This window comes from Kovacikia sp. CALU 1929 (assembly GCF_056784235.1).
The window spans coordinates 1-57,671 of the sequence record NZ_JBXBCF010000085.1 but is presented as its reverse complement, the minus strand read 5'-3'; the positions used below and the strand labels follow the sequence as shown (position 1 = coordinate 57,671).

Annotated in this window: 44 protein-coding genes and 1 tRNA gene; 24 read left to right on the top strand and 21 right to left on the bottom strand. The window is 50.4% G+C overall.

Annotated elements, in window-relative coordinates; all coding sequences use genetic code 11:
- Window positions 1–22: 22 nt before the first annotated feature.
- The 3 genes from petD to lepA form a co-directional block, all read right to left on the bottom strand.
- Window positions 23–505, bottom strand: coding sequence for a cytochrome b6-f complex subunit IV (petD, locus tag AC1S52_RS23585; RefSeq protein WP_482031485.1), 483 nt, complete (start codon window positions 503–505; stop codon window positions 23–25).
- Window positions 506–619: 114 nt separating this feature from the next.
- Window positions 620–1,288, bottom strand: coding sequence for a cytochrome b6 (gene petB / locus AC1S52_RS23580; RefSeq protein ID WP_482031484.1), 669 nt, complete (start codon window positions 1,286–1,288; stop codon window positions 620–622).
- A gap of 249 nt (window positions 1,289–1,537) precedes the next feature.
- Window positions 1,538–3,346 carry a translation elongation factor 4 gene (lepA, locus tag AC1S52_RS23575; RefSeq protein ID WP_482031483.1) on the bottom strand — a complete coding sequence of 603 codons (1,809 nt, stop codon included), beginning with the start codon at window positions 3,344–3,346 and terminating at the stop codon, window positions 1,538–1,540.
- 347 nt (window positions 3,347–3,693) lie between these two features.
- Here lepA and AC1S52_RS23570 point away from each other — a divergent pair, with 347 nt between their 5' ends.
- Together AC1S52_RS23570 and AC1S52_RS23565 are read left to right on the top strand one after the other, a co-directional pair.
- The gene (locus AC1S52_RS23570) at window positions 3,694–3,924 is read left to right on the top strand and encodes a hypothetical protein (RefSeq protein ID WP_482031482.1); all 231 of its coding nucleotides are present in this window, start codon (window positions 3,694–3,696) and stop codon (window positions 3,922–3,924) included.
- A gap of 221 nt (window positions 3,925–4,145) precedes the next feature.
- Window positions 4,146–5,945 (top strand): ATP-binding protein, encoded by a 1,800-nt coding sequence (locus tag AC1S52_RS23565; RefSeq protein WP_482031481.1) that lies wholly within the window; start codon window positions 4,146–4,148, stop codon window positions 5,943–5,945.
- A 67-nt stretch (window positions 5,946–6,012) separates the two neighbouring features.
- Here the strand turns inward: AC1S52_RS23565 and ctpC are convergent, their stop codons facing one another.
- A complete protein-coding gene (gene ctpC / locus AC1S52_RS23560) occupies window positions 6,013–7,326 on the bottom strand; it encodes a carboxyl-terminal processing protease CtpC (RefSeq protein WP_482031480.1) in 1,314 nt (437 codons plus the stop codon).
- A gap of 311 nt (window positions 7,327–7,637) precedes the next feature.
- Here ctpC and AC1S52_RS23555 point away from each other — a divergent pair, with 311 nt between their 5' ends.
- A complete protein-coding gene (locus tag AC1S52_RS23555; protein ID WP_482031479.1) occupies window positions 7,638–10,274 on the top strand; it encodes a U32 family peptidase in 2,637 nt (878 codons plus the stop codon).
- Window positions 10,275–10,286: 12 nt separating this feature from the next.
- Here the strand turns inward: AC1S52_RS23555 and AC1S52_RS23550 are convergent, their stop codons facing one another.
- From AC1S52_RS23550 to AC1S52_RS23520, 7 genes are all read right to left on the bottom strand, one after another.
- The gene (locus tag AC1S52_RS23550; protein ID WP_482031478.1) at window positions 10,287–10,697 is read right to left on the bottom strand and encodes a surface-adhesin E family protein; all 411 of its coding nucleotides are present in this window, start codon (window positions 10,695–10,697) and stop codon (window positions 10,287–10,289) included.
- A gap of 3 nt (window positions 10,698–10,700) precedes the next feature.
- Window positions 10,701–11,885 (bottom strand): ARC6/PARC6 family protein, encoded by a 1,185-nt coding sequence (locus tag AC1S52_RS23545; protein WP_482031477.1) that lies wholly within the window; start codon window positions 11,883–11,885, stop codon window positions 10,701–10,703.
- A 302-nt stretch (window positions 11,886–12,187) separates the two neighbouring features.
- A complete protein-coding gene (gene cysK / locus AC1S52_RS23540; protein ID WP_482031476.1) occupies window positions 12,188–13,150 on the bottom strand; it encodes a cysteine synthase A in 963 nt (320 codons plus the stop codon).
- Window positions 13,151–13,305: 155 nt separating this feature from the next.
- Window positions 13,306–13,743 (bottom strand): RrF2 family transcriptional regulator, encoded by a 438-nt coding sequence (locus AC1S52_RS23535; RefSeq protein ID WP_482031475.1) that lies wholly within the window; start codon window positions 13,741–13,743, stop codon window positions 13,306–13,308.
- Window positions 13,744–13,888: 145 nt separating this feature from the next.
- Window positions 13,889–15,556, bottom strand: coding sequence for an iron uptake porin (locus AC1S52_RS23530; protein ID WP_482031474.1), 1,668 nt, complete (start codon window positions 15,554–15,556; stop codon window positions 13,889–13,891).
- 524 nt (window positions 15,557–16,080) lie between these two features.
- A complete protein-coding gene (gene tkt / locus AC1S52_RS23525; RefSeq protein WP_482031473.1) occupies window positions 16,081–18,096 on the bottom strand; it encodes a transketolase in 2,016 nt (671 codons plus the stop codon).
- 561 nt (window positions 18,097–18,657) lie between these two features.
- Window positions 18,658–20,568, bottom strand: coding sequence for an ATP-binding protein (locus tag AC1S52_RS23520; RefSeq protein ID WP_482031472.1), 1,911 nt, complete (start codon window positions 20,566–20,568; stop codon window positions 18,658–18,660).
- A gap of 509 nt (window positions 20,569–21,077) precedes the next feature.
- Here AC1S52_RS23520 and AC1S52_RS23515 point away from each other — a divergent pair.
- From AC1S52_RS23515 to AC1S52_RS23500, 4 genes are all read left to right on the top strand, one after another.
- On the top strand, window positions 21,078–21,281 hold the full coding sequence (locus AC1S52_RS23515) for a hypothetical protein (RefSeq protein WP_482031471.1): 204 nt from the start codon (window positions 21,078–21,080) through the stop codon (window positions 21,279–21,281).
- A 244-nt stretch (window positions 21,282–21,525) separates the two neighbouring features.
- Window positions 21,526–22,398 (top strand): cyanophycinase, encoded by an 873-nt coding sequence (locus AC1S52_RS23510; RefSeq protein ID WP_482031470.1) that lies wholly within the window; start codon window positions 21,526–21,528, stop codon window positions 22,396–22,398.
- Window positions 22,399–22,650: 252 nt separating this feature from the next.
- Window positions 22,651–23,289: a general stress protein gene (locus AC1S52_RS23505; RefSeq protein WP_482031469.1), complete on the top strand. Its 639-nt coding sequence runs from the start codon at window positions 22,651–22,653 to the stop codon at window positions 23,287–23,289.
- Between the two features lie 181 nt (window positions 23,290–23,470).
- Window positions 23,471–24,091 (top strand): DNA-3-methyladenine glycosylase, encoded by a 621-nt coding sequence (locus tag AC1S52_RS23500; protein WP_482031468.1) that lies wholly within the window; start codon window positions 23,471–23,473, stop codon window positions 24,089–24,091.
- Between the two features lie 186 nt (window positions 24,092–24,277).
- Here the strand turns inward: AC1S52_RS23500 and AC1S52_RS23495 are convergent, their stop codons facing one another.
- From AC1S52_RS23495 to AC1S52_RS23480, 4 genes are all read right to left on the bottom strand, one after another.
- Entirely contained in the window at window positions 24,278–25,786 is a 1,509-nt protein-coding gene (locus AC1S52_RS23495) for a UbiD family decarboxylase (RefSeq protein ID WP_482031467.1), read from the bottom strand.
- Between the two features lie 590 nt (window positions 25,787–26,376).
- Window positions 26,377–28,161, bottom strand: coding sequence for a pyruvate kinase (gene pyk / locus AC1S52_RS23490; RefSeq protein WP_482031466.1), 1,785 nt, complete (start codon window positions 28,159–28,161; stop codon window positions 26,377–26,379).
- Window positions 28,162–28,713: 552 nt separating this feature from the next.
- Window positions 28,714–30,423 carry an iron uptake porin gene (locus tag AC1S52_RS23485; protein ID WP_482031465.1) on the bottom strand — a complete coding sequence of 570 codons (1,710 nt, stop codon included), beginning with the start codon at window positions 30,421–30,423 and terminating at the stop codon, window positions 28,714–28,716.
- A gap of 201 nt (window positions 30,424–30,624) precedes the next feature.
- Complete coding sequence (locus AC1S52_RS23480) at window positions 30,625–31,941, bottom strand: HEAT repeat domain-containing protein (protein ID WP_482031464.1); 1,317 nt, start codon at window positions 31,939–31,941, stop codon at window positions 30,625–30,627.
- Window positions 31,942–32,194: 253 nt separating this feature from the next.
- Between AC1S52_RS23480 and AC1S52_RS23475 the strand changes: the two genes are divergently transcribed.
- The 16 genes from AC1S52_RS23475 to AC1S52_RS23400 all read left to right on the top strand — a co-directional run bounded on the left by AC1S52_RS23475 (window position 32,195) and on the right by AC1S52_RS23400 (window position 49,039).
- Window positions 32,195–32,629: a globin family protein gene (locus AC1S52_RS23475; protein ID WP_482031463.1), complete on the top strand. Its 435-nt coding sequence runs from the start codon at window positions 32,195–32,197 to the stop codon at window positions 32,627–32,629.
- Between the two features lie 384 nt (window positions 32,630–33,013).
- The gene (locus tag AC1S52_RS23470) at window positions 33,014–34,606 is read left to right on the top strand and encodes a ferredoxin--nitrite reductase (protein WP_482031462.1); all 1,593 of its coding nucleotides are present in this window, start codon (window positions 33,014–33,016) and stop codon (window positions 34,604–34,606) included.
- Between the two features lie 94 nt (window positions 34,607–34,700).
- Window positions 34,701–36,017, top strand: a complete 1,317-nt coding sequence (locus tag AC1S52_RS23465; RefSeq protein ID WP_482031461.1) for a CmpA/NrtA family ABC transporter substrate-binding protein — start codon at window positions 34,701–34,703, stop codon at window positions 36,015–36,017.
- Window positions 36,018–36,163: 146 nt separating this feature from the next.
- Window positions 36,164–36,949 carry a nitrate ABC transporter permease gene (gene ntrB, locus AC1S52_RS23460; protein ID WP_482031460.1) on the top strand — a complete coding sequence of 262 codons (786 nt, stop codon included), beginning with the start codon at window positions 36,164–36,166 and terminating at the stop codon, window positions 36,947–36,949.
- Window positions 36,950–37,047: 98 nt separating this feature from the next.
- Window positions 37,048–39,081, top strand: coding sequence for a nitrate ABC transporter ATP-binding protein (locus tag AC1S52_RS23455; protein ID WP_482031459.1), 2,034 nt, complete (start codon window positions 37,048–37,050; stop codon window positions 39,079–39,081).
- Window positions 39,082–39,151: 70 nt separating this feature from the next.
- Complete coding sequence (locus AC1S52_RS23450) at window positions 39,152–39,979, top strand: nitrate ABC transporter ATP-binding protein (protein WP_482031458.1); 828 nt, start codon at window positions 39,152–39,154, stop codon at window positions 39,977–39,979.
- 122 nt (window positions 39,980–40,101) lie between these two features.
- The gene (locus tag AC1S52_RS23445) at window positions 40,102–40,413 is read left to right on the top strand and encodes a DUF1830 domain-containing protein (RefSeq protein ID WP_482031457.1); all 312 of its coding nucleotides are present in this window, start codon (window positions 40,102–40,104) and stop codon (window positions 40,411–40,413) included.
- The gene (locus AC1S52_RS23440) at window positions 40,410–42,689 is read left to right on the top strand and encodes a molybdopterin oxidoreductase family protein (protein WP_482031456.1); all 2,280 of its coding nucleotides are present in this window, start codon (window positions 40,410–40,412) and stop codon (window positions 42,687–42,689) included. Before AC1S52_RS23445 ends, AC1S52_RS23440 begins: the two co-directional genes overlap by 4 nt.
- 485 nt (window positions 42,690–43,174) lie before the next feature.
- The gene (locus tag AC1S52_RS23435) at window positions 43,175–43,522 is read left to right on the top strand and encodes an STAS-like domain-containing protein (protein WP_482031455.1); all 348 of its coding nucleotides are present in this window, start codon (window positions 43,175–43,177) and stop codon (window positions 43,520–43,522) included.
- 3 nt (window positions 43,523–43,525) lie between these two features.
- Window positions 43,526–43,987, top strand: a complete 462-nt coding sequence (locus AC1S52_RS23430; protein WP_482031454.1) for a hypothetical protein — start codon at window positions 43,526–43,528, stop codon at window positions 43,985–43,987.
- The gene (locus AC1S52_RS23425) at window positions 43,987–44,136 is read left to right on the top strand and encodes a hypothetical protein (protein ID WP_482031453.1); all 150 of its coding nucleotides are present in this window, start codon (window positions 43,987–43,989) and stop codon (window positions 44,134–44,136) included. The genes AC1S52_RS23430 and AC1S52_RS23425 overlap by 1 nt, the downstream gene beginning before the upstream one ends.
- 232 nt (window positions 44,137–44,368) lie before the next feature.
- Entirely contained in the window at window positions 44,369–44,779 is a 411-nt protein-coding gene (locus AC1S52_RS23420) for a thiol-disulfide oxidoreductase DCC family protein (protein WP_482031452.1), read from the top strand.
- A 105-nt stretch (window positions 44,780–44,884) separates the two neighbouring features.
- A tRNA-Asn gene (locus AC1S52_RS23415) sits at window positions 44,885–44,956 on the top strand.
- Between the two features lie 28 nt (window positions 44,957–44,984).
- Window positions 44,985–46,202 carry an aminotransferase class V-fold PLP-dependent enzyme gene (locus AC1S52_RS23410; RefSeq protein ID WP_482031451.1) on the top strand — a complete coding sequence of 406 codons (1,218 nt, stop codon included), beginning with the start codon at window positions 44,985–44,987 and terminating at the stop codon, window positions 46,200–46,202.
- A 346-nt stretch (window positions 46,203–46,548) separates the two neighbouring features.
- Entirely contained in the window at window positions 46,549–46,740 is a 192-nt protein-coding gene (locus AC1S52_RS23405) for a hypothetical protein (RefSeq protein WP_482031450.1), read from the top strand.
- Between the two features lie 688 nt (window positions 46,741–47,428).
- Window positions 47,429–49,039, top strand: a complete 1,611-nt coding sequence (locus AC1S52_RS23400) for a protein kinase domain-containing protein (RefSeq protein WP_482031449.1) — start codon at window positions 47,429–47,431, stop codon at window positions 49,037–49,039.
- Here the strand turns inward: AC1S52_RS23400 and AC1S52_RS23395 are convergent, their stop codons facing one another.
- The 3 genes from AC1S52_RS23395 to gpmI form a co-directional block, all read right to left on the bottom strand.
- Complete coding sequence (locus AC1S52_RS23395; protein ID WP_482031448.1) at window positions 49,040–49,951, bottom strand: hypothetical protein; 912 nt, start codon at window positions 49,949–49,951, stop codon at window positions 49,040–49,042.
- Window positions 49,952–49,979: 28 nt separating this feature from the next.
- Window positions 49,980–50,213, bottom strand: coding sequence for a preprotein translocase subunit SecG (gene secG / locus AC1S52_RS23390; protein WP_482031447.1), 234 nt, complete (start codon window positions 50,211–50,213; stop codon window positions 49,980–49,982).
- A 108-nt stretch (window positions 50,214–50,321) separates the two neighbouring features.
- On the bottom strand, window positions 50,322–51,920 hold the full coding sequence (gpmI, locus tag AC1S52_RS23385) for a 2,3-bisphosphoglycerate-independent phosphoglycerate mutase (RefSeq protein ID WP_482031446.1): 1,599 nt from the start codon (window positions 51,918–51,920) through the stop codon (window positions 50,322–50,324).
- A 357-nt stretch (window positions 51,921–52,277) separates the two neighbouring features.
- Between gpmI and AC1S52_RS23380 the strand changes: the two genes are divergently transcribed.
- Window positions 52,278–52,439, top strand: a complete 162-nt coding sequence (locus AC1S52_RS23380) for a PCP reductase family protein (protein WP_482031445.1) — start codon at window positions 52,278–52,280, stop codon at window positions 52,437–52,439.
- A 201-nt stretch (window positions 52,440–52,640) separates the two neighbouring features.
- Here the strand turns inward: AC1S52_RS23380 and AC1S52_RS23375 are convergent, their stop codons facing one another.
- The 3 genes from AC1S52_RS23375 to AC1S52_RS23365 all read right to left on the bottom strand — a co-directional run bounded on the left by AC1S52_RS23375 (window position 52,641) and on the right by AC1S52_RS23365 (window position 56,861).
- Complete coding sequence (locus tag AC1S52_RS23375; RefSeq protein WP_482031444.1) at window positions 52,641–52,913, bottom strand: WGxxGxxG family protein; 273 nt, start codon at window positions 52,911–52,913, stop codon at window positions 52,641–52,643.
- A 62-nt stretch (window positions 52,914–52,975) separates the two neighbouring features.
- Window positions 52,976–53,698 carry a PRC-barrel domain-containing protein gene (locus AC1S52_RS23370; protein WP_482031443.1) on the bottom strand — a complete coding sequence of 241 codons (723 nt, stop codon included), beginning with the start codon at window positions 53,696–53,698 and terminating at the stop codon, window positions 52,976–52,978.
- Window positions 53,699–54,191: 493 nt separating this feature from the next.
- Window positions 54,192–56,861: a CPBP family glutamic-type intramembrane protease gene (locus tag AC1S52_RS23365; RefSeq protein WP_482031442.1), complete on the bottom strand. Its 2,670-nt coding sequence runs from the start codon at window positions 56,859–56,861 to the stop codon at window positions 54,192–54,194.
- Window positions 56,862–57,671 lie beyond the last annotated feature (810 nt).

Below are 57,671 nucleotides of genomic sequence, written 5' to 3'. Positions count from 1 at the left end.
AATTAGATTAGAACGATAGATCTTAGAACAATCCCCAGCTCAAAGACTTGTCAATGGGGAAAGTTGCGCCTACGCCCAACCAAATAGTTACCAGAGTCCCAATCAAGAAAAGAGTGGTTGCCAGTGGACGACGAAAGGGATTCTGAAACTTGTTCACGCTTTCGATGAACGGAATCAGAATTAGCCCCAAAGGTACCGCTGACATTAACACCACACCCAGTAATTTGTTAGGTACAGTGCGGAGGATCTGGAATACCGGGAAAAGATACCACTCAGGCAAAATTTCCAGGGGAGTTGCGAAGGGGTCAGCAGGCTCACCCACCATAGCGGGGTCGAGGACTGCCAAACCCACGCAGAGAGCGATCGTTCCCAGAATAACCACTGGGAAGATGTACAGCAAATCATTGGGCCAAGCAGGCTCACCATAATAGTTGTGACCCATCCCTTTTGCCAACTTGGCACGAAGTTGGGGGTCACTCAGGTCTGGCTTCTTAATCGTTGCCATAGTTAACGTGTTCCTTTATCTCTGAAGTCGGCAGATCGGGACTGGAAGGAATTAAAAAGATAATCTGATGTTCACATCATAATGGCTTAGCCTGACAAACAGGTCAACAAACCATTACAGGGGACCCGAAATTCCCTGCTTACGGATCATCAGGAAATGAAGCAGCATGAAAACGGCAATCAGCCAGGGTAGAACAAACGTGTGAGCACTGTAGTAGCGAGTCAGAGTTGCCTGACCCACGCTAGAACCGCCGCGCAACAGATCGGCAATCAAAGTACCTACTACAGGAATTGCTTCAGGCACGTTGGAAACAATTTTAACTGCCCAGTAGCCAACCTGGTCCCAGGGTAAGGAATAGCCCGTTACACCGAAGGAAACAGTGATGACTGCCAGGATCACACCCGTGACCCAGGTCAACTCGCGGGGCTTTTTGAAACCGCCTGTCAGGTAAACCCGGAAGACGTGCAGAATCATCATCAGCACCATCATGCTGGCAGACCAGCGATGGATGGAGCGGATCAGCCAGCCAAAATTAACCTCAGTCATGAGGTACTGAACTGAACTGAACGCTTCTGCAACAGTGGGTCTGTAATAAAAAGTCATGGCAAACCCAGTCGCAAACTGAATCAGAAAGCAAACCAGGGTAATGCCGCCAAGACAGTAAAAAATGTTGACGTGGGGAGGAACATACTTACTGGAGACATCATCTGCGATCGCCTGAATCTCCAGACGCTCCTCAAACCACCGGAACGCTTTAGAATCGGTTACCTGCTTGGTAAACATGAAGGGAGAAATTCCTAAGAATATGTATTGCTGTTCATAAAGAATGTAACACAGTGGCAGCGCGATTTTCACACTGGATTGAGATTGCTAAGGCAGCGGTATTGATTGCGCCTACTGGCTTTCCTGGACGACTGGCATCCGTTCAGAGCAGACTCGATTCTTAAGCGAATACAAAGTTTTCTAAAGCAGCCCCTCACTCCTCACTCCTCACTCCTCACTCCTCACTCCTTACTCCTTACTCCTCACTCCTCACTGTTCCAACTTCAGGACTGCCATAAAAGCTTCCTGGGGCACATCCACAGTACCAATTGCCTTCATCCGCTTCTTTCCTTTCGCTTGCTTTTGCAGCAGCTTTTTCTTCCGTGAAATATCACCGCCATAACATTTGGCAAGGACATCTTTGCGCAGGGCAGGAATGTGTTCACTGGCAATAATCTTGCTGCCGATCGCCGCCTGAATCGGAATCTTAAATTGGTGACGGGGAATCAGTTCTTTTAACTTTTCGGTCAGAGCGCGACCAACGCCGTACGCCTTATCCCGGTGAACAATCGTAGCCAGAGGATCAACCGGATCACTGTTAATCATAATATCCAGGCGGACAAGGGGATTTTCCCGGTAGCCAATTAGTTGATACTCCATACTGGCGTAGCCCCGCGATCGCGATTTGAGCTGGTCAAAAAAGTCGGTTGCCACTTCCGCCAGCGGCAACTCATAAATCAGCGTCGTTCGCCCTGGGGTTAGATACTTCATGTCTTTGAAGATTCCCCGTCGGCTCTGACTGAGTTCCATCAACGTGCCAACATACTCTTCTGGAGTAAAAATATCAACCTGGACATAGGGTTCCTCAATTTTCTCACGGTGCTGGGGGTCAGGTAAGCGACTGGGATTATCAATCAGGACGACTTCCCCTTTAATCGTCGTAACCCGATACACCACCGACGGGGCGGTTGTAATCAAGTCCAGGTTGTACTCACGTTCCAACCGTTCCTGGACAATTTCCATATGCAGCAAGCCCAGAAAACCGCAGCGGAAACCAAACCCCATGGCGCTAGAAGTCTCCGGTTCGTAGTTCAAGGCAGCATCACTTAGCTTCAGCTTTTCCAGAGCCTCACGCAGGTCTTCAAACTGATCGGCATCGGTGGGAAACATACCGCAGAAGACCATTGGTTTGGCTTCCACATAGCCCGGTAGCGGTTCCCTGGCGGGAACAGTAGCAAGGGTGATCGTGTCCCCAACACGGGCATCTTCCACTGCCTTAATTGCCGCTGCCAGATACCCTACTTCCCCCGCGTGGAGATCGGTCACCTGGATCTGGTTAGGCGATAACACCCCCAGTTCATCGATATCAAACTCTTTGCGAGATGCCATCAGGCGAATGCGATCGCCCTTTTTCAACTTGCCATCCATGACCCGAAAGTAGACAATCACTCCCCGGTAAGGGTCGTAATAGCTATCAAAAATTAATGCCCGCAATGGTTGATCCACCGTATCTTTGGGCGACGGCACCAGATGAACGATCGATTCCAGAATCTCATTGATCCCGACCCCTTCCTTGGCGGATGCCATAATTGCACCGCTGCAATCCAAGCCAACGATATCTTCAATTTCCTGCTTCACACGCTCGGGTTCGGCTCCTGGCAGGTCAATCTTGTTCAATACGGGGATAATCTCTAAATCGTGCTCCAGTGCCAGGTAAACATTGGCTAAGGTCTGAGCCTCAACCCCCTGGGAAGCATCAACCACCAAGAGAGCACCCTCACAGGCAGCCAGCGATCGCGACACTTCATAGGAAAAATCTACATGCCCCGGTGTATCGATCAGATTTAACACATACTGCTGACCATCAAGGGCTGTATAGTTCATCCGAGCCGCCTGGAGCTTAATCGTGATCCCACGCTCCCGCTCCAACTCCATATTGTCAAGAAACTGCTCTTTCATCTCCCGTGCAGCAACCGTTCCCGTTGACTGTAACAAACGGTCAGCCAGGGTTGATTTGCCATGATCAATATGGGCAATAATGGAAAAATTTCGGATGTGGGAGACAGGCGCGTCAGTCATAGGGTTAGTTATGCAAGTTGCTTAATGTATTGTAATTCTTTCTTACACAGAGCACGGAAACGCTCAAACAAAGCCTTCTGTTGCTGATTTTGAAGAAGGCTTTGATGGACGCACAGAAACATGTATGTAAAATTTATAGAGAGGGGGATTGTTTTATGCCATACATTGTTATAACCACTATTCTGGCTATTACTTGCTTTAGAGCCTATCCGAAAAGCCTGAATCCCTAAACCCCAGTACTAACCCATTCGAAGTTTTCGGATAGGCTTTTACTGAAAATCTGGTCTAGATGGGATGACTGGTTCACCCTAACTGCTAACCTGCCACCGAAACTTCACTTTAAATTTATGAGCGAGTCTGTCATCCATTCCCGTCCATCTTCCGAAAAAGTTGAGATCTCTGTCCATCTCGACTCTGACCTGCTAGACCAGATCAAGCATTTAACCAATGATCCGAGTAAGGTGATTGAAGTTGCCATCCGGCAATGGCTGAGAAGTGAAATTACCCGTGATGATGACCTTTCACGGAACCTTCAGCGTAACCCTCCTGTGCCGCCACGGGGCGAGTGGAACGATTAGTCACGCTAGATTCGTAACGATAAGTATCGTTATGGATCAAGGCTTTGGTTCTACATCAGTAAAACGGCTGAGTCCCGGCTGAATCGGTGGTTGCACTTGTCGTATTGGTGTGGATTCGCTACCCACTATCCAGCCCATATTCTAGGTGTATCTAGCCAGGTTAATTCTTCTAACGATCTGCCTTCATTATCGCTCTTACATGCTCCTAGCTTTGATGCCTAATGATTCCCTCCACCAACCTTCCACCTTCTTTATCAGAAGACCATGAAGTTCCTCTAGCAGGAAACAATTCGCAGGGAACGATGGATGATCTGGTGTTTTCTCAAGATGAAGAAGGGAATTATTTGTCGTTTCGCTGGCAAGCAGCCCGTGAGTACGATATCACACCAGAGCAGATTATAAGCAACACGGGTGGGCTGTTTTACCCGGTTGACCCGACCTCCTACCGGGAGCGGCTTAAGCGCGTCCTCAGTTCTCTGTCACCAGAGCGCTTTAGATGTTATTTCCACTGTGCAGACCAAACGATTTTGTTGGATCTGGTCATGAGTCCAGTGCCAGTGCCAGATCGTCTGCCAACTATGGTAATTGTAGTTGGGCGACCCCTCGCGTCCACTGAGGATAGAGCCATTTCCGGATCGGATCTGGCAATTTCCTACTCGCTCAGTTCAGACCGCTACCAAAAACTGCTGACCCAAATTTCGTGGAACATCCGCCGCACCCTCGATCTGTCTACAATCTGGCAACAAACGGTGAAGGGGTTAGGGAAGGCACTCAGCGTCAGCCGTTGTGTGATCTGCCCTTATAAGCCGCTCAATCCCAAAGTAGAAGTCGTTGCTGAGTATTGCGAAAATCAACTTCCTCCACTGATAGGACAGGAGTTGTGGGTCTCTGAAGACCCCTGCTTAAGAGATGCTATCCACAAATTGCAGCCCGTAGTCGGTCAACAGGATCAGTCTAGCCAGGACGTTGAGGGAGAGGTTCAGCCCTGGCGCTCGATGCTAGTTGTCGCGACCTGCTATCAGGATCAGCCCAATGGGTTGATTATTCTACACCAGTGCGATCGCCCTCGCGTCTGGAGTGAAGCTGAACTGGACCTGATGCAGGATCTTGCGGATCAGGTGGGGACGGCGATCGCCCACGCTTCCCTGTTTACTGACAGTCAGGCACTTGCCACTGAATTGCGGGAGGCAAATTTCAAGCTCCTGCAAAAGCATCGGGAACTGGAAGTCGCCCGCAGTCAGGCGGAAGAAGCCCGCAGTCAGGCAGAGGAAGCGTCCAGACTTAAAAGTGAGTTTCTGGCAAACACTTCCCACGAGTTGCGAACTCCCCTTAACGGCATGCTTGGGTTCCTCAAACTCATCATGGATGGCATGGCAGATGACCCAGAGGAGCAAGCTGAGTTTATCAAGGAGTCATACCGGGCGGCTCTTCTCCTGTTAGACATCATTACCGATGTGCTAGATATTGCCAAGATTGAGGCTGGCAAGCTGGAAATTGAGATGAATGCGATCAAATTGAACGAACTTTTAGAAGATGTCGAAGATTTGACCGAGAGCCAGATCCGCCAGAAAAACCTTAGTTTCAAAGTTGAAAAGCCTCCCACTGAAGATGAAATTATTCTTTACGGTAACTATCAACGGCTTTTGCAGGTAATGCTCAATCTGGTTGGCAATGCTATCAAATTCACCCATGAGGGCGGAATTACCGTTAGCGTTGAGATCATCAAAAAGAAAACCATTGTCCAAAACCAGGAGCTTCCTGGAATGGCAAAGGTACGGGTTGCTGACACTGGGATTGGTGTTTCTCTGGACAAACAGGACAAGTTGTTCCAGTCCTTCAGCCAGGTAGATGGTTCGCGCACCCGCCAGTACGGGGGCACCGGGCTGGGGCTGGCAATCTCCCAAAAGTTGGTTGAGACCATGGGGGGAGTTGTCAACTTTTACAGCATGGGTGAGGGGCTCGGCTCGACCGTTACCTTTACCGTTCCCCTCTATCAGGAACCCTTAATGATTTCACCTTAAGGCTTAAGTCGCCAAAAGACCTCCGAGACTTTCAAAACCTCGGAGGTCTAGGACTGCTCAGTAACCTTTAGCTCTGACCGCCCGCTTTTGGTGTCGTCTGTTGAGCCTTAATCCGTTGCGTTAGTACATCCAGTGCTTTGGCGTACTGAGGATCCTCAGCCGTACCAATTTTGTCGCGATTGGTACTGAGTTCCTTGCGTTGTTCGTCGCTCAACTTGACCTCTACATCAGGGTCGATACCGTGCTTATTGATATCACGCCCACTGGGGGTGAGGTACTTAGCAATGGTCACGGCTAAACCGGCACAATCTCTGGAACTGGGGGTGGGACAGTCTACACTGCGAACGGACTGAACCAAACCCTTACCAAACGTCTTTGTCCCCACCAGAACTGCCCGTTTATTATCCTGCAATGCTCCGGAGAGAATTTCACTGGCACTGGCAGAGCCGCCATCCACCAGGACAACCATGGGCTTATCTGTTAGCGATCGGTTGTTTGCCCGTTCCCGCTCTTGCTCACCCTTGCGATCGACCGTCGAGACGATCGCCCCTTCTTTCATCCACATGCGGGCAATGTCAATACTGGTGTAGAGTAATCCCCCTGGGTTGGAACGCACATCAAGAATGTAGCCATTGACCTGCTGTTTTTCCAGTTTCTGAATGGCAGCACGCATTTCCTGGGGGGCGTTGGCACTGAACTGAACCAGACGAATGTAACCAATGCCACCGTTAGGAGTTTTTTGATAGCTGGCACGCACGGGATGAATCTCAATTCGTGCCCGTTTGAGGTCAAAGTCAAGCTGCTGGGTGCCGCGCAGGATTGTCAGCTTGATGGGTGTACCCGGTTTTCCACGAATTAGTTTGACTGCCTGATCAACGGGCATCCCTTCGGTAGACTTGCCATCAATGTAAGCAATAATGTCTTTTGCTAAAATTCCGGCGGAAGCGGCAGGAGAATCTTCGATTGGAGCAATCACTGTCAACTTCTTGGTTTTTTCGTCTGCTGCCAGTTGAATGCCGACTCCGGTTAACTCACCGGAGGTATCAATCTGCATATTTTTGAATTCATCCGGGTCCATAAAGCGGGTGTAGGGATCGTCCAGCTTTTTCAGCATTTCCCGGATGGCTTTGTATGCTTCTTCCTTGTTGGCGTAGGAACGGTTTAGATAGTCTTTACGAACTGACTTCCAATCTGCCTGATTAAAGGTGCCATCAACATACTGCTGGTCAATGATTTGCCAAACTTCATCGACGAGTTCCTTCGGGCTTTCAGTAAAGAAGGCTTGTCCTGCGGATAAATGAAGTCCAGCTCCCGTAATCGTTACAGCACTGACGGCGGCGGCGGTTGCGCCTAAAACAAGCCCACGTTTTGTGATTGCCATAGTTCTTGAGCCGAAGGAAAAACTGCAAAAGATTACGCCCAATTTAGCACAGGCAAATTGCAGAATAGGCTGCAATCAATCCGAGAACAATGATTTTCTGGGGAAAAATTCTGTTTAAATTTTTATTGCTTTTCTTTACAGGTTTTTTTTAGCTCCGTGTACTTGGAGTGGATGAGGTGATAAAAGTTATCCGCAGGTTAGATAGGTCAACAGAGGACACCATCCTGGCAGCGATATGATGGCAGTGAACCACTGCTATTTAGTCCATTCGTAGCCTGATGTACCCTACTCCAGAACGACGCACTGAATCCATGAATACTCGTTTCCCAAGACCAGAGCTTTTGGCTCCGGCTGGTCACTGGGCGTGTGCCAAAGCAGCGGTTGAGAATGGGGCAGATGCTATTTATTTTGGGCTAGAGCGATTCAATGCGCGGATGCGGGCAGATAACTTTACAGAAGCAGATTTGCCTCACTTGATGGAGTTTTTACATCGTCGAGGCGTTAAGGGCTATGTCACGCTTAATACCCTGATTTTTTCCGGTGAATTGGCAGAAGTTGAGCAGTATCTCCGTACCATCATTACCGCAGGCGTAGATGCTGTCATTGTGCAGGATGTGGGAATGTGTCGTTTGATTCGCCACCTATCACCTGATTTCCCAATTCATGCTTCTACCCAAATGACCATTACTAGTGTCGCGGGGGTAGACTTTGCTCAATCTCTGGGTTGTCAACTAGTCGTACTTGCCCGGGAATGTTCTCTGAAGGAAATCCACAAAATTCAGAAGCAAGCTAAAGCGCAGAGCCTTTCGCTGCCGTTGGAGGTGTTTGTTCATGGGGCACTGTGCGTTGCGTATTCGGGTCAATGCCTGACGAGTGAAGCGCTAGGTGGGCGCTCTGCCAATCGGGGAGAGTGTGCCCAGGCTTGTCGAATGCCCTATGAACTGATTGCCGATGGCCAAATCGTGGAGTTGGGCGATCGCAAATACCTGCTCAGTCCCCAAGATCTGGCAGGGTTAGACGTACTTCCAGAACTGATGAAAGCAGGGGTGAGTTGTCTGAAGATTGAGGGTCGGCTCAAAAGCCCAGAATATGTAGCGAATGTGACCCGCGTGTATCGGCAGGCGTTGGATCGGGTGAGCGAGGCGGGTGGAAGCAGAAGAGAGGCAGAGGAGCAGGGGGGCAGAGGAGAAAAAGTTGACTCATCCCTTACATTACCCAGCAGGAATGAAGGTAAATTCTCTTCTCCCTTCTCCCCTCCCCCCTCTCCCGATCGCTATAACCTGGAAATGGCGTTCTCTCGCGGTCTTTATCCTGGCTGGTTTGGTGGAATTAATAACCAGGAACTCGTCCATGCTCGGTTTGGGAAGAAACGGGGAGTTTACTTAGGTGAAGTGACCAATATTCAAACAGATCGGGTACTCGTCCGGCTCCAGGCTCCGGTGAAGCCGGGGGATGGGGTAGTGTTTGATGATGGACATCCTGAGGCAAAGGAACAGGGGGGACGGGTTTATACCGTAGAGCAGCGGGGGGAAGAAGCGCTACTCACCTTTGGACGACAGGATTTGAACTTGAGACGGTTACATGTGGGCGATCGCGTTTGGAAAACCAGCGACCCCGAACTTGAACGGCAATTGCGCCAAACCTTTGCTGGGAACACACCGCAGTTTCAACGTCCAATCTGGATCGAAGTCTATGGTGAGGTGGGGGTATCGCTGACGGCGATCGCCCGTGACGAAGTGGGGCATATTGTGCAGGTTGACTCTACCATTGCTCTGGTTGAGGCACATACGAAACCCCTCAGCCATGAGCGGCTACAGGAGCAATTCAGTCGTTTGGGCAACACCCCTTTTTGCTTGAAGGGACTGACAAACCACATTAAAGGGGCGGTGATGCTGCCCGTGAGTGAACTGAACCGTCTGCGACGAGAAGTGGTCAAGCAGTTAGAGGAGTTACGATCGCTACCCAGGCAGTGGGAGTTGCGATCGCCCGCCTCATTCAGGGATCTGTTACCAAGCCGAGCGTTATTGAATGAGACCCCTTTCCCCCATTTGATTGGGCTGGTACGAAATCTAAGTCAGCTACAGGCGGCATTGGAAACAGGGGTTGAAACCCTTTACTGCGAGTTTGAAGATGTGCGGTTGTATGGGGAAGCCGTGCAGCGGGTAAGACAGGCAGGAAGGGATCAAGGGAGCAGGGGGGCAGAGGAGCCGAGGAGCAGGGGAGTTATACAGAAAAACCCTCCTCACCGCTCACCCTCCATTTGGCTTGCTCCACCAAGAATTGCTAAACCGGGAGAACAGTGGATTTTGCAGCAGGTGCGATCGTGGGGTGCGGATGGTTATCTGGTGCGAAACTATGACCACTTATCGTTTTTTGACGGAGAGCGGTGTATAGGGGACTTTTCGCTTAATGTTGCGAATCCACTGACGGCGGGCTACTTCAAACAGAAATTTGGTCTGGAGCGACTGACCGCATCCTATGATTTGAACATGAACCAGCTTGAAGAGTTGCTGATGATGACTCCCCCTGACTGGTTTGAAGTCACGATTCACCAGCATATGCCCATGTTTCATATGGAACATTGCGTATTCTGTGCCTTTCTCTCAACCGGAACCGACTACACCAACTGCGGTCGCCCCTGTGAGAAACAGGAAGTCAAGTTGCGCGATCGGGTTGGCACTGAGCATATTCTGCGAGCGGATGCTGGGTGCCGCAATACGGTATTTAATGGGACTGCCCAGACGGGGGCAGAATACGCTCAGCGCTTGTTGGAATTGGGCTTGAGCTACTTTCGGATTGAGTTTATCAATGAAACACCTGAGCAGGTAACGCAAACGATTCAACGCTATCGTCAATTGCTCCAGGGAAAAATTACGGGTTCCCAACTCTGGCGAGAACTTAAGTTGCAGAACCAGATTGGAGTAACCCGTGGTCCATTAGTGACTTAATTTTCCTGACGGTCAATTTTTACAGACATACTCGACAACTTTGTGGGCACTACTTCCTGGTCTGGGTTGGGCAAGACTTCCTGCCTCACCATAGTCAAAAGTTTGAATGGCTTTTCTATCCTGGGCATAGGCAGCCAATTGTCTGAGCCGTTGAACCTGGCTTTCACAATCTACTGACCATTGAATCACTGCGCTGTACACTGGTTGATTCACGGGTTCTTCAAAAAAAGCATTGTTGGGTTGTGAGAATCGGCGGTACTCCCAATACCAGACAGCATCTCCTTTCCGTTGAATTGAATTTTTATCTACAAAAAACTGATCACCCACTGAATTGGTGACAATGGCTGTCCACTCTGCCGCTAAAGCGGTCGAGGGAAAGGTGAGTATGCAGCCAGTGACTAACCAGTTCACTATCCGTTTCATGAATTACCTGCGATTTGAGGAGGTTGTATTTAAGATCGATCGCTCCAGAAGTAAACCTTCAGGCGTTTTATAATCAGCAATTTTCCACCGACCGTCTACCCGTTCCAACGTATAGCGAACAGGTTTAGTTGAAAAATCGGTATGTTGGGGGTTGACTGCGCCACCCTGGTAAAGTGTGCGGTCTTCGGTGATCCTTAATTCAATCGTTGCCCGATCGCGATCAGCCGCAAACCGTTCAATGGAATCCACTTTTTGAACGCCATAGCGGTAGTAAGCCCGGTTATTCCTCAACCAATCTAATAGACCATTAGAATTTGCTAAAGAGGCATAAAGTTCCCCTGTGGCAAAGTTACTCAGTTGCGCTTGATTAAAGGGAGGCGCAAATATTTCCGCCTTTGCCACTAACCATTGATTAATCAGACTGACAGCCTGCTGTTGGGTGATGGGTGTCACCGTTGCAGTCGGTTGGGGAGAATTGGTTCCCTGGGTTTCTGTACGGTTGCGATCCATATAAGATTCCACATTGCGAATTGCCTGCGATGCATAGGAATCATTGGGGCGCTCATCCAATGCCCGCTTAAAATAAAGCAATGCAGTTGCATGTTCTCTGCGCTTAGTCGCGTCATAGCCTGCCACCATATAGCGATCGTAGGCAGTCGATTGACCCGTTATTTGATCAGTCGGTTGACTCGGATTCTGGGGGACTGCTGATCGCGCCGGAGTCGATTGGTTGGATTGGTTTTGCTGGCTATACAGACTGAGTACCCGCTGAGTATAGATTGCCGTATCGCCGCTGCTATAGCGGTTTGGATCGCCCGTCATCCACCAGGCAGCCGCCCGTCGCACTGCCACTGGTTCGTTATTACCGCTGGCACGATATTCATCTCGCAATACATCTCGCAGCACACAAACAATAATTCCCCGTGCAGTCGTTGGACTGGCTTCAAATTGGGCTGGAGTCAGTTCTCTACCAATACATGACCTGGACCAGCGAGGAATATTTTGAGCCTGAACCTGCCAGTCGCTATACAAACCCGTATTCTTGCGCCCAGTTTGGGGAGCCGCCTGTCGCAATGCTTCGACAACCGCACCAACTTTGCTCTCTGAAAATTGAGCCTGAGCAGGGAGAATCCCAATGCTGTAGCTAAATCCGAGGGTGACAATCAGTCCAGTAAGAGATAAACGCATAGGTTTTCTTTACGAGATTTCAAATGTAAACCGCACCAACTTAGACATCTGTAGTTTTTCCTGGGAAAAATCTCCAGTTCTCAACTTGGATGAGGTTTAGCTTTGATTGGTATTTCAAAAGTACTACTTTATTCAGCGTTGTCCCCGTGTATACCCGTTGGATGATTTTTTGATTTACTGAACAGCTTGTATCCAAAAAAAGTAACCAATTAGGGTTAATGCTGACCAGTCACAGCGGAAATCTGGATGCACTGACTGCCCCCTTTTCTATCCCAGATCACAAACACAAGGTTGACCAACCACTAGCTCGATACCGATGATGCGCTCAGCTCTGGATCTTGAAAGAGGGGAGTGCTGAGGTAACGCTCACCAAAACTGGGCTGAATCATGACGATGAGTTTGCCTTCGTTCTCAGGACGGCGACCGACCTGAATCGCTGCGTACAGAGCAGCACCGCTGGAAATGCCAGACAACAGCCCTTCTTCACGGGCAAGCCGCCGTCCATAGGCGATCGCATCATCATCTGACACGCTAATCACTTCATCAATCAGGCTGACATTCAGCACCGGTGGAACAAATCCTGCACCAATCCCCTGAATTTTGTGGGGACCCGGATTACCCCCCGACAAAATCGCGCTGTTAGAAGGTTCTACGGCGATCGCCTGAAACGTTGGCTTCCGTTGCTTAATCACCTCAGCCACGCCCGTAATCGTGCCCCCTGTACCTACACCAGCAACAATGAAATCGACCGCTCCATCGGTATCATTCCAAATTTCCTCAGCCGTGGTATTCCGGTGAATTTCAGGGTTAGCCGGATTACGAAACTGTTGCAGCATATAGGCATTGGGCAGGGTATCCACAATCTTCTGTGCCCGCTGGATACAGCCACTCATACCTTCAATTCCCGGTGTCAGTTCCAGTTCTGCCCCGTATGCCCGCAGCATTGCCCGCCGCTCAGAACTCATCGTTTCTGGCATGGTCAAAATTAAACGGTAGCCCTTGGCAGCGGCTGCCATTGCCAGAGCTATCCCCGTATTCCCAGAGGTTGGCTCCACCAGAACTGTCTTACCGGGTGCAATCAGCCCTTCCCGCTCTGCGGCATTGATCATGCTAATGCCGATGCGGTCTTTAACCGATGCTGAAGGGTTCATCCCTTCTAGTTTGACAACAATCTGCGCCACACAGCCTTCTGCTTGAGGAATCCGGTTTAGTTGCACCAGAGGAGTGCGTCCAATCAAGTCAGTAATGTTTTGAGCAATATGCATAGGGGAGTGAAGGGGTTGAGGGGAAAGGGGGCGAGGGAGAGGCAGGGAAGGGGAAGGGGTAACTAACTGACAGGTGATGGAAAGGAGGAAGGGGCGCAAGGGCGCAGAGGGGAAGGGGAAAGGAATGGGAGATTGAATACACCTCACACCTCTCCTCAGATGTAATACATAATGTCCAGTTGTCGTCTAGCATCCCTTTTCTCACAGAGATCTTGTAGAGTATAGCGTTGAAGGACGGCATTCGCAGCTTGATAGGCTTCCTTCCAAACTTCCAAAATCACTGCACCCTCTACGCTCCGTGCAGGATCGTCTTCATCATCAGGTTGGGCATCGGCTCCCTCTAAACAGGTCATAACTTCAAGCAGATTGATTTTCCAGGGTTCTCGTGCCAATACATAGCCACCCTTTGCACCCCGTTGAGAACGCACCAAGCCACAACGTCTGAGCGTTGCTAATAGCTGTTCTAAGTAGCGATCGGGGATTTGTTGTTGGGCTGAAATTTGTCGGATTTGGAGGGGATCACCAGTGCTGTAGTTCACTGCCAATTCTATTAACGCCAGGATGGCGTACTCATTTTTACAGGAAAGTTCCACGGGCTAAAAGGGGAGGAAAGACAAGTCTCTCCAATTATACTACGGTTCATCACTAGGGTTTTGCAGGATTTGCGGAAATGCCTATCAAAACAAAAAAGCCCCAGAAAACTGGGGCTAAACCAAAGTTACAGTCGGTTCCTACTTCTTAGAACGTAAAAGTAGTCCGCAATGTTCCCACAAATTGAGTAGCGTTGTCGTTATTGTGTTCTGGGTTGATTAGCACAATGACACCGGGGGTGATGTAGATGTTGTCAGCCACACGATAGCGATACAGCCCTTCAATATGAATAGTTGTATCGTTATCCCGCCTTGCTGCGATGTCGTTGTTAGTTACCTTTGGGGGTACCCCAACCATAATGCCTGCTAGATTTCCTTTCTTACCCAGGTCAGGGAATGCCAGAAATGCCATGCCGTTAAGAATGGTGGCATTATTGTCAGGACCCACTGCCTGGTCGGCAAAGGTAGCACCAAACCAACCTCCAATCAAAAAGCTGGGGCTGACTCTAAACTGTAACTGGGCAGAAACCGCATTGGAGGATGTAGCAAAGGCATTGGTAAATGGCTGTGCCGCATATCCACTGCCAGTGCTTCCCGTCAGGTTAACCCCTCCAGCAGGGAAGTAAGAGCGAGCGTAGGTCAGTCCTGCCCCAAATGTAGAACCGTTATAGACCACCTGGGCGATCGCTCCATAGCTACCATTAAACAAGCCATTCTTTGCGGCAGGATTGTTGCTGGCAGTATCACCTGTGTAACCTGCCTGGATGTAGAACTCCTTGCTGAAGTTGAACTGGGCAGTCACCCCAGCGGAACCGGGCAAACCGGGGTTGCCAGTCCGGAAGATGGGGTTGTAGCGTCCGAAGCGGGAGAGGGCACCATTACCGCTGCTCTCAAACGGGCTAAGGGTGGTGATCAAGCCGTCGCCAGTGAATTCGTTATTCACGGCATCCACTTGAATCTGGAAATTGTCACCAATCGGGAACCGATAGTTCACTTTGTCAATGTTGACGGCATTGCCAGTGTCGCCATCAAAGCCCAGGCGGGTCATGTTGGTGCCCGTGAACCCACCACTAAAGGAAGTAATGTTTCCAGCATTGAGACGGGTACGCAGACGATCCCGACCGCTAAAGCTGGTGTTTAAAGTGAGGCGAACCCGGTTAGCAAAGATAGTCTCTGTGTTATCAGTCTCATCAACACCGGGGATGAGTGTGCCATTGCCACGAAGAGTTGCTGCATCGCCCCAAGTATCAGCAATGGCAAAGATCACCTCACCACTGAGCTTGGTGGTGGTAGAAAACTGCTGCCTTTCCAGGGTGGCGGTACGTACTTCGAGCTGATCGACACGACCGCGCAAAACTGCCAGTTCAGCCGCAAACTCTTCCTGGAGCCGTTGCAGTGCCAGCAAGTCTTCTTTCCGTACCAGATCAGCCGTAGCAGCGGTAATCAATTCATTGATCCGGTCGAGACAGGCGTTGACCCCAGCGGCAAATTCATAGCGGCTGAGGGCACGATTGCCCCGATAGGTTCTGTCAGGATAGCCAACAATACAACCGTAGCGCTCAACCAGGGATTGCAATGCCTGAAAAGCCCAATCCGTGGGTCTGACATCGGTCAATTGGGAAACAGAAGTGACCTGATCCAGCCCTGCCGCATCATCCGCACTAGAAGCCGTCACCTGCTCAAGAGAGCTAACAGAAGTTGCAGACTCATCCGCATGGGCAACATCGGCAGTGGCAGCGATCGTGGAGACTACCAGTGTCGCACCCAGGAGAGCGGGAGCCGCCATTAGGGACTTCCAATTTATGTTTGAATTCATCTTTTTTCTCTTCCTCACACCTGAGTTTCAAAAAACCTGAGAGCAATATAGCAATTCCCATTTGGGTGTACGGTCAAGCTTCTTATGTAGCCAGGGTTTTTGACATTAGTTTGAACCGCACTCGTCTGAGAATCGCTATAGTACAGACTTGATTTCAGTTCGCTTAACCAACCCCTTGAAAGGTTTAAGGTTTCAACGAGAATCCGGTACTGAACCGGAAATTCTAGATTGCTCAACTTCAGAAACTAATTTCCATTGAAACAGCCTCCAGATTTACCCTGGGGAAAAGCCACCGGGTTGAACCAGATTTTTGCTTCACAGAACTTTAAGAGTATACACTGATACGCTTTTTCTGTGTAGCGAACTGCTAAAGTGCTAAATTCATTCAGTAATGATTAACCTTCCAAAAATCATTGTTTTCCCTAAAAGCAGCTACAGAAAAGGCTTCCATCAATAGGAAGCCTTGTGATCTAGATTACAAAGGACCGTCAAACACGCAATCCCGTGTAGTAAAGAATACCAATTTAGCTGAATAGGGCTTTTGCCTTTGCAACCACGTTGTCAACGGTATAGCCAAATTTCTCCAGGCAAACATTGCCAGGAGCGGACGCGCCAAAGCGATCGATGCTGATGGAATCGCCTTCTGTACCGATGTACTTGCACCAGCCAAAGGAGGTGCCTGCTTCCACGGCAAGTCGCTTAGTGACCGCTTTGGGGAGAACGGATTCCTTATAGGCGGCATCCTGGGCTTCAAACAGATCCCAGGCAGGCATGGAAACCACCCGTACTTTCTTGCCTTCGCTGGTGAGCTTTTCCGCTGCCTGAACGCACAAACCGACCTCAGAGCCAGTACCAATCAGAATCAAATCGGGGGTGCCTTCGCAATCCACGACGGCGTAAGCCCCCTTTGCTACCCCTTCAATGGAACTGCCTGCCAGGTTGGGCAGGTTTTGGCGGGAAAGTGCCAGCAGGGTAGGACGGTGGCGGTTAGCATTTTCGATCGCCACCTTGTAAGCGCCTGAAGTCTCCGTACCATCCGCCGGACGCAGAACCGTCAACTGGGGAATTGCCCGCAGGGAAGCAATGGTTTCAACCGGCTGGTGGGTGGGACCGTCTTCACCCAAGGCGACGGAATCGTGGGTCATGACCCAGATCACCCCGCAATGGGACAGGGCAGACAAACGAATCGCTGCCCGCATGTAATCGGTAAAGACAAGGAAGGTTGCCCCGTAGGGAATTAAGCCAGAACCGTGGAGGGAAATCCCGTTACAGATGGCTCCCATCCCATGTTCTCGCACTCCAAAGCGGAGGTTGCGATTCTGGTACTGCCCTTTCTGGAAGTCGCCATAGCCTTTCAGCTCGGTCAAGTTGGAGTGGGTCAGGTCAGCCGAGCCGCCAAACAGTTCAGGCAGAACGGGGGCGAGGGCATTCAAACAAATTTCCGAGTGCTTCCGGGATGCCACGGCTTTGTCTTCTGGCTTGTAGGTGGGCAGTGCCTTCTCCCAACCTTCGGGCAGTTTACCGCTCAACAAACGCTCAAACTCTGCGGCTTCCTGGGCGTACTTGGTTTTGTACTGTGCCCAGGTCTTATTCCAATCGGCTTCCAGGTTGGCACCGCGATCGACCGCCTTCCGCATATGTGCCAGGGCATCCTCAGGCACTTCAAAGGGTCCATAGCTCCAGCCCAGGTTTTCACGGGTCAAGTTTATCTCATCCGCACCCAGGGCAGCACCGTGGACACCAGCAGTGTTGGCTTTGTTGGGAGAACCGTAACCAATCGTGGTCGTAACTTTAATCAGAGAAGGCTTGTCAGTCACCGCTTTGGCTGCCTCGATCGCCTTGGCAATGCCTTCCAGATCCGTGTTACCGTCCTCGACGTGCTGGACGTGCCAGCCGTAAGCTTCAAACCGTTTGGCAACGTCTTCTGTAAAAGAGATGTTGGTGGAACCATCAATCGAGATATGGTTATCGTCATAGAGGGCAATCAGCTTACCAAGCCCCAGGTGCCCTGCCAGAGAGCAGGCTTCACCGGAAATCCCTTCCATGTTGCAGCCGTCACCCACAATGACATAGGTGTAGTGGTCAACCAGGGTAGCGTCCGGCTTGTTGAACTTACCTGCCAGGTGTGCTTCGGCGATCGCCAACCCCACCCCATTCGCAATCCCCTGTCCGAGAGGACCCGTGGTGACTTCAATGCCAAAGGTTTCAAAGTTTTCTGGGTGACCGGGTGTATGAGAACCCCACTGGCGGAAGTTTTTAATTTCATCCAGGGTAACGCTGTCATAGCCTGCCAGGTACATCAAGGCGTATTGCAGCATACAACCATGACCCGCAGACAGCACAAAGCGATCGCGGTTAAACCACTTGGGATTTTTAGGGTTGACCCGCATAAATTTGTCCCACAGGACAAATGACATGGGAGCCGCCCCCATTGGCAGCCCAGGGTGCCCAGACTTGGCTTTCTCAACAGCGTCGATCGCCAGAAAGCGGATGGAATTAATACAAAGTTCTTCTAACGATTGGGTGGTTGCAACAGCCATGACTTCCTCTACTCAAAAACGGATCGCTTGGATGGACAGGGATGGGAACAGGAGCGCAAGCGCTGATTTATCAAAACGGTCAACAGGTTGGACCAGGGGATTTAAGCCCCTTGCTAGTCATCAGTCAGGGGAGTGTCCTAATCTGAATGGCGATCGCTATATCCAATTTGTTGTAAATGGCTTACGCCAAAAAGTAGGCAAGTATACCTACTGCCTACCTTTATAGTCTATCGTCTAAGTTGGCAATGATCTATCTCGACAGGTAAAAACTCCTATTAAACTCCCAGAGCATCCCATCCTGTGGGATAACTTCATCAGTTCTGATCGTACTTGATTGTGTTTCCCAGTTAAATAGGGATGCAATGTCTAAGAAGCCAAGATCCCTGGGGTTTCCTTTAGTTTGATCAAATTGGCTGAGTAATCCTACCAGACACCGGGGATCTGGGGCGTTGCTGACTTTGGGTATGAATTGAGAGTTGGATGAATTGAAACTTCGTTCCAATTCATACTGCTATTCAGCACCACCGGGATCTGGAGATTGTCCCCATCGAGTTAGGGGGCTTAAAGGATCGTTGCGATTTCTTTCAGGTAAACCCGGCTGAATGGTTCACTGCTTCCCAGATCGTACTGTTCAATCAAACCCTTACGCTGAATGGAAACGGAGTCTTCTTTCTTGACCACCACCGTTGAGTGGTCAAATACATCACGGGTGAGCATCATCTCGGTCTCCGTCGGATTCTCTAAAATCACGATATCATTGCCATAGTAGAACATCCCCTGCGGGTCAAGCACTGCCTCCGGGTATTCCACAATCAGCAGATCCAACCTGGGATTTCGCAGCAAATTCTGAACGTTAGTGTTGTAATCCGAGTGCAGGTGTTTCTGGGAGCGGTTGATAAAGGTGCCACCACGACAAACGGCACCCACCGTCCAGTCTGGGTGGTGCAGCAGAATATGGTCGATGATTTCTTGCAGTTCTTCCAGGGAAACTCGATTAAAACTGAGTGTGGGAATGCGGGCATCATCACCGGACTCAAAAAACGTTTTAAGGATGTGATTGGGAACATCCACACTGCCCCCGATCGCTGGTTTGAGGTGCATGTAAATTCCGGGTGCCGCATTAATTTCAATAATGCTAAAATCACCCTTTTTCCAGGACTTTGTCAGGTCGCGGGCAACCACATCAATCCCCAGGCAGGTCAGACGGAAGTACTGAGCCACGTCCTGAGCCAGAATAATGTTGTCTCGATGAATCAAATGGGTGGCATTGACGCTTAAACCACCTGCGGAGAGGTTGGCAACTTTGCGTAAAAAGATGGTCTGGTCCAGGTCCAACACGCTCTCAAGCGATAAACCCTGTTCTTCCAGATACCGCTCCATCGCTTGATCAGTTTGAATTTTACCGAGGGGTGACGTGGGGGTATCAATCCTGGCGGGGGTACGGTTTTCGCGATCGATAAGTGTTTGAATGGTCGAATATCCATCTCCCGTTACCGATGCTGGACGACGCTCTGTAGCGGCGACAAATCTGCCGTTGACACAGAGTAAGCGATAATCCTGCCCGGTAATACTTTGCTCCACAATGACACGGATAAACTGTTCCGGTGGAATGGATTGCACCGCGCGATCGTATGCCTGCTCCAGTTCATCCATATCCTGCACAGCGGCTGTTACCCCATTGCCTTTGTGCCCTGATACGGGTTTAACTGCCACTGGAAAACCAATGCGATCGCCCGCATCCAGTGCTTCTTTCAGGCTATAAACCACTTCTCCCTGGGGGACGGGAAACCCTAAGGTGTCCAGGAAGGCTTTGCAATCGTCTTTACGAGTTGTGAAGTCTGAGTCCAGGTGGCTATCGGTGTTAAAGGTTGTGGCAACTCCCCGTACTTGTTTTCTGCCATAACCATACTGCATCAGTCCTTCATCCCAAAGATAGAAGGCAGGAATTTTCTGCTCACAGGCAGTTTTAAGCAACGCATAGACAGTGGGTCCGCCGAAGATCGAATTTCGGAACACCCCTTGTAGCACTTCAATCTGATCCTCGATCCAGAATTTCCAATTGTGGGTGATTGCCTCAAACCAGTCCCACACGGCATAAACAACAGACCGACTGGTACGGGCATGAAGGGATTCGACCGCAATTCTCATACACTTTCGATGCGGTTTCAAGCTCCAGTGAGCGAAATGCAAGTCCATATCCAGTTTGCTCACTTCCAAGACGGTGCGGGCAAACAAGTGAGCGTGGGAAAGGTAAGTTTCTTCCCGTAGATGAGGGTAGCGATCGCCAATAATTGCTAAGTATTCTTCAATTTCCAGGGGCGGATTGCTCTCAACCAGTGCAAAATCAAAAACGGTTGCCGCTGTTTCCAAGTAAGGATTGGGACCGACATAATATTTGAAATTGAAAATGTCAAACGCATCGGTTGGCTTGGCATTAACGCGGGCAGTATCGACACTCTGATCCAAAACCATCACAATTCACCATTTTTGTTTCTACAAAGCTTTCAAATCGTTAAAATCGAATCGTTGAAATCGAACTCCTGAGAGGATGTTTTAAAAGCCTATGCCCCCTACCGCCTTGGCGACTATCCGCGAAGCGTGCCGCAGGGTAGGCGCGGCTATACAGTCAAAACCTGCCAATGCAAATTACGGAAATCCCTCATTTGCCTGAGTCAGTGCAGGCGGACTTTGTTCGCGTAGTCGCGGATTTAACCACCGCACCCTCTTCCAACTTTGAATCCTCTTTCACAACCTTGAGATTTCAACAATTTCAACAACGTTTTCTCAGAACCAGAAAAATGATTCCTCAAAACAATTTCGACCTTAATGCTTTTTCGATCAACTTCGCCTCTACCGCAGGTTATTTTATTTGCCCACTGCCCATCATTTTTTACTAACTCCCGCTGTACAACTTAAGATGGGTGCAATTTATTCTCATCTTTGTTACAAAGGGGGTACGTGGATTACAGGAGACAGCCCTGATGAAAACGATTGATAAATCTACTGCTGTTCTCAGAGACGAAATTCATAGACTTGCTGAGAATGCTTTTCACCATCATTTGATCTCTGGTTATGGTGACAGCGAATATACTGACAAATACCAAATTGTTGTTCAAGGAAAACCCAGACATTTAAACCTTGAAGATGCCCGCTCCTATTTGATTCGTTTGCTGGAATGTTCCTGATTGGTAGTGAAAGTTGAGGCTTAGGGTTTGAGGTAGGCTCTGGTTACTCCTTGCCCTAAGCCTTTTTTATGCGGGTGTCAGGTGGTAGGGAGTCGGGTGCAAGATGGCTTCTACCTTTTGCTTCTGCCTCTACCTTTTGAACCGCCCTCTCAATTCTGTATAATAATCTACCAAATGGTCGTTATACCTGTCTTGATGCCCGTGCTTAAGTGGTAGAACACATGCATGACAGGGAGTCTAAATTATGTTAGCGAAGGATGCTGACCAGGCGCAGGTGGAATCTCCCCAACCGGAAGCACAGGAAAGTGTAGCCTTGCCTGAAACCCATGGGCAATTGGTAATTATTGGTGGGGCAGAGGACAAAGAGGGTGAATGCAAAATTCTACGGGAGTTTGTTCGGCGGGCGGGCGGGCTGCAAGCTCGAATTGCGGTGATGACCGTTGCAACTGGGTTACCCGGAGAAGTTGGGGCAACCTACATTAGTGTGTTTGAACGGCTAGGGGTTGAGTCAGTTAAGGTGGTTGATACCGACAAGCGGGAGGATGCCAGTAACCCGACAGCGATGGAACGGGTGCAGGAAGCAACGGGCATCTTTTTCACCGGGGGCAATCAGGCTCGGATTCTGGAACTGATTAAGGATACGGAACTGGATACGCTACTGCACAAGCGGTTTGCCGAAGGCGCGGTGATTGCAGGCACCAGCGCTGGTGCTGCCATGATGCCGGATATGATGATTCTGGAAGGTGAATCAGAAACCAATCCCCGCATGGAAGTGGTGAAGATGGATCGGGGTATGGGCTTTCTACCCAATGTGGTGATTGACCAGCATTTTGCTCAGCGGGGTCGATTGGGGCGGCTGCTTTCGGCACTAGCCCAGCGACCAGTTAATTTGGGCTTTGGGATTGATGAGAACACCGCGATCGCCATCAATGGCAAAGATTTAGACATTATTGGTGAAGGCGCTATCACCATTGTGGATGTGGGAAACATTACGCACAACAATGTGGATAAATTGCTAAAAGATGAACCTCTGGCGTTGTGCAACGCCACCCTTCACATTCTTCCCCACGGTTATAAATTTGACCTGGAAAAGCGCCAACCCGTGTTTTCTGAGTAATTCGGGTAGTAGTCTGCCAAGCAGATTTTGAAGGGTTGCAAGTAGACGTTTCGGGTTCCCCCTTGAGGCTGAGGATGGGATTTGGCAGCAAAACCAGAATAGAGGCATGAATTTGGCGGGGGCTGGTGCACAGGAGACGGTTGTTAGGGGGAAGAAATGCATTCCCCTTAGCGATCGCTAGTATCAGCTCTACTGCGGCTGAATTCTGGTGATTGTTTTAGCACTGGCTTTCTAGTGCAGGAGGAAAAGATTATGACTCTAAGCTTTAACAGACGTGCCGTTGGCACCTTTTCAAACTACAGAGATGCAGAAAACGCTTTGCGCGAGTTGCACAGCAGTGGATTTTCCATGGACCAAGTATCGATTGTCGGTCGCGATGTGGATCAGCATGGTGGGATGACCGGAACTTCTGGCGTAGGGTTTACTGAAGGTGCGAAGCAGACTGCGGCTGACACTCAGGTTGACGAAAGTGCTGGTCGTGGGGCTGCGGCTGGCGGTGTGCTGGGCGGCTTAACTGGATTACTGATCGGGCTGGGCGCGCTGGCAATTCCCGGCATTGGTCCTGTGGTAGTGGGTGGTGCAGCGGCAACTGCCCTGGCAACGACGTTAACTGGCGGCGCGATTGGTGCGGCGGCTGGTGGCTTAGTCGGCGGTCTGGTTGGTCTGGGGATTCCAGAGGATCGTGCCCGTGTCTATAGCGATCGCGTCTCCAGGGGCGAGTACCTGGTGATGGTGGAAGGTTCAGAGGCGGATATCCGTCAGGCTGAATCCATTCTCAACCGGCGAGGCATCCAGGACTGGGGTATTTTTGACACCTCCGCCACAGGGGCTACCGGAGCCGCTTACTCCACAGGCGAACGGGGCACCAACTTACGCGACCCATTGATGTAATGTAGTCGTCGTCTATGGGAGTGCGGGATGCTGAGCGCTGAGGCGCTTTCTAGCAAACACATCCACTCTCTATGCCCTGTGGGCACTACGCCAACGGCTTCGCTCAGGAGGCAAGTTCGCTGAGCGAAGTCGCGGGGTAAGATCTTTTTAATAAATCTCCTGAGTGCTGAATGCTGAGGCTATGGAAGCATTGCATACTTTACACTGCATCAGTGCTGATTGGTTAGGCAGACCCTCCACCCAAGTTGCTCCTGACCTTATAGGATGCGTCTTAGTCAGACATTTACCTGATGGTGAGGTTTTGCGTGGATTGATTGTAGAGACAGAAGCCTATGCGCCCGATGACCCAGCATGTCACGCTTATCGCCGTCGGACTCTCCGTAATTCAGTGATGTTCGGTCCGGCAGGGTCTGCTTATGTGTACTTAATCTATGGAATTTATCATTGCTTGAACATCGTGACAGACTTGGATGGGATTCCGGGTGCTGTTCTAATTCGTGCTCTTCAGTTAGAAGCTTTGCCTCCCTGGATAAGCCCCCAGCCAACTCTGAAGCTGCACAAGTTAGCTGCCGGTCCCGGTAAACTATGTCTTAGTTTGAGAATTGATCTGTCTCTTAATGGAACGCGGCTGCAACCTGGACACCCCCTATGGCTTGAGCATCGTAGTGAGCAGTTTCAGCAACGCCTGGATGAAAGGACTTTAAGGCTAACCCAAACTACTCGAATCGGGCTGACGCAGGGAATGGATTTGCCCTGGCGGTGGTACTTAACAGATTGCCCAGCCGTATCGAAGCGAGGGTAGGACATGCTGGGTCAGGTGGTCAATGATCAAGTTGATAAATTCAATCTGGTCGGCTGCTGCGGTTGAGCCAGACAGGAATCCACTCTCCCCAGGCACAAGGGAGCTAGAATTCTTGTTCCCTCACCCGTTGGGAAAATTACAGGGTGAGGGTAAATTTGGCTTTCATAACCTACATTTAGCAACGCCCTAAATCTCGTAGCCAAATAGATTGGGATTGACTTCATCTAGTTGCAGGTCGGCTAATCCGTATTCTGCCCAACGCCGATCGACCATGGCAGCGGTATCCGGGTCAGATTTCAGGGGTTCACTCCAGGTGCGATCGCTTTCCGGGTAAATCTTTGTGGTGGCATCAATACCCATACGGCTGCCCAAACCAGGTTTTTCGGTGGCAAAGTCGAGGGAATCGAAGGGATTGTTGGGCAGAATGAATACATCTCTTGCCGGATCAACTTTGGAAGTGATTGCCCAGACCACCTGGCGAGGATTGCGAATGTTGATGTCCTTGTCTACCACGACGACAATCTTGGTGTAGTTGAACTGGGGTAAGGCGCTCCAAAATGCTAAGGCGGCACGGCGGGCATGTCCAGGATATACTTTGTCAATTGCCAGCACCGCCACTTTATAGGAAAGCCCTTCCATGGGCAAAAAGAAATCGACAATTTCTGGAACTTGCTGCCGCAGAATCGGGGTGTAGATCCGGTTGAGTGCCAGCGCCATCATGGCATCTTCCTTGGGAGGGCGACCACTAAACGTAGTGAGATAAATGGGGTCTTTGCGGTGGGTCATGCCGTGGAACCTAATCAACGGAGCGGCTTCATTCACTCCTCCGTAAAAACCCATGTGATCTCCTGCTGGACCATCTACGGCAACCTCGCCGGGTGTAATCGTTCCCTCCAAGACCATCTCTGAGTCGGCAGGCACCTCCAGATCCACTGTTTTACACTTGGCAAGATGAAGCCCTGAGCCACCATACAGTCCGGCAAACATCCACTCAGACAAATCCACTGGTAAAGGAGTCGCCGCCGCCATAATGACCAGAGGATCGACCCCAAGGGCGATCGCCACTTCCAGCTTCTGCCCCCGTTCCGCTGCTTTCCTCAAATGACGGGTTGCTCCCCGCACCGAAAGCCACTGAACCGTCATGGAGTTTTTTGACTGCAACTGTAGGCGATAAACGCCGACATTAGGAATTTTGGTTTCTGGATCCTTTGTAATCATCAAACCCAGGGTGACGACTTTATTTGCATCTCCCGGATAGACCCGCAACAGGGGTAGCTGATTCAGGTCAATCTCCTCTCCCCTGAGTACAACCTGCTGACAGGCAGGCAGCAAATCGCGAACAGGCTTTGCCTTCAGCACATCAAACAACGCCTGTCCCAACTCCATTGCTTGAGAGAAGGTTTTGGGTGGTCGGGGCTGGTATAACAATGCCAGTTTTTTTCCCAACGCCTCCAGTTCTTCGGGCTGTTCCAAATTCATTGCCCAACAGATGCGCTCAACCGTCCCCATTAAATTAATTGCAACCGGATAGGGAGAACCTTTCACGTTTTCAAACAGCAACCCAGGACCGCCACACTGCAACATCCGGTTTGCAATCTCGGCAATTTCCAGGTTGGTATCAACCGGAGCATTGATCCGCCGCAGTTGCCCCCGTTGTTCCAGCAGTTTGATAAAGCCGCGCAGGTCTCTCGCCATAGTAAAGGAATGTAAAGCATCTGTCTCCATTATGGAGCGAGATGGCGAACTTCTACGGTTTGCCCTGGGCTAATAGCCCCTCGCATAAATCCATCCACGATTTCTGAATATCCGGCACTTGGTACCTAGGGATGTGCCCCAAAATAAAGTACCCGCTAGACAAGCTGCTCCACGATGGATTCCCGCCTGCGCGGGAATGACATTGGGACTTTATTAATTTGCGAGTCCCCTAGTGGTTCACCCAAGGAACTTTGCCTGGTAATCTTCACCCAGAAAAACCAATCTGCGGGGGGTTGAAGGGTTTGCGCTCCTTCAAAATCTGTTTGCCCCTCACCAACTTAGAAACCCATCGTTTTTCCTGGAAAAAATCCCCAATTCTCAACCTGGATCAGGTTTAGTCGCGGTTTTAACCGTCGGCGACCTTTCAACCATCCTCTAAATTTCAAAACTTTAACTTTCAATTCTTAAATCTCAACTCTACTCCCCTTCCTCTATAGCGGCTTCCGGCTGAATGACGTGTGGAAGTTTGAGGTACGGTGAGGACGCTTCGTGTTCCACCGTACCTCAAACCCTTGAAAAGGGCTATACACCTACACTGGTAGTGCCGTATCCACTTGAGTAGACGGTGCGGCAATCCCTGAGTAAACGACTCCCCGCTGCACATCCAGAGTAATGATTTCCCCATCCCGAATCAGCGATGTGGCGTTTTTAACCCCAATAATGGCGGGAACTCGTAACTGCTGGCTAATGACCGCTGAATGGCTTTTGAGGCTGGTGTCTTCCGTAATGATGCCAGCGGCTTTTTTGATTGCATCCACAAATTCGGCTTTGGTGTCGTGTACGACCAGGATTTCACCAGGATTGAAGTGGCTGGTCTCAACCGTACTGCGAATCACTCTGGCACGACCACTCACTGACCCTTGACCAATGCCAACCCCTTTACCGCGCACAGCCGTAACCACTTCAACTTTTACTAGGTCGGTTGAACCAGAAATCCCTTGCAGCGTCCCTGCGGTCAGCACGACCAGATCGCCTTCCTTAAGCAACTGTTTCTCCTGTGCCACATTCAGGGCTGCCTGAAAGGTTTGTCCTGTGGAGGGTAGATCCAGTACCAGCAGAGGTTTTACCCCCCAAACAAGCTGAAGCTGCCGTGCCACATCTACATGGGGAGTGACAGCAAGAATTGGTTTCTTAGGACGAAACTTGGAGACATTACGGGCAGTTGCGCCGGTCTTGGTTAAGGTCATAATAGCGGCGGCATCTAGCTGCTCTGCAATTTGCCGCACGGCACAACTGATGGCGTTGGGAATGGACCGTCCACTGTCGTCGATCGCCCGGTTTGCTTTCTCTTTCTCAATTCGGATGGCGATGGTTGCCATTGTGGCGACCGCTTCCACTGGATATTTGCCCACGGCGGTTTCATTGGAGAGCATGACCGCATCGGTGCCATCCAGAATGGCATTGGCAACGTCAGAAATTTCGGCACGGGTAGGGCGAGGGCTGTGGACCATACTATCCAGCATTTGGGTGGCGGTAATCACCGGGATGCCCATCCGGTTCGCCGTTGCAATCAGCCGCTTCTGTAAAATGGGCACATCCTCAGCCGGAAGCTCTACTCCCAGATCACCCCGCGCCACCATGACCCCATCGCTGATCGAAAGAATGGATTCCATTTCTTCGATCGCCTCGTGCTTCTCAATTTTGACAATCACTGGCACATTCTTACCGGCACTGGAAATTAACTCCTTAATCTCCAACACATCCTGGGGATTGCGGACAAAGCTGAGGGCAACCCAGTCTACTCCCTGATCCAGCCCAAACATCAAGTCTTTCTTGTCTTTATCAGTCAGGGCTTTGACAGACAGGTAAACCCCCGGAAAATTGACCCCTTTATTGTTGGAAAGGGTCCCCCCCACGACTGTGCGGCAGTGTAGCTCCCCCTCTTCCCGATCTACCTTTTCCACCAGCATTTCGACCTTGCCATCATCCAGCATAATGACAGCACCTTCAGGAACTTCGTCTGCCAGGTAGGCATAGGTAATGGAACTGATTTCCTGTGTACCCGTGACCAGCTTACTAGTCAGAATGAATCGATCGCCCTTGTTCAAAATAATCGAACCACTCTCAAACCGTCCCAGGCGAATTTTGGGTCCTTGAAGGTCCTGTAAGATACCGACAGGTTGGTTCAGTTCAAACGAGGTCTGTCGGATCAGGCGAATGCTGCGCTGATGGTCTTCGTGGGTTCCGTGGGAAAAGTTAAGGCGAAAGGTGGTTGCCCCCGCCTCAATCAACGCCCGTAACACCTCTGGGCTGCTCGTCGCGGGACCAACCGTAGCCACAATCTTCGTTCGACGTTGAGAATTCTGTAACAACATGAATGGCAAGACCAGGAGAGAAGGACGGCAGAGGAATAGCAGGTGATAGCGTCCGGGGGACAGAGTACAGGATTCGGAGGACAGGGAGAATCCTTCGGTGTGCCTGGGTCGTGCCTCTGTGGTTTGCCCGCAACCTTACAATTCCTGCTATAAGCTGTATTAGCGTCAGTTTCCCGCATTCAGAGGGAGTGGTGCAAGTCCCTCAGCCGCAGGATTCAATCTTCCACCAAAAAAAGTGGGCTTGAAGACGCGATCGCACAACGGATAGTATCACGTTTGACAGGAATGAAAGAATAGGGATTAAGGAGGCAGAGGGGCAGGGGAGAGGGGAGTTGTTGGCTATTGGTTGTTAGTTGTTAGAGAGGACAGAGGAGTGAGGGGCACGAGCAGGCTTAGACCTCCGAGGTTTTGCAAAACCTCGGAGGTCTGGATGTATTTTTTACCTGACAAACCTGCCGAATCTTTCACCGTTCAAAATTGCTTTACCCTTCACCCATTCCCCATTCCAATAACCTCATCCTTCATCCTTCCCGTTTCCCCCTTCATCCTCCATCAAAATGAATAGGTCGTTCTCATCACACCAATCACGACATCATCGTTTGCACTGTTTTGGTTCAGGGCAGGTAACCAGATGATAGCGGGTGTAATGGAGAAGTTGGACAATATGGGAAACTTATACATGGCTTCGATGTGGAGGGCATCGTTGCGATCGCTGACCGATCGCTGACTGCCTCCAGAACGAACCCCCTTCAGAGTTGGTTCTACTCCTACGATAATCGCACCCAGACTGCCCCGCTTCACCAGATCAGGGAATGCCAGGATCCCGGCATAGTTCCAGATGTCGGCATCACCAAACCCAATCAGGCGGGCTTTGGTCAAGCCTGCCCAACCCCCAATCACAAAGCCAGGGCTGATGGCAAAAGAAGCTTCAACCCCATAGGAATTACTGGCGATCGGGGTACTGGGTGGAAATAGGGGAACAAACCCCTGAGATCCGGGCAGTAAATTACCGAGGAAGGTACCCGTCGCAGTACCAGCCCCCCCATAGCGAAACTCACCCGCATCATCGTAGGCATGAACATAGGTTAGCCCCAGTTTGAACCGTTCAAAGGGTTTGACTACAAGCTGTGCCAGGGCAGAATAGTTTCCGTTGAATAGCCCGGAGTCAATTCCAGGCAAGCTGGCGGTATTGGATAGGTAGCCCAGGTCAATTCTGAAGGCATCGCTGAGTCTGAGGTTAATTCCAACGCCTGCCGCATTGCCGCCAATTCGGTAAATCGGGTTGTGCTGACCAAAGCGGGAAACCGCTCCGCTGCCACCATCCTGGTCATCCAGGTAGGGGTTGACGGTATCGGCATAGTTGAAGTGGCTGCCGCCTGCCCCAAAGACCGTAACGGCTGCCCAATCGCAAAGTCCAAAGCTATAGCTGAGTAAACTGACACGGACTGAATTGTTGGATTCGGCGACATTGGAATTGTCGTAGGCTAACCGCCCTTCATTCGAGAACAGCAGGTAAGCCGGGTTGGCTCCTCCTGTCGTCCCCCCCGATGCCAGTTGAGGAATAGCATTTCCGGCTTCCAGACGGGTCAGCAACAGGTCTTTGCCTGTAAAGCTGGTCTGGAAGTTGAGCCGGACTCGATTTTGAAAGATTGCCTGCCCAGCATCGTCTACGCTGGCTGGAATACGCCCAAATCCTAAAATGTCTGCACCACCAAGCACATCGCCTCTAGCGAGAATCACTTCTCCGGCAAGCTTAGTCGTGACTGAGAATTGCTGTGCTTCCAGAGTGGCTGTGCGCACTTCGAGGGTATCGATCCGCCCCCGCAGGACTGCCAGTTCTGCGGCAAACTCTTCTTGCAACCGCTGGATCTGTAGCAGATCTTCTTTCCTGACCAGATCGGCAGTGGCAGCCGTCAGCAATTCGCTGACCCGATCCAGACAGGCATTTACCCCAGCAGCGAACTCATAGCGAGAAAGGGCACGGTTGCCGCGAAAGGTGCGATCTGGGTAGCCAACGATGCAGCCATAACGTTCAACCAGGGATTGTAAAGCCTGAAAAGCCCAATCATTAGGTCTGACATCCGTTAGTTGAGAAACCGAAGTCACCTGATCCATGCCCAGGATTTCACCTTCCACTTCAGCGGGTTCTGCTGCGATCGCGCCTTGAGTTGTCAACCCACTGGCGATCGGTGCTGCCAGTAGTGCAAGTCCCAAAGCGGAAAAGTAGCTCAACCAACGATGTTGCAAAGACACTCTGGACATTCCTTTCTCCCCCCAACAAGACAACCTTGCAAAAGACTTCTACCACGAAAAATGCAGGTTGAGACAGGAAAAATTCGCCAGTTAGAAGAGTGGCACAGGGTGAGGAGGGAGAAGTGAGGGGTGAGAAGTAAGGAGTAAGTTTGAAATTGCGGAACCGTCCTCTGTACCCGGTCTTCTATACCCGTTCCTGACACCCAATACCTAACCCCTTTTCCCCCGCTCCCACTCCTCTAATGCGATCGCCACTCCTCGTTTCATCGCTTCAGATAAATCATCCTGTTGAGATAGGGTTTCTAAATGGTGTAGAGATGCTTGCAGGTCAAGGGTTTTGAGGGCGGCGATCGCGTGTAGCTGCACGCCAATTTCTGGGTCTGCCAGAAGTTGGGTAAGCGGTGCAATGGACTGAATTTGCCCCAGATGACCAAGACTGAGGGCGATCGCTTGCCGGAGGGTGGCATCGGGGATCGCGGGATGGGCTGAGTCAAGTAGTTCAATCAGAATTTGGCTGGCGCGGGGTTTGAGTTGGGGGGCTGCCCACTGTCCTAAAATCGTGATGATTTCCTGGTAGACAATCGGGGATGTTTCTGTTTGACCCAGGATGGAAAGGGATTGCTGAAGGCAGTCCAGGGCAAATTCTGTTTCAGCCCAACCGAGGGCGCGGATGGTTTCTAGCCGCAAAGGGTCAGGGGTATGGGGAGACTTCAAGACACGGAATAATGCCTCAACAGCGGCATCCGTCCCAATTCTGCCGAGGGCGATCGCGGCTTGCTGGCAAACGTCCAGGTTTAAGTCCCACAGGCGGTCAGCAAGCTGGTTGACCAGATCGGGATTCACTGTCGAGTCAGGTTGGACTCCTAAATTTGCAACGGCAGCACGTCTGACCACTGCGGCGGGATCGGTCAGTGCCTCAACCAAAACAGGCAGAATTTGGGAATCGTGGAAGCTACCTAATGTCTCAATTGCCGTTGCTCGAATCGCAGGTTGGGGATCGTTGATCACTGTTAATAGGGGTGCGATGGTTGCGGGATGGCGAATTCTTGCCATCGCCTGTACTGCAAATAAACGAGAGCTTGGGTCTTCCAGGAGATCGGTGAGGGGAGCGATCGCCGCAGATCCTAAATTTGCCAGTGCTTCTGCTGCCATCATGCTCAGTTCTTCATCCGCAGCCGTTTGCAGAATGGTAATCAATGTTGGGATGGCATCCGCATGGTCAAACTGCCCCAAAATGCGGGCAGCGAACCAGCGACTTTCCAGATCGACATCTTCATCCTGCAACAGGTCAGTTAAGGGAGCGATCGCCGCTTTACCAAATCCTGGAAAAACTTTTGCGATATCCCACCGCGCTTGAAAGTCTCCCATTTCCAAAACCGTAAGCGCCAGCAGCAACCCCTGCCCCAAATCCTCCTCTGACAGGGGAGCCACCGCTTCTGCCACCAACCACTGCTGTAAGCACTGGCTAAGTTGCGACCAGTCGCCTTGTTGCCTCGCTTTCTGAGCCTGTTCCAAGTAATTTGCCATTGTGAATACAGACTCAATGGTTTAACTTGCTTACCTTAACAAGAAATAGTTTCTCTGATTCTTCGCTTTACTCGTTCAGCCTGCCTTACTTGTTCAATCTTTAAGAACTGTTTGTGAACCAACTCTAGACATCAATCTGGATCAAAAATCTAGATAACCAGCAGAGAAAGTAAATTCAGAACGAACCTTTTTGATTCGGCTGGACTCTGATTTCCCCACTGGGTTACAAACAGTTTTTAAGGAGTCTTCTCCAATGTCTCTGAATCCTGAACTTTTAGAACAGAGTTTCGAGCAAATTAAACCCTGTGCCAGCGAATTTGCCTCTAGTTTCTACACTACCCTGTTTGCGGACTATCCTGCTGCCAAACCATTATTTGCCAATACAGATATGGCAACGCAAGAAAGAAAACTGCTCAATGCCCTGGTCCTGGTGATTCAAAACCTGCGCCATCCCGATGTGTTGACTTCCGCTTTAAAGGGATTAGGCGCAAAGCATGTTGAATATGGAGCTTTACCAGAACATTACCCTCTGGTGGGGATGGCTTTGCTAAAGACGTTTGAATCCTACCTGGGAAAAGACTGGACACCCGATGTCAAGCAGGCTTGGGTGGATGCCTATGGTGCCATTACAACCCTAATGCTGGAAGGAGCCAGCTACTCAACAGAAACGACTCAGTTGAATTTGTAGCGAGGGTCGATGGGCGATCGCCCCCATCCGATTACCTTTGGGCTTACGCAGGTAAAGGTAATCGGATCAACCCATTACCGATGACCAAACTCAAATGCAAACCTTTTGGCAAATGATGCGTAAGCCTTAAACCTTCCTGCAAGTGATCAAGACGACGCTACCACCAGCCAATCCCATGCTTGATCCGCATCTGAAGAATGCAAAAAGTTCATATTTTGCAATACTTTGTAACGACAGATACGAATTCAACCCTTCTATCCGCATAACTTAACTGCATTGAGGTACTTAACGAGCAATTGCAGCCGGAATCGAAATAATTCTTAACTGGCTCTGAGAAGTACGCAGACTGGATTACTGCCCACGCTTTAGGAAAAAAGGGAAATTATGACCAGTACAGTCCCAGCGGCAGCAAGTCAGAACAAGTTTGAGAAATTTAAGGCAGAGAAAGACGGTCTGGCGGTTAAGACAGAACTGGAGTACTTTGCCCAAATTGGTTGGGAAGCGATGGATGAAACCGATCGCGACCACCGGCTCAAATGGATGGGGCTTTTCTTCCGCCAGATCACTCCCGGCAAGTTCATGCTCCGGATGCGGATTCCCAATGGGGTTCTCACCAGTGGGCAAATGCGGGTTCTGGCAGAGGTGGTGCAACGATGCGGCGAGGACGGTGTTGCAGACATTACGACCCGCCAAAACATTCAGTTACGGGGGGTGCGGATTGAGGATGTACCCGATATTTTCAATAAGTTTGAGCAGTCAGGCTTAACCAGTATTCAGTCCGGGATGGACAATGTCCGCAACATCACGGGGTCTCCGGTCGCAGGGATTGATGCGGATGAGTTGATTGACACCCGTGGCTTGTGCCGCAAGGTGCAGGATATGCTCACCAACAATGGCGAAGGCAATCCTTCCTTTACCAACCTGCCGCGCAAGTTCAATATTGCGATCGCGGGTTGCCGGGACAACTCTGTCCACGCCGAAATCAATGACATCGCCTTTGTTCCTGCCTACAAAAACGACAGTTTAGGATTCAACGTCTTGGTCGGTGGGTTCTTCTCTGCCAAACGCTGTGAGGCGGCAGTTCCCCTGGATGCCTGGGTGGATCCACGGGATGTGGTCGCCCTCTGTGAAGCAATTTTGATTGTCTATCGCAACCACGGCTTACGGGCAAATCGTCAGAAAGCCCGCCTCATGTGGTTGATTGATGAGTGGGGCATGGAAAAGTTTCGCTCCGAGGTAGAAAAGCAACTGGGGTTTCCCTTACAAACAGCCGCCGCTAAGGACGAAATTTTGTGGAATAAGCGCGACCACATTGGGGTTCATGCCCAGAAGCAGCCCAGCCTTAACTATGTCGGTTTGCACGTTCCCGTTGGTCGGCTTTACGCAGCGGATATGTTTGACCTGGCAAGACTGGCGGAGGTTTACGGTAGCGGCGAATTGCGGCTGACGGTTGAGCAAAACGTGATTATTACCGATGTCCCCGACTCACGCATTGCGCCGCTGCTCAAGGAGCCGTTGTTAGAAAGGTTTTCTGTCAGTCCTGGCACCTTGGATCGGGCGTTGGTTTCCTGCACGGGCAACCAGTTCTGCAACTTTGCCCTGATTGAAACGAAGAACCGCGCCCTCGATCTGATTCGGGAACTGGATACTGAGCTTTACTGCCCTAACCCAGTGCGGATTCACTGGACGGGTTGCCCCAACTCCTGTGGTCAACCCCAGGTGGCAGACATTGGCTTGATGGGCACTAAAGTTCGCAAAGATGGGAAAACCGTAGAAGGGGTGGACATTTATACCGGCGGCAAGGTGGGTAAACACGCCGAGCTGGGCACCTGCACCCGGAAAGGAATTCCCTGTGAAGACCTCAAGCCCATCCTGCGCCAGATGTTAATTCAGGACTTTGGAGCCAAGGAGCGGGCAGAGATGCCGCCAGAAACGGCTTCTCAGCGATCGTCCCTGGTGATTGAAACCACTGACTGAATTTCAATCATGGGTTGATTGGGCAATCTGGCTGTCGTCGTAGCTGGTCTTGCCGAACACACACTATTTTTTTCACTCGAACTGGAAGAAGACTATGACTAACTTTTCAAGACGGAAGTTCATGATTACGGCAGGGGTCACGGCTGCCGGTACATTGTTTGCCCACGGTTGTAGTTCCTCAAATACAGCGTCTAATGGTACAAGTTCTCCTACCACAGCACCAGCGGTTAATGTTAGCTCGGCAGATGCGCCAGAAGTCACGACTGCCAAGCTAGGCTTTATTGCTCTAACCGATGCCGCTCCCCTGATCATTGCCAAGGAGAAGGGCTTTTTTGAAAAGTATGGCATGAAGGATGTCGAGGTGCTGAAGCAGGCATCCTGGGGAGCCACTCGCGACAACCTGGTGTTAGGTTCTGGAGGGGGCGGAATCGATGGTGCCCATATTTTGACTCCCATGCCTTACTTGATTTCCACTGGAAAGGTAACGGATGGCAGAGAAATTCCCATGTACATCCTGGCAAGGCTGAATCTGAATGGTCAGGGTATTCAACTTTCCAATGCTTATGAAGAATTAAAGGTCGGTACCGATAGTTCTCCGTTAAAGGATGCGTTTAACAAAACCAAGGCAAATAAAGATGCCAAGGTAGCGATGACTTTTCCTGGTGGCACCCATGACCTCTGGATTCGTTACTGGTTAGCGGCAGGTGGAATTGACCCAGATAAAGATATTTCAACGATTGTGGTTCCACCACCCCAAATGGTTGCCAATGTGAAAACTGGGACAATGGAAGCTTTCTGTGTTGGTGAACCCTGGCCCCTCCAGACTGTGAATCAGAAAGTTGGCTACAACGCACTGACTACAGGTGAACTTTGGAAGGATCACCCTGAAAAAGCGTTTGCTATGCGGGCAGACTGGGTGGATAAGAATCCCAAAGCAGCAAAAGCTATGTTGATGGCAGTTCAGGAAGCCCAGATCTGGTGTGACAACGACGAGAACAAAGAGGAGATGTGCAAGATAGTCGCTAAACGGGAGTGGTTTAAGGTTCCCTATGAGGATATCATCGATCGCTCGTTAGGTAAGTTCGACATGGGCGTGCGCCAGATGGAAAGCAAAGACCTGATGCAGAAATACTGGCGCGATAATGCTTCCTATCCTTACAAGAGTCATGATTTGTGGTTCCTGACAGAAGACATTCGCTGGGGCTACTTTGCACCTGACACAAACACCCAAAAGCTGGTTGATCAGGTGAACCGCGAAGACCTTTGGAAGGAAGCAGCAAAGGCGATTGGTCAGGAAGCCATGATTCCGGCAAGTTCTTCTCGTGGTGTAGAAACCTTTTTTGATGGGGTCAAATTTGATCCTGAAAATCCTCAAGAATACCTGAAGACGCTCAAAATTAAGCGCGTCTAACAACAGCGAAACAACCTGGGATTAGGAGTACGTCTCAGACTTCTCATCCCTCGTTTAACCCTTTGCATCGGTCCATCTAACTCACCCTAAAGGTTCCTATGGCTGTCAGTTCCTCCAAACTTCCAAGAGTATCCTTTTCAAACCTGATGCCAGGTTTGAAAAAGAGCCTCAGAAAAGTTAGTGTTTCGGCAATTGCGATTCTGGTCTTGTTAGGAATCTGGCAAATTTTGTGTTCCGGTCCTAATCCTCCAATCCCTGCTCCAATCACTGTTCTTAGAGACACCTGGGAACTAATTATTGACCCCTTTTTTGACAATGGCGGTACTGACAAGGGTCTGTTCTGGCATCTGGTAGCAAGTTTGCAACGGGTAGCGATTGGCTTCACCTTGGCAGCCATCTTTGGTGTTTTATTAGGCATTTTGATAGGCACCAATCGACTGGTGTATGACGCTCTTGATTTTGTTTTTCAAGTCTTGCGGACGGTTCCTCCTCTGGCCTGGTTACCGCTTTCTCTGGCATTGTTCCGCGATAACCAACCGTCTGCAATTTTCGTCATTTTCATCACGGCGATTTGGCCCGTCATTATCAATACAGCGGTAGGGGTACAGCAGGTGCCTCAAGATTATCGCAACGTTGCCAAAGTATTACGGCTTTCGCGAATTGAATATTTTTTCAATATCTTGTTGCCTGCTACGGTTCCCTATGTGTTTACCGGCTTACGAATTGGGATTGGCTTGTCCTGGCTGGCAATTGTAGCCGCAGAAATGTTGATTGGTGGTGTCGGAATTGGATTCTTTATCTGGGATGCGTGGAATAGTTCATTGATTAGCGAGATTATTCTGGCACTGATTTATGTGGGTATTGTTGGCTTCATCCTCGATAAGATAATCGAGGCGATCGCCCGGTTTGTAGTGCCCGAAGAAAGTAGGTAGAGGCTTCTAAATCCAGGGTCAGTCTGCAACTTTTGATTCAGTTTCTTAGCCTTTGTCTTTTCGCTTAAACCTTCCAGTTCCTCATCTATTTCAGAACTATGTCAGTCTTTTCAGCCTTTGTCGATATTGACCACGTTGATAAAGTATTTCCCCTCCCTGGAGGGCAACGGTATGTTGCCCTTAAAGGCATTAATCTGACAATTCATGAAGGAGAGTTTGTTAGCCTGATTGGTCACTCCGGTTGCGGAAAGTCAACCCTGCTCAATATGATTGCTGGGCTTGATCGCCCCAGCCAGGGTGGCGTTGTGCTGGAAGGGCGAGAAGTGACTCGTCCTGGTCCTGATCGCATGGTGGTGTTTCAAAACTACTCACTGCTGCCCTGGCTGACCGTATACCAAAACATTGCGCTGGCGGTAAATCGTGTTTTTAAGCGGTTACCAAAGGGGGAGCGGCGTGGGATTGTCGAGCATCATATCGATCTGGTGGGACTGCGCCATGCGGCTCATAAGAAGCCCGCAGAGTTGTCCGGTGGGATGAAACAGCGAGTGGCGATCGCCCGCGCCCTGGCAATCCGTCCGAAGGTGTTGCTGCTAGATGAGCCGTTTGGAGCGTTGGATGCCCTGACCCGTGGCAACCTGCAAGAGCAACTGATGAGAATCTGCGAAGAGAGCCAGATGACCTGCGTCATGGTGACTCACGACGTAGACGAAGCCCTCTTACTGTCTGACCGGATTGTGATGCTGACCAGCGGTCCTGAAGCCCATATTGGACAGATTTTAGAAGTACCGATTCCCCGTCCCCGACGGCGGATGGAAGTGGTCAACCACCCCAGCTACTATGCCCTCCGGAGTGAGATGATTTACTTCCTGAACCAGCAAAAGCGGGAGAAAAAGCGCAAGAGCCAGCAAACGGTGGCGATCGCCCGTCATGGCTTGGAGAAGATCAACCTGGATATTGGCTTTGTGCCGCTGACTGACTGCGCCCCCCTGGTGGTTGCCAAAGAAAAAGGCTTCTTTGCCAAGCACGGATTAGAAGAAGTCACCCTTTCCCGGGAACCGGGTTGGAAAGCAGTGCTGGAAGGCGTTGCCACCAAGCGGTTAGATGCTGCCCAGATGGTTGCTGGTATGCCCCTGGCAATGACCCTCGGCTTTGGCGGCAATGTTCCCCTGCCTATGACTACCGCCCTGGTGATGAGCCGCAACGGGAATGCCATTACGTTAGATGACCGGCTATATGAAGAAGGTGTTCGCACCCTGGATAACTTGAAGGAAGCGATTGATCGCACGCCCGATAAAGTTCATACCCTCGGCATTGTTCATCCCACTTCAATGCACAACCTGATGCTGCGCTATTGGTTGGCAACCAGTGGCATCGACCCTGACCAGGATGTGAGTTTAGCCGTGATTCCTCCAGCTCAAATGCTGTCTAACCTGATTGCCGACAACATCGACGGCTACTGTGCTGGAGACCCCTGGAACTCTCGTGCTGTCCACGAAAAGCAAGGTTTTGTGATTGCCACCGACCTGGATATCTGGGCGGGGCATCCAGAGAAGGTTCTGGGTGTGCGAGAAGAGTGGGCAAACGAACATCCTCAGACCCACCTTGCCCTGGTCAAAGCGCTAATGGAAGCCTGCGACTACTGCGACGATCGCCGTAATCGTGAAGAAATCCTGGAACTCCTCTGCCAACCCCAATACGTGGGTTCTGCACCGGAATATACCCGTCCCGGTTTTATCGATCCCTACACCTTCATCAACGGGGAAGAACCCCAGATGTTGCTACGGTTTAACCAGTTTTACGTCGATCAAACCAACTGCCCCCGTCCAGCAGAAAGCCTGTGGATTCTCACCCAACTGGCACGCTGGGGCATCACCCCTTTCCCCAGAAACTGGGTCGAAGTGATCGAAAGAACCCACCGTCTCGATGTTTACCGGGAAGCCGCCCACCAACTGGGCTATCCCGCTAACGAACCCAACCGGACTCCCTTCCACCTATTCGACGGTAAAATTTTCAACCCCGACGACCCCATCAGCTACTTGAACAGCTTTGAAGTTCACCGTCCCATCAAAATCGAAGAAATCATCCTCGACAATCTTGAGACGGATAAAAGTCGCAAGGTGGGAGTTGGGTAGTCATTGGTCATTAGTCATTAGTTATTTTCACCTCACACCTATCCCCTCACACCTATCCCCTCACTTTCCTATGCAAACACTCACAAGCCCCAAAGCTACTTCCCAGACCCACCACGAGCCATTCCTGGTCATTGAAAATGTCTCCAAGTCATACCCCACACCAGACGGTCCCTATGTGGTTCTGGAAGACATTGACCTGACTGTGAAAGAAGGCGAATTTGTCTGTGTGATTGGGCATTCTGGTTGTGGTAAAACCACTCTGTTGGATACAGTTTCAGGGTTCCGCAAGCCAACCATGGGCGAGGTTCGGGTTCAGGGTAAGCGGGTTACCCGCCCCGGGCCCGATCGCATGGTCGTGTTCCAAAACTACGCTTTGTTGCCCTGGAAAACCGCATTTGAAAATGTTTACCTGGCAGTCCATGCGGTCTATCCCGAAAAGTCTAAGAAGGAAAAGACCGAAATTGTGCGGGAACATCTGGCAATGGTGGGTCTGGATGAAGCCATGCACAAAAAGCCAGGGCAACTGTCTGGCGGCATGAAACAGCGCGTCTCAATTGCCCGCGCCCTGTCGATCTATCCTCAGGTGTTGATTCTGGACGAACCCTTTGGAGCGCTGGATGCCATCACCAAAGAAGAACTTCAGGAGGAACTCTTGGAAATCTGGAGTAAACACCGCGTCACTGTCATGATGATCACCCATGACATTGATGAAGCACTATTTTTGGCAGACCGAATTGTGATGATGACCAACGGTCCCCACGCCAAGATTGGCGAGATCATGGACGTTCCTTTCTCCCGTCCCCGCAACCGCACCCAGATCATGGAAGATCCCCAGTACTACACCCTCCGCAACCATGCCCTCGATTTTCTGTTTAGCCGCTTTGCTTTAGCCCATTAGGGTTGGACGTGTTGTTAGGTGTTAGTAGTTGGTTGTTGGTTGTTCAATTGACTCACTAATCACTAAAAACTAATAACCAACAACTGTTTACTCCCTAGCACCTGACACCTATAACTTGCCCTATGGTTCAGAGCTTTACCTCACTCCCCACCGACTGGTCGGACCGCATTCTCTGCTACTACGAGAATGCAACCAACCAGGTTCAACTGGCTCGCATCGCTAATGTGCCCAACTGGCTTTACGAGCGGATGGTGTTTCCGGGACAGCGGCTCTTGTTTGAGGCGCTCCCCGATGCCCACTTAGAGGTTCATGTTTGCACAGGGAATATGACTCTGTTGGAGCGGATTCCCTGTCCACGCCTGCGGGTTAGAGAGAAGGCTCAAAACGCCTCAACAGCATCTAATCACAACGATTTGGTTGATTCAGCGGAATGACAACATCCAGTTCAACGAAAACGCTTTGTCCCTACTGTGGGGTCGGCTGTGGTTTGGAAGTAGTGCCAAAGGGCGAAGCCTGTGAGGATGGAACAGCCGCCAGCCAGTGGCAGGTCAGGGGCGATCGCTCCCATCCTTCCAGTCAGGGCATGGTTTGTGTCAAAGGGGCAACAGTACTGGAGTCGCTCGACAAAGACCGTTTGCTCTATCCCATGCTGCGGGATTCGCTGGATCAGCCGTTTCGGCGGGTGAGTTGGGAAGAAGCTTTGGGGCAAGTGTGCGATCGCATCCAGTCTGTGCGGGCTGGATACGGGCCCAATGCCCTGTGTATGTATGGGTCTGGGCAGTTTCAGACGGAAGAGTACTATGTTGCCCAGAAGTTGATGAAAGGCTGTCTGGGCAGTAACCATTTTGATGCCAATTCGCGCCTGTGCATGTCCTCAGCCGTAGCAGGCTATGTCCAGAGTTTGGGGTCTGATGGTCCCCCCTGCTGTTATGAAGATTTGGATTTGACCGACTGCGCCTTTCTGATTGGCAGCAATGCCGCGGAATGCCACCCAATTGTGTTCAACCGTTTGCGGAAACACCACAAGAAAAATCCCCATGTGAAGCTGATTGTGGTCGATCCACGCTGCACCACAACCGCCGATGCCGCCGACCTGCACCTGGCAATTCGTCCCGGTACGGATATTGATTTACTCAACGGCATTGCCCACTTGCTGGTGCAATGGGATTTAATCGACAAAGATTTCATTCAGCACCATACCCACGGGTTTGAAGCGTTTGTTGAGGTCATCCGCCACTACTCCCCCCAGATGGTAGCGGAACGTTGCCAGATTGCTCCGGAGGATGTGGAAACTGCTGCCCGTTACTGGAGTGAATCACAACGGGTACTGTCCATGTGGTCGATGGGGGTGAACCAGTCTTCTGAAGGGACGGCAAAGGTTCGTGCCATCATCAATCTGCATTTGATGACGGGCATGATTGGTAAACCCGGTGCTGGCCCGTTTTCTCTCACAGGTCAACCCAACGCGATGGGCGGACGGGAAGCGGGGGGACTATCGTACCTGCTGCCGGGGTACCGTTCCGTCAGTAATGCCCACCATCGGGCTGAGGTCGAACAAGCCTGGGAACTGCCTGCCGGAAGCATTCAGCCTGTCCCCGGTCGGACTGCCTGGGACATGATCACTGGCTTAGAAGCGGGGGATGTACAGTTTCTCTGGATTGCAGCCACCAATCCCGTGGTCAGTATGCCCGATCTGGAACGAACGAAGGCAGCCCTGCGGCGATCGCCCTTCACGGTCTACCAGGACTGCTACTACCCAACCGAGACTTCTGCCTATGCCCATTTATTACTGCCTGCTTCCCAGTGGGGTGAAGAAACCGGCACCATGACCAACTCAGAACGCCGGGTCACCCTCTGCCAGAAATTTCGCAACCCGCCCGGTGAGTCCCGCCCCGATTGGGAAATTTTTGCAGAAGTCGGTCGCCGTCTCGGTTTTACCAAGCAGTTTGCCTTTCAAACCGTGTCTCAAGTCTTTGCCGAATTTACCCAACTCACCCGCGATCGCCCCTGCGACATGTCTGGTATGAGCCATGAGCGACTGGCGGCAGAAGGTCCCTTGCATTGGCCTCTACCAGGAGGGGATGGGAGAGATAGGGAAGGTGGAGTAATGAGTTCTCCTCAAGTGTCAACTCTCAACTCTCAACTCTCAACTCTCAACTCTCAACTCTCAACTCCCCGCCTCTATACTGATCTCCACTTCCATACTCCGGATGGTCGTGCCCGGTTTGCGGCTTACCACTCCCGTGGACTAGCGGAACCGCCGGATAACAGCTATCCTTTCATCCTGACCACGGGCAGGCTGTACGGTCACTGGCATACCCAAACCCGCACGGGACGGATTCAGAAAACCAGCGAGATGTATGACAGCCCGTTTATTGAGATTCATCCCCGCGATGCGGAAAAGTTGGGGGTTCTAGAGGGAGAGATGGTAGAAGTCCGATCTCGCCGGGGGATGGCGCGGTTCCCGGCAACAGTGACAAAGGCGATCGCGCCCGGTACGGTGTTTGTGCCTATGCATTGGGGCGAAATGTGGGCAGACCATGCGGAGGCAAATGCCCTCACCCATCACCATGCGTGCCCTGACTCTGGTCAACCAGAATTGAAAGCCTGTGCGGTTCAACTTCTGCCAATCCACACAAACCGGCTTACGTCGGAGTCGCTGACTCAATCCGCCCCATCGGTTATTGTCTCTTCACCATTGTCGGTTTAGAGGGCTGTCAAGAGCTAATTTGTAAGTTAGAAACCCCAAAACAATAACCGAAATCCCATTAAACAATCTATTTATCCAATTTATAAGGACAAGTTTGCCCAGTTTGCTAAACAGCATGGGGGCAAAACCCAAGCGCAGATGGCTGAGTTATGGGAAAGCTCAATTAGTACTGGCACCATTTCTAGGATGTTACATCAACTCGGTTTAAGTCGAAAAAAAAGCTTGCCAGAGTTATACACTTAGTAATTCAGGTTAGGCGCTTTTATCCTGGGCGCAATTGAGGATTGCCGCATTTACAATTAGTTTATGTGTACTATTTATGCCCGTAGTTTATGTACTGCATATCTGGTGCTATCGAAATTGAATGCAGCACGTTCAACTCAATATGTAGGGCTGTACTTAAATTAGCTAAATAAAATCAGCCCAGTCAACGCTTTACATTGGGTAACTTGAGGCAAGCTTTTCGAGATGAAGGAAATCCAGGTATGACTTATAGAGTTCAGGATATCGCTGGAGAGTTTGCAACCGATTCTGAAAGTGGACAGCAAATCTATGACTGCATTCACTCTGCACTCCTGGCGGGTCATTCTGTGGAGCTAGACTTCAACGGAGTCACCGTCTTTGCCTCTGCCTTCTTCAACTTCGCGATCGGGCAACTGCTGAAAGATCTTTCCCCTGACAAGCTCAACGAACTTCTCAAGATCACCAACCTGTCTGCCAACGGGCACAGCATTTTGAAGCGCGTCATTGAGAACGCCAAGCACTATTATTCTGATGATCAATACCAGAACGCAGTTGATACCGTGCTAGAACAGTACGCTGCAAGCTTCTAGATCATGCCCATCAATCTCACTATCCAGGCGGAAGTCATCGACATTCGCAACGATATTCCACGTCAGGATGATATTTTTCTAGTCGATACTAATGTCTGGCTCTGGCAAACCTACACTAACGCGATCGCTTCATCTCCCAATGCTCCTAACAAAATTCGAGCTTATACCCCCTACCTCAGTAAGGCGCGACGGAACGGAGCAACCCTGGTCTACTCTGGCTTAATCCTGGCAGAACTTGCCCACGCCATTGAGAAAACAGAGCCTAAGATCTACAATCAACGGACAGGAAGTTCTCTAGACGCTAAAGAATATCGCCACAACAACCTAGCGGAACGGGCAAGCGTCGTTGCAGAGGTTGAATCAGCTTGGCAGCAGGTTGAGGGATTGGCTCTACCAATTGATTTGATAGTCAACGAAGAAATTACCAATGCCTCTCTAGCCCGTTTCCAAGACCCAGGCTCTTGATGTACGATCTTCTGATCCTCGAAGCCATCAGTCGAGCAGAGGCAGGGCAAGTAAAGATCATCACTGATGACATGGATTATGCCGTCGTTCTTGATATCCAGGTTCCAGCACTTCGCGATCGCTCCACTGATAATGGCACCCAAATTTAAACTTTGTCATTCCGAGCAAGACGAAGAATCTGGATAGATCGCAAAAGCCTGAGATCCTTTACTCGATGCTACTTGGTTCAAGATGACAATATACTTCACAAAAATCGAAAGCCTTCCGTACCTTGCAGCTTGGCATAGTCAGAGTAATCAGCCTCAGGGTTTTTCCTAGCCCCCTGCCCTCCTTCCTCTCTCCCCTCCTTTCTCCCCTGCCCCCTTACTTCTCTTCCCTCCCATGCCCTACTACGTAATCTACGATGGCAACTGCAACCTGTGTGTTACTCTGGTACGCCTATTAGAAAATCTGGATCAGGGAAACCTGTTTCAGTACATCCCGATGCAGGATGAGGAGTCCCTCAACGATCTGGGAATTACTGCTCAAGACTGCGAAATGGGGATGATTCTGGTCAATGCTGATTTTCCAGACCAGCGGTGGCAGGGAACGGCGGCTGCCGAGGAAATTGGACGAGTTCTGCCAATGGGTGAGGTGTTTGTGAACGCTTACCGGGCATTGCCCGGAGTAAAGTGGGTGGGCGATCGCGCCTACGAGCAGATTCGTGATCACCGCTATGCCATCTTTGGTCAGCGCACCACGACCTACCAATCAATTTATCCAGCCTGTCTGTCGGAGAACTGTCGTTTGTGAAACCTGGATGGGAATCTGAAAAAGGGAATTTTCTCACCAATTTTTACAAAAGGCTTGTCAAATGATCCAAATTATCGATACGATAGGATTCGCAATGTTGAGCGTTCCTCAGTAGCTCAGTGGTAGAGCGGTCGGCTGTTAACCGATTGGTCGCAGGTTCGAATCCTGCCTGGGGAGTTGGTATAAAAGGATATAAGGAAAAGGGATGAAGGATGAGTTGGTAAAGCAGCGTCCCTTACCCAATCAATTTTCTGAATTCTGGCTACTCTCTCCAGAGATCACTTTTCTCAATCACGGTTCGTTTGGTGCCTGTCCGGTGCCGGTGCTGGAGGCTCAGAACCGATTGCGGGAACGGATAGAGCGTCAGCCATTTCAGTTTTTTGCCAGGGATATGGAGGGGTTGATGGATACCGCTCTCAGTGAACTGGCAGCATTTGTGGGAGCAGATGCGGCGGATCTGGTGTTTGTGCCCAATGCAACGACTGGCATCAATACGGTGTTAAAGTCCCTTAAATTTGAGCCAGGAGATGAGCTGCTGACCACTAATCAGGAATACAACGCCTGCTGCAATGCTTTAAATTATGTGGCTGAACGATTTGATTTGAGGATTGTCGTTGCCGACGTGCCCTTTCCTATTCAATCTCCAGAGATGGTGGTTGAAGCCGTCACTCACTGTGTTTCATCCAGGACCCGGTTAGCATTGCTCGACCATGTGGTCAGCCAAACTGGACTGGTGTTTCCCATCGCCCAATTAATTCAAGTAATGACCCAAAGGGGCATTGAGACTCTGATCGATGGTGCCCATGCTCCCGGTATGGTGCCACTAAACCTGCGCCAATTAGGAGCCACCTACTACACCGGCAACTGCCACAAATGGTTGTGTGCCCCTAAAGGCGCAGCTTTTTTATATGTACAACGCGATCGCCAATCTGCTATTCGCCCCCTCACTATTAGCCACGGTGCCAACTCTCCCCGTCGCGATCGCTCCCAGTTTCGATTGGAGTTTGACTGGATGGGCACCGTCGATCCCACGTCATACCTCTGTGTGCCAGAAGCCATTCAGTTTATGGGATCACTACTGGCTAACGGCTGGTCTGAATTAATGGCAAAAAATCGGACTCTAGCGCTGGCTGTTCGTCGAAGCCTCCATGAAGCGCTAAATCTACCCCTGTCCTGCCCTGATGAGATGGTTGGTTCCATGGCGGTTCTTCCCTTGCCTGATGGTAACCCTCAAAAACTCCAGGATGAACTGCTAAATCGCTACCAGATTGAAGTGCCAGTCATTCCCTATCCCAACCCTACTAGCCGAAAGGTGAGAATTTCTGCCCAACTTTACAACTATTTAGAGCAGTACGAGTACCTGCTAGAAGCTCTGACAAACTTGCTAGATGAAGAGAAAAAAGAAAAAATCACTTGTAAATAAGTAATGCGATTTATGGACAATTGATCCCCAAAATAAATCTTTATGAGAACCCGATTAACTCCGTATTTGCCCTTAATCTTCATCGGTTTTTAGGCTGAATCAGGAAGACCAGATCCTTGAAAGTCTTCCCGGACTTCGGTCAACGGTCTTTAGATAGATCCTGGACGGTTGGTAAAAGGCAATACTCAATATTGTAATAATTACTAGGATTTTCCAGAGTTCCTGAAAAAGGGCTAATTGTGCCTATCTTTTGCTTCTTTTATAGTGGAAGGCATCTGATTTAATTTTTTTGTTGCTAGGGTTTACCCCACATAATTTTTTACTAACTTGCTTTAAGAGGCGCTCTATGAATACGTGTCCGTGCTGCTCTGAAGTGCTACTACGCCATGCCCGCCATAGTGGCATTTACTGGTTTTGTCCCTATTGCTGGCAAGAAATGCCTGATCCCTCTTTAGAAGCTAGAAATGCCCGTCGTTCCCTAGATCTTCTGTCAATGCCGCCATTGTCCAGTTTGGTTACTCAATTATCTGTTCATTAATCGACCTTTTTAATTAGGAAATTTGGATTCATAAACTTTATCTTTTAGCAATCTCCTTCAAGCTTATCCCAAGGGTTCTTGGGTTTAACTAGGCTTTAAATTGCACTTTAGTGGCTGAGGCTTTTTGGATAAACTTTTACTGGTGCATTGCTGATTTAGCTATCAACAAAGAATGGACGATCGCCCAGAAAAATAATCCTCCGGGCGATCATTTTTGTATTGGGATTTTTAGCGATTAAAATATATTTAATCAGGTGTATGGAGTTTTTGAGTTTAAATATACGCAAGTGACTCAGCCGATGCGGAAATCCCCGAGGGGGTGCCTCACCCCAGTAAAGGCAGTGTACTGTTCTTATATTGTTTGTAAATGAACGGAAATTCCTTTCCAATCACAGTACTGATTAGAAGGACGTTTCTCCCTCCCCCAGTGCCTGGGTCATGATTGTGATGGATTGTTGTAATGGTGACTGTTTTGGGCATCTTAGTAACGAAGGGTGTATCGTAAGTAAACGGCGGAATCCGTAGTTCCAAGGACATTTATGGATGCTTCAAGCGTAAAGAGGGCAACTTCAGCAACTCTTCAACGGATTTCCCGCATGAACGACACTCCTATTTGCCGTCTCTACCCGGATAATGAAGTCAGGGTCGCAATACTCCAGTTGTCGAAAATTGATAGCGAGTGGTGCTAATGAGCTACTGCTTAAACTCGGGCTGTCCAAATCCTCAAAACTCACTTCAGGTAGACGTGTGTCAGGCTTGTGGTGCGAAACTGCTCCTGCGCGATCGCTATCGAGTGATGCAAACGCTAGGTCAGGGCGGTTTCGGGGCTACTTTCCTCGCGATCGATGAATCGCTACCCGGTCAACCCAACTGTGTCATCAAGCAACTACGTCCCACTGCAACCGCTCCCCATGTCCTGGACATGGCACGGGAACTCTTTAAGCGAGAAGCCGAAACCCTCGGTAGAATTGGGAACCATCCCCAGGTGCCTCGCCTGCTCGACTATTTCGAGGCAAACCAAGAATTTTACCTGGTTCAAGAATATGTCAGTGGCTCTACTCTACAACAAATCGTCAAAAAAGATGGACCACTGACTGAGCATGGGGTCAAGCATTTTCTCAGTGAAATTTTGCCTGTCCTCGAGTACATTCACAATAACCGAGTCATTCATCGAGACATTAAACCTGCCAACATCATTCGGCGTGCCCAGGATCACAAACTGGTGCTAATTGACTTTGGGGCAGTTAAGTACCAGCAGCAGTCCCAGACCAGTAATTCGGAGCAAACGGCATTCACTTCTTATGCAATCGGGACACCGGGCTTTGCTCCACCAGAACAGATGGCAATGCGCCCGGTTCCCGCCAGTGATGTTTATGCGCTGGGTGTCACCTGCATTTATTTACTCACCGGCAAGTCTCCCAAAGACCTTGACTACGACCCCACCACAGGCGAATTGCTTTGGAGAAAGTATGTTCATATCAGTGAGCATTTTGCCAAAGTGCTGGAGAACATGCTAGAGGTGTCGGTCAAACGTCGCTACCAGGATGCACAGAAGATTTTTAGAGAACTCGATTTAGAGCCTTATCTGGAAAGCCTGGAAAAGGGTATGGCAAAACAAGGAGGGGCTGGGCGAAAACCGGGTAGCTATCGCGATCCTGACTCGACTGGCGGTACTCCTTCATCACCGGCTACCCGTGCCGCCATGGCAATTCGGGCACGACAACGACTGGATTCTACCGGGCTGCAATCCGGATCCGGTCGCGGCTCCAGTATTGACTCTCGTTCTTCTCTTAATTCATCCCTCCGCAACCGGGATAACTCAGCCGGTCGGCGACGGGAGTTTACTGGAGAGAAGAGTAGAATCCCCGTTCGGTTAGACGCTGATAACTTGAAAACCTACTACGCAAAGGGAGTGCGTGATTTTGCCTCCCATGACCTCAACGGCATCTCCCTGCCAAAAGCAAACCTGGCGGGTGCCAATTTTCATCAGGCAAACCTGAATAAAATCAACCTTCAGGGTGCCATCCTATCCAATACTGATTTTGGCCGGGCAAACCTGAATCGGGCAAACTTGCGAGATGCCAATTTAGTCAAAGCATACCTGAGCAATGCGGATTTGGAGTCTGCTGACCTGCGGGGAGCCGACCTCTCTTCTGCTTATTTACTGAACGCTAATCTGCGGGGGGCAAATCTCTGTGGTGCAAACCTGACTGGTGCCAAGTTAACTGAAGAGCAACTGGCAATGGCGCGCACAAATTGGATGACGGTTCGACCCAGTGGAAAGCGGGGCATGTGGTAATTATTGAGGCAGTGTCCACCCAACCCGTGTAGGTTGCTCATACACACGCTTCAGGGTATTGATATCCCGGTTGGAAATGGGCGGAGAATTTCGCACCTGGGAGAAATAGAGGGCATCTGTCTGTAAGGGGCTATGCCCCCAGATACCGAGAGCATGCCCAATTTCATGGCGAGCGGCTGCCTGGATGTAAGAAATAGCTTGATCGGGGCGCAGATAAATTGTAAATCGGTGTGCCAGGGTTCCCCCTTCAGAGGGGGCAGTCGAAGCAGCCTGCCGCAGGTAAAGCTCAAATCGGGTTTCAGCGGAACGGGCACGACTGAGGGGAAGGGTGGGTCGTCCGCTGGTACTAGCTGGGGCTGGTTCATCCGGGTCAAGTCGGAGGGGAGGAGGCGATCGCCGAATTGTAATGTCTGCCCCTTCAGCCTGGGGGACGATTTGCAAAGGCAAATAGGGATTCCACTCCTGTACTGCCTGGGAGACGGCTGTGATCCATGCCTCTGCCCGACTGGTCGTAAACGGATACCTGGCTTCTTCAGCGGTCAGTGGCTCAATGAAAATGCTAACTGGAAAGGTTGACCAAATCAAATAGCCTGCACTAACCGACTTGACCTGATCAAAATAATCTCCTGATTGCGCGGCATCCTGCCATCTTGCCAGAGTAGACGGTAGAGGGTGGGGGCGGAGGGAAGGTAGCGAGAGAGGGGACCGGGTTAGGCCGCTAGACAGGACCTCTAGATTTGCCAGGGTTGGGCGCGCGAAACTTTCAGTGAAATAGGGGGGGGGGGATGGTGAAGTGGAGGGCAGGGTCGCCTGACTGGAGAGGATAGAAACTTGGGGAAGGGCGATCGCCAACCCTGTTCCAACCAGTACAACGAGCAATCGTCGGATCCAGCTTTTCAGGCAAAATGCCATTGTTCTCCAAGAATAGGGCGGTGATTAGCTATTTGGGCAACCAGTTAGCACTTAGAATCACCGTCAGGCTCATAAAGACGACGGTCAGAATCCAGGTCACACGATTGAGAGTGGTTTCAGCACTCTTGGTGCTGGTGAACAACTGTGCCTGCCCTCCCAATCCCCCTAAACCGTCACCTTTGGGACTGTGAAGCAGCACCAGAATAATCAGACCGAGGGCAGATAGCGCCCAAATTGCTTGAACAATATACGTCAATGGCATTGAGTAACCTTTAATGCAGAGGGCAATGGGTCTTAAACCACAGTTTCTAGTCTAGTACTCTGGGGTGTCAGTCGGCATTCATTTGGGGGTGTCGGTAGTCGGTGCTATTTAGCGGGCAACCTTGATTGGAGTGCGGTTAGCGCGAATTTCGACATCCGTTGGCAGGATCATTGAGCGCCCAGTCATTTCAGGGGGTTGGGGCAGTTTCAAAATGTCGAGAATGGTGGGGGCAATATCTGCCAGACGACCATCGGAGCGTAGGGCTACTTCGGTGCCATGACCGGGGATCTTGCGCCCTTCGCCTTCAACCAGGATAAAGGGAACCGGATTGGTTGTGTGTGCTGTCCACGGGTTGCCCTGCGCATCCCACATCAGTTCGGCATTACCGTGATCCGCAATGATGATGGTGGTACCGCCTGCCTGAATCACACTTTCGAGGAGACGACCAAGGCAGCGATCCACTGTTTCCAAAGCCTGAATCGTCGGTTCCATTTTGCCCGTATGACCTACCATGTCAGGGTTGGCATAGTTAATCACAACAAACGAGTATATGCGTTTGCCAATCGCCGCGATCGCCCCTTCTGTAACCTTATCGGCAGACATGGGGGGTTCGCGATCATAGGTGGCGACCGCAGGACTGGGAACCAGTTCTCGGTCTTCGCCAGCAAAAGGTTCTTCAATGCCACCATTGAAAAAGTAGGTGACGTGAGCATATTTTTCAGTCTCAGCCGTGCGGAACTGGCGCAAACCGTGTTGAGCAATCACCTGACCGAGAATGTTATTGAGGTTTTGAGGTTCAAAGGCAACCAGCACAGGCAGGTTGGAATCGTATTGGGTGAAGGTGACAAAAGCCAGAGGTTCGATCCATTCCCGCTCAAATCCTTCAAAGGTTGGATCAACAAAGGCTTGAGTTAGCTGGCGGGCACGGTCAGGGCGGAAGTTGAAGAAGATCACCCCATCCCCAGGTTCTACAGAGCCGGAAGCAATGCGGGTTGGAAGCACAAACTCATCTGTGATACCAGCATCGTAGGATGATTGCAATACCTCAAACACGGAGCGCCCATCCCCATCTCCATCCTGGGTCATCACATCAAAAGCAAGCTTGACACGATCCCAACGGCGATCTCGATCCATGCTGTAATAGCGCCCACTGAGCGTAACAATTTTGCCCAACCCGATCGCATCGAGATGATCCTGAATCCGTTGGATTGAATGAATCCCTGATGATGGAGGGGTATCGCGCCCATCCGTAACAGCGTGGACACAAACCTCACTCAGTAGTTGGGCCTTTGCCATGTCAAGCAACCCTAACAGATGATCGACATGGGAGTGGACACCACCATCCGAACACAGCCCAATCAGATGCAGCTTGCTGCCTCTTTGCTTCACTTCCTGACAAACTTTGACGAGAGCGGGATTTTGGAGCAGAGTGCCGTCTTCGACTGCATCTGAAATCCTGACTAGCTCCTGAGGGACCACCCGACCGGCTCCTATATTAAGGTGCCCAACTTCTGAGTTACCCATCTGCCCTTCAGGTAACCCAACGGCTTTACCTGAAGTCCGAATCAATGTGTGAGGATAGGCTGCCCAGAGACTATCCACCACAGGAGTGTTTGCAGCCGCAATGGCGTTACCATCCGTTTCCTCGCGGTAACCCCATCCGTCTAAGATGACCAGTACTACTGGAGACACAGGCGCTTGCGCCATACTCAAACTCGCCCTTCCATCTAGAGTAATTCTCCGCAAATCATACCATTGGTGTCATCATCCTCAAATTAGCAAAGATACCAGAGTGAAGACTTTCTGACAGTAGATCCACTTGATATAACCAGTATCCATGCTTGTCTGGATTGACTCAGTGCATTTCTTTCCTTGATCCTAACTTGTGATCGAAGGAGAATTCAACAATGCTCCCGTTGAATGCAAAAATAGCAGTTGCTTACAGCGTTTCCTTTCTGGGTGAGGTACGTCTCATCTGTTTGACTCAAGGATTCTACGGCTATCCATGAACCTCACCGGATTCAAAAACGCTATATCTTGAACTAAACCTGAACGAGTAACTTTATGGAGTGGACCGCTGAAGCAGAGGCACGGCTCAAAGAAATTCCTTTTTTTGTGCGTCCGGCAGCCCGTAAAAAAATTGAGAAGTTTGCCCAGGAACTGGGAACCTCTCAAATTACGGTTGAAGTGTATGAACAAGCAAAACAGAAGTTTGGCTCTAATTAAGGCGGATAAAGGTACATGCCAACTGGCTCTATCCTCTATCCGCCTATTCGTCTCTCGCCTATCCCAATTCAGGAGATGGATTCCCTTGAAGAGGCAGTATCGATCCACTTAGGGCTGTACGCGAAAATAAGATCCCTTCGATGCGTTACGGCTAATGCCTAACACATCCTACAACTGGGACATTATTTGATTGCAAGCCCCTTAGTAACGGTTTGTTTGAGAACCTACCTCGTTTGGGTCACGGTAGCGAGTCGGTTCATCGGTTGTCGATCGCGCGTTATTCTTCCCAGCTAAACCTGCCAGCCCAATCAAACCCAGCAGCCCTAATAAACCCCAATCAAACTCTTCCCCTTGAGTTTGTTGTTGTGTAGTTTGCCCGGTTGCGGGGGCATCTTGAGCGATCGCAGGTAAGGTAGAAAGACTCAAAGCGAGAAAGGTAGCTCCAAAGACTTTTGCTAAAGAAGAACGTTTCATTTTTGATTTCCTTTCAATTCTGTACATGGACATCGAAATATTGCATAAACGCAGGAGAAAATTTACCGGGTTTGCCTTGCCTGACTTCTTTTCGAGATCAAGCGCTGTTCATATCGCTGAAGGATGGAATGGTTTTGCTCATTCATTCCATATAGATCAGGATCCTGTTGGTAGTTGTAAGCAGGTACGTCGTTTGAGTAACCTGGCTGTGAATAACTTGAGTGTCCAGGCACAGGGGCTGGCTGAACTGGAGGACGTGCTGGGGTGCCCTGTTGTTGGTAGTAGCGATCTGCATCTGGAGCAACCGTAGGAGGGTAACCCGCTGTTTGATTTCCCATTGGCATCGGTCCACCCGCGGCGGGGATCCCAGCAGGATGGCTATCTAGCGGTGCGGATGCCTCCAATGGGCTGACCTGAGGACTCACTGGGGGTCTACGGTAAGAGCCTCTCACCCGTTCTTCATACTGGTCATCAATTTTCAAACTGTCGTTGAATTCAGGCAGGTTTTCAGCCTGTTCTTTGGTGAATCCCAAAGCCCGCACATGCCGCCCATCGCTATCAATTTGAGTGCGGCCAACGGGCATTAATACCTTCTTACCAAATCCCCAGAACCCTAAGTCAATTAGGAAGTAACGGAAATGCCCCTGGTCATCAACCAACAGGTCACTGATGGTACCAATTTTCTCATTGTTCACATCGGAGTAGACATCCAACCCTTTCAGGTCGTAGCCACCGAAGGTATCTTTGTAATCTGGATCAAAGTCTTTAATCTTTAATAAAGGCATATGACTTTCCTTTGTACTAAACGATCTTAAGAAGGTGCGTGTGCATGTCTGCTATCAATCATTGCTGTGACAGGCAAAGAGGTGTCTTAAAAGTGCCGACACGGGCGAAACCTTTTGTTAGATGGGATTGCCAAATGTTTGTAAAATCGGCAAAAACTTTTATTGCAACTTTAGTGGCACTACCAAAAAAAACATCTCAACATCTCCTAAGAAAATCCTAGGAAGTCTACTGTTTAAATTCCTCTTCCTAGCGGCTGACTTGGCTATTCACAAAGAATCTCTTCATCTATTCCTAAACGTAGATTTGAAGCTCAGCCCTAAAGTTCAGCCTTAGAGGTTGTTTGTGTAGTTGCGGTTTTAACCGCAACTACACAAACAAAGTTCGCCTGCACGGACTCAGACAAATAGGGATTTCCGTAACCTGTGGATGAGTGGATAGGTGGATGAGTGGATGAGTGGATGGCTGATGTAAGGCAGAACAGGATGAAGGGTTTTATGTGCGATCGAGTGTGGGATAGTGGTTCTTGCTCCAGGACAGCGGGTGGTTTTGGTTGAGGAACAGCCACCACCCCGACACTGCGATCCAGTGAATGACCGTGATAGTCCATAAAGAACCCGTGAGGCGATAGGCAACGGTGCAGGCTAAACCCAACAAGGTCATTAAAATCAGAAACGTTGAATGAGGAATCGTGGCATACCAGGATGGCAGTTTCCAACGGGCATAGAGCCATTGAAAGCCTACAAATGTCCCTAATGCCAGCATTGCCCAGCCCCACCAGGTTGTTTCGGGTAGCCAATCGACCGGATAAGGGATCAGGAGAACTCGAAATACATACTCTTGTAATAGGGCAGGAACGAACAGAAGCCGCAGCAACGTTCTTAATTGGTGATACCAGGGTTTCTGGGGTTGCCAGTGGAAAAATCCATTTGAGAAACCGAGGGGAAGGGCGATCGCCGCAAAACTCAGCAAAATTCCCAGCGTTTTGAGCCAATCGAAACCTGTGGGAATCGTGACTCCGCCAAAGGTGCGGATCACCAGGTAGGCGGGCAGCGGAATGTTGGTAAACGGCAGTTTCCATGCGCCCAGTAACAGGGTGGGTTCCAGGGGATCAATACCCGGATCGGTGCCACCGATTTGATTGGAACGCAGAAACCAGACGGTTGCGCCATGGTGCAAAAACAGTTGGGCAAGTTCATCGTGTCCCTGGCGGGGCATGGCGGTTCGCCAGCTAATCAACCCTGTTGCCAGGTTTTTGAGTTGGAAATCATCGATGCTGACAAACTGCTGATTGGTATGAACGCCCGTCAAGATGTCCGCGTTCTGCTGCCAATCCCAGCGCACTACCCCCATTGGGGTGAGCTCCTCTGCCAGATCCTTGCCCAGTTTTATCAACCGCCGAAAGCGATCGGTGTTTGGATCATCTGGATGGGTCTGCATCCATTGAATAATTTCAGGATTGGCTTCAATCTTTTGCCGGAATCGACGCAGGGTCATGAATAATGCTTGAGCAGAATCCTGAACGCAGGAGGTTGCCGAGGTGATGGTGGAATCGCCGCTGCCATCGCCAATCCGGTAGCGTGCCCCAACCAAACTGAGTTCAACAATCAGTTCGTTAAAGAAGGATAGTTTGGTGCCGCCAAAGTTGTAGTCCTCGGTTAGCTCGTCTAGCTGAATCAGGGCATCCGAAATCGGGCGAGTGCCCATGACGCCTCGACGCAAATTGCCCATGTAATTTGCCCAGGTTTGCCCACCGGATAGGGTGCCATCTCCACCATTGCCATACACCTGCAAATAGTCATAGTTGAGGATCGGGTCGTTTGTGAATGGATCTTGTGTCACTTCTCCCACGCCAAAGGAGAAGTGTCCGGCGTAGGTTCCAGCCACGAAGGACTCATGCTTGGGATGCGTGCCACCCCGTCCACCATAATTGTGGATTGCCAGAAAACGGGTTCCCACCTTCCAGGCAGCCTGAGCCGCTTCGGGCGTTTTAGCCGTTGAACCAACCAGTACCGTTTGAATACTGCCTTTGTGAGATACTACGTCTTTCCAGTTCTCAAAAACGATATATTTTAGCCCTTCTTTGTAACCGAGAATGACTTGCTGGGGACTAAGCTGGAGCAGCGATCGCGGCTGAATTGCCTGCACTGTAAACACTCCAGCTTGATCCGGTGAGCCAAAGATATACCAACCTGCCGAACCTGCGGCAGATTTTTCCAGATCACGGGTGGTCATGTTGAAGACCCCATCTTTGTCTGGCGGTTGCTGGGGGATGCGAATCATTGCTTGAGCGCCATCAAACTGCCGGGAAACAGGATTGTAATGTTGCACCCGGAACCGATCGCTGGTGCAGGGTGGATTTCCCGGACAGTGTTGAGGTAAATCGTTCGGGTCTTTGGGTCTCACTGGCGCTAGAATTTTCACCAACCCATAAAATCGCCCCGTTGCTTGGGCGGGTTCCCGGTTGATGCGAAGGGTCGTGGAGCTTTTAGGGTTTGGAGTTTGGGCTTCAGATGGAGGGACTTCCTTGCCATCGTTACCGTCTCTATTGCCCTTGTCTTCTCCTGTCTCCATCGCAACCGTTCCCCGTAATACGACGGTCACATCATCATAGGGATGCCCCCCTGCCAGGGATTGCAGCGGACCTACTTGGGCACGACCGTTGAGCCGGATGGGATTAATCACACCGTTTTTGAACGCCTGGTCAGCCGATGGGGTAAACCGAACATCGCGGGATGCCGTGTTGACGTATAGCTGTAAGCGTGGGTCTGTTTGCCACGCCAGTCGCACCGTTTGACCGACCAGAGATTTTGCATTAGCTGGTGCAACCTGAACTTCAAACCATGCCCAATCCGTTTCTTGCTGTTCCTTCGTAACTTGTTGATACTCGGCTGCCTCCGGCAAAATTAAGCGCCCCACCCATTCACCAACGGGACGGTAAACGGGGGACTGTGGAGCGGATGTGATGGGGTAGAAGCTAGGCTGGTTGAAGGGGGCTGTAATGGTGGAGGAATATTGCGAGGGGGGTAAGGCGGGTTCAACGGCTGGCAACCGAACACTATGCAGCACGAACAGGACAACTGCTGAGATTGCCAGGAATACTCTAAATGGCAGCGATCGCACGAATTGACCTTTAATCCATCGTTGCAGCGCATTGATCTTCATATGAACCTGCTGAGATTCTTATGGAGCATTAGGATGTACCCCGTAAATGGCTAGGATGAGCGTTGGAAGATAATTATACGGTTTGGCTGTGCCACAAGAAGCTCACTCCAAAGTACCGAGAGTATGTGCATAAAGCTAAGGAAAGCAAGCGGGTCTATCGTCTTCAGTCGCCTAAGCATGTGAAAGAGTTCTACCCAGCTGTCGAACTAGAACTCACAAAATAAAGGTGATTTGTGGTACTCAAAGTACTCAAAGAGAGATATGCCACCCGAAGAAGCTGCTTCTAAATAGATGTAAAGAAAGAAAATGATTCCTAGGAATTATCAAGGCGTAGGAGCAGTGCTTTGAGTTGGATGAGCAGCGTTTGCACTAGCCACTGTATCGGTTTAAAGATACCTGGGTCTGGCGTTAGTGGCAGACCCGCTGTGGTCAGTGGAGAATGTACGGAATTCGTCCTGATATAGCCATACCTCGTTTCAGTGAGGTGCATCCCATTAAGACGGGCTATGATGTGTAGGATGGAGAATGTCCCTTATACAAAGGAAAGCAGTAATTACAGCGTTAACAGGGAGTTATAGCAATCCCAAGTCAGTTGTGAGAATATAGAGAGGACTTAAGCACGACTCGGAATGGTTCTATGCTAGATGAACTGAATGACTTTATTGCCTCTAACCCGGATGCCTGTGAACTCAAGCGTGCTGTTGCCATCCAGATGTTTCTCAAAGGATACAAACATCGAGAGATTGGAGAGAGTATAGGAGTGAGTTCAGGCTTCATTAGCAAGTGGACTGGGCAGTACGAACGGTTAGG

What these genes read in the sequence shown, in the direction of transcription:
- AC1S52_RS23370 (WP_482031443.1), bottom strand. Translation starts at nt 53,698, where the DNA reads ATGCCTTTATTAAAGATTAAAGACTTTGATCCAGATTACAAAGATACC.
- AC1S52_RS23520 (WP_482031472.1), bottom strand. Translation starts at nt 20,568, where the DNA reads ATGGTTTTGGATCAGAGTGTCGATACTGCCCGCGTTAATGCCAAGCCA.
- AC1S52_RS23445 (WP_482031457.1), top strand. Translation starts at nt 40,102, where the DNA reads ATGGTTCAGAGCTTTACCTCACTCCCCACCGACTGGTCGGACCGCATT.
- AC1S52_RS23410 (WP_482031451.1), top strand. Translation starts at nt 44,985, where the DNA reads ATGAAGGATGAGTTGGTAAAGCAGCGTCCCTTACCCAATCAATTTTCT.
- AC1S52_RS23545 (WP_482031477.1), bottom strand. Translation starts at nt 11,885, where the DNA reads ATGCGTTTATCTCTTACTGGACTGATTGTCACCCTCGGATTTAGCTAC.
- AC1S52_RS23480 (WP_482031464.1), bottom strand. Translation starts at nt 31,941, where the DNA reads ATGGCAAATTACTTGGAACAGGCTCAGAAAGCGAGGCAACAAGGCGAC.
- gpmI (WP_482031446.1), bottom strand. Translation starts at nt 51,920, where the DNA reads ATGGCGCAAGCGCCTGTGTCTCCAGTAGTACTGGTCATCTTAGACGGA.
- AC1S52_RS23555 (WP_482031479.1), top strand. Translation starts at nt 7,638, where the DNA reads ATGAATACTCGTTTCCCAAGACCAGAGCTTTTGGCTCCGGCTGGTCAC.
- AC1S52_RS23550 (WP_482031478.1), bottom strand. Translation starts at nt 10,697, where the DNA reads ATGAAACGGATAGTGAACTGGTTAGTCACTGGCTGCATACTCACCTTT.
- AC1S52_RS23475 (WP_482031463.1), top strand. Translation starts at nt 32,195, where the DNA reads ATGTCTCTGAATCCTGAACTTTTAGAACAGAGTTTCGAGCAAATTAAA.
- pyk (WP_482031466.1), bottom strand. Translation starts at nt 28,161, where the DNA reads ATGTTGTTACAGAATTCTCAACGTCGAACGAAGATTGTGGCTACGGTT.
- tkt (WP_482031473.1), bottom strand. Translation starts at nt 18,096, where the DNA reads ATGGCTGTTGCAACCACCCAATCGTTAGAAGAACTTTGTATTAATTCC.
- AC1S52_RS23450 (WP_482031458.1), top strand. Translation starts at nt 39,152, where the DNA reads ATGCAAACACTCACAAGCCCCAAAGCTACTTCCCAGACCCACCACGAG.
- petB (WP_482031484.1), bottom strand. Translation starts at nt 1,288, where the DNA reads ATGTTTACCAAGCAGGTAACCGATTCTAAAGCGTTCCGGTGGTTTGAG.
- secG (WP_482031447.1), bottom strand. Translation starts at nt 50,213, where the DNA reads ATGCCATTGACGTATATTGTTCAAGCAATTTGGGCGCTATCTGCCCTC.
- AC1S52_RS23455 (WP_482031459.1), top strand. Translation starts at nt 37,048, where the DNA reads ATGTCAGTCTTTTCAGCCTTTGTCGATATTGACCACGTTGATAAAGTA.
- AC1S52_RS23495 (WP_482031467.1), bottom strand. Translation starts at nt 25,786, where the DNA reads ATGGCGAGAGACCTGCGCGGCTTTATCAAACTGCTGGAACAACGGGGG.
- AC1S52_RS23500 (WP_482031468.1), top strand. Translation starts at nt 23,471, where the DNA reads ATGGAAGCATTGCATACTTTACACTGCATCAGTGCTGATTGGTTAGGC.
- AC1S52_RS23465 (WP_482031461.1), top strand. Translation starts at nt 34,701, where the DNA reads ATGACTAACTTTTCAAGACGGAAGTTCATGATTACGGCAGGGGTCACG.
- AC1S52_RS23530 (WP_482031474.1), bottom strand. Translation starts at nt 15,556, where the DNA reads ATGAATTCAAACATAAATTGGAAGTCCCTAATGGCGGCTCCCGCTCTC.
- AC1S52_RS23505 (WP_482031469.1), top strand. Translation starts at nt 22,651, where the DNA reads ATGACTCTAAGCTTTAACAGACGTGCCGTTGGCACCTTTTCAAACTAC.
- petD (WP_482031485.1), bottom strand. Translation starts at nt 505, where the DNA reads ATGGCAACGATTAAGAAGCCAGACCTGAGTGACCCCCAACTTCGTGCC.
- AC1S52_RS23365 (WP_482031442.1), bottom strand. Translation starts at nt 56,861, where the DNA reads ATGAAGATCAATGCGCTGCAACGATGGATTAAAGGTCAATTCGTGCGA.
- ctpC (WP_482031480.1), bottom strand. Translation starts at nt 7,326, where the DNA reads ATGGCAATCACAAAACGTGGGCTTGTTTTAGGCGCAACCGCCGCCGCC.
- AC1S52_RS23565 (WP_482031481.1), top strand. Translation starts at nt 4,146, where the DNA reads ATGATTCCCTCCACCAACCTTCCACCTTCTTTATCAGAAGACCATGAA.
- AC1S52_RS23485 (WP_482031465.1), bottom strand. Translation starts at nt 30,423, where the DNA reads ATGTCCAGAGTGTCTTTGCAACATCGTTGGTTGAGCTACTTTTCCGCT.
- lepA (WP_482031483.1), bottom strand. Translation starts at nt 3,346, where the DNA reads ATGACTGACGCGCCTGTCTCCCACATCCGAAATTTTTCCATTATTGCC.
- AC1S52_RS23430 (WP_482031454.1), top strand. Translation starts at nt 43,526, where the DNA reads ATGCCCATCAATCTCACTATCCAGGCGGAAGTCATCGACATTCGCAAC.
- AC1S52_RS23570 (WP_482031482.1), top strand. Translation starts at nt 3,694, where the DNA reads ATGAGCGAGTCTGTCATCCATTCCCGTCCATCTTCCGAAAAAGTTGAG.
- AC1S52_RS23435 (WP_482031455.1), top strand. Translation starts at nt 43,175, where the DNA reads ATGACTTATAGAGTTCAGGATATCGCTGGAGAGTTTGCAACCGATTCT.
- AC1S52_RS23515 (WP_482031471.1), top strand. Translation starts at nt 21,078, where the DNA reads ATGAAAACGATTGATAAATCTACTGCTGTTCTCAGAGACGAAATTCAT.
- AC1S52_RS23510 (WP_482031470.1), top strand. Translation starts at nt 21,526, where the DNA reads ATGTTAGCGAAGGATGCTGACCAGGCGCAGGTGGAATCTCCCCAACCG.
- AC1S52_RS23400 (WP_482031449.1), top strand. Translation starts at nt 47,429, where the DNA reads ATGAGCTACTGCTTAAACTCGGGCTGTCCAAATCCTCAAAACTCACTT.
- AC1S52_RS23420 (WP_482031452.1), top strand. Translation starts at nt 44,369, where the DNA reads ATGCCCTACTACGTAATCTACGATGGCAACTGCAACCTGTGTGTTACT.
- AC1S52_RS23380 (WP_482031445.1), top strand. Translation starts at nt 52,278, where the DNA reads ATGGAGTGGACCGCTGAAGCAGAGGCACGGCTCAAAGAAATTCCTTTT.
- AC1S52_RS23470 (WP_482031462.1), top strand. Translation starts at nt 33,014, where the DNA reads ATGACCAGTACAGTCCCAGCGGCAGCAAGTCAGAACAAGTTTGAGAAA.
- AC1S52_RS23425 (WP_482031453.1), top strand. Translation starts at nt 43,987, where the DNA reads ATGTACGATCTTCTGATCCTCGAAGCCATCAGTCGAGCAGAGGCAGGG.
- AC1S52_RS23405 (WP_482031450.1), top strand. Translation starts at nt 46,549, where the DNA reads ATGAATACGTGTCCGTGCTGCTCTGAAGTGCTACTACGCCATGCCCGC.
- cysK (WP_482031476.1), bottom strand. Translation starts at nt 13,150, where the DNA reads ATGCATATTGCTCAAAACATTACTGACTTGATTGGACGCACTCCTCTG.
- ntrB (WP_482031460.1), top strand. Translation starts at nt 36,164, where the DNA reads ATGCCAGGTTTGAAAAAGAGCCTCAGAAAAGTTAGTGTTTCGGCAATT.
- AC1S52_RS23375 (WP_482031444.1), bottom strand. Translation starts at nt 52,913, where the DNA reads ATGAAACGTTCTTCTTTAGCAAAAGTCTTTGGAGCTACCTTTCTCGCT.
- AC1S52_RS23395 (WP_482031448.1), bottom strand. Translation starts at nt 49,951, where the DNA reads ATGGCATTTTGCCTGAAAAGCTGGATCCGACGATTGCTCGTTGTACTG.
- AC1S52_RS23440 (WP_482031456.1), top strand. Translation starts at nt 40,410, where the DNA reads ATGACAACATCCAGTTCAACGAAAACGCTTTGTCCCTACTGTGGGGTC.